The organism is Paenibacillus sp. FSL F4-0122 (genome assembly GCF_038002845.1).
In the GTDB taxonomy this organism is placed as follows: Bacteria; Bacillota; Bacilli; order Paenibacillales; family Paenibacillaceae; genus Paenibacillus_AQ; species Paenibacillus_AQ odorifer.
Genome location: NZ_JBBODI010000001.1, coordinates 2,595,222 through 2,652,892, shown reverse-complemented (window position 1 = coordinate 2,652,892; position 57,671 = coordinate 2,595,222). Strand labels below are relative to the sequence as shown.

Below are 57,671 nucleotides of genomic sequence, written 5' to 3'. Positions count from 1 at the left end.
CTACGAGAAGCTGATGGATGTTATTACACCGAAGGGCCCTGGGCAGCTGCCGCTCTCTCATCTGAACTTTAGCGGGCTGGGACGAATGATGCTGGAGGAAATGATGGAGGAACAAGGCGCACCGAAGCTGATTCATTTTCTAAAAGGGGCTCGTAAAAAAAACATCAAATTCTATGCCTGCAAGCTTTCTGTGGAGATCATGGGCTTTAAGCCCGAGGAACTGCTGCCAGAGGTCGAAATCATCGATGCTGCGGCATATTTAAAAGATGCTTTAGAAAGTGATGTACAGTTATTTATTTAAAGTCTGACTAGGCTTTAACCCAATCCCCCATGCAGGCATATACTGTTGCCATAGAAACTACTGGCACGCCGAAAATACACCCCATTAACTTAGCACTGACGGCGTACGGGCTGGAGGGAATATCCGTGCTAAACATCATCCACGCCTCTTCTGCAGAGACGCCCGCTTCATTACAAGACCATTTTGATACTTTTCGTGGTCACACCATCGGCATTCGGCATCAGATCACCACCCCATATGGCAGACAACCGCTTCTGTATGCCGATTGGACCGCAAGCGGGCGCCTATATGAACCGATCGAACGCAAGTTGCAGGAAGCCTTCGGTCCCTACGTCAGCAATCCACATACAGATTCCAACACCACCGGACTAATCATGACGCAGGCTTATAATGAAGCTCGCCAAATCATTAAGAACCATGTAAATGCCGGCCCTCAGGATGTACTGCTCTTCTGCGGCAATGGAACAACAGGAGCCGTGAACAAGCTGCAGCGTATCATGGGATTAAGGCTCCCGGAATGGCTACAGGAACATAATAACCGCGCGCTGGAAGATCGCCCCGTTATCTTCACCAGCCATATGGAGCATCATTCCAATATTCTTCCTTGGCAGGAGGGGCTTGGTGACGTCGTTACCATTCCCGCCGGAAAGGACGGAAATATTGACCCCCAGCAGCTTGAAGACCAGCTGCGATTATACCCCAATCGCCGTTTCAAGATTGGTTCATTTACAGCTTGTTCTAATGTGACTGGAATTCAGACGCCTTACGCAAAGCTAGCGGCTGCTATGCATCGTCATGGGGGCGTGTGTTTTGTGGATTTTGCCGCCAGTGCTCCCTACGTGCCTATCAATATGCACCCACCTTCCCCATTGGAGAAGCTTGATGCGATCTTTTTTTCTCCGCATAAATTTCTGGGTGGGCCGGGCACAAACGGCGTTCTAATCTTTGATGAAGCGCTGAACAATGGACGTATTCCTGACGAACCGGGTGGAGGTACAGTAGCCTGGGTCAACCCTTGGGGAGGACGCCGCTACACTAATGCGATTGAGATGCGGGAAGACGGGGGAACACCGGGGTTTTTACAGGCTTTTCGCACGGCACTTTGCGTGAAGCTGAAGGAGCAGATGAATGGAAACGGTCAATATATGGTGATGAGAGAGCACGAGCTGTGTCAGCAATTATTGGCAGGACTCAGCGACATACCGGAGTGCTCACTGCTGGCCGGAGATCATACAGAACGTCATGGAATCGTCTCTTTTACACTGCGCGATATTCATTACAACCTTGCTGTCCAGCTGTTGAATGACCGTTTCGGCATACAAGCTCGAGGCGGCTGCTCTTGTGCAGGTCCATACGGACATTACCTGCTCGGATTAGGGTGGACGCAATCCGCTCAGATTGCCGGAGCAATCATGAGCGGCGACCAATCCTTCAGACCAGGGTGGATTCGCATCTCTCTACATCCCATTATGACTAATCAGGAAGTAGAGAGAATTGTATCCGCTGTAAGGAGTATTGCGACCCATGTCCAGCAATGGAAGCAGGACTATCTTTACGATACTTCCACGAACAGCTGGAATCATATCTACGTGAAGCATTCACCCGAGATGAAGCTCCAAGAACTCTTCACCGTGTAACATTCTAACTTATCACACGTTGCCCTTCACCATGTCCAAATCGGCAGCACTGGCATTGGAGATGACTTGTTCTACATTTTTGCAGCCCGGAATTACACTGGTTACTGCGGAATGCTGGAGGCACCAAGCCAAAGCCCACTGCGCCATATCCAGACCTGATGGCACTTCATTGGCAGCAATTTCTGCTACTGCGCGCAGCTGCTTTTGTCTCACATTCTCTTTATGGTTCGCTCGCACATCACCCTGAGCAAAAATCGCATCTGGCTTATACTTGCCGCTCAAATAACCACTGGCTAACGGAACGCGAGCTAACACACCTAATTGATGCTCGATGCACAGCGGAAGAATCTCTTCTTCAGGTTGACGATCCAGCCGATTATATACTACTTGTATGGCCTCTGCCTGCACATCCGCTGCCGCAGAGGTCTGATGCACCCCCGAGCCCGATGCACTGATCGACACGCCTAAATGACGGATTTTACCGGCTTGCTTCTGTCTGTCGAGCATACTCCACAGCTTATCATTATCGAACTGCTCATCCGTTCCGGAATGGAATTGATAGAGGTCGACATACTCTGTTTGGAGTGCGCGTAGGGAGTCGTCCAGCTGCTTAAGCACATCCTCAGCACGCCATAGCTGTTCCCGCTGCAAATGCCCTTGAAAATGATGGCCAAATTTCGTAGCTACAACCCAGTTCTCGCGTTTGCGGCGCGCCAGATAATCCCCGATGAACTTCTCCGACAAGTGATCTCCGTAACATTCTGCCGTATCAATCAGGTTAATCCCCAGCTCCCCAGCCTTATCCAGCATGGCATCGACTTCAGCCTGAGTGAAATCCTTGCCCCACTCTCCGCCAAACTGCCAAGTCCCTAGGCCAATCACCGAGACATTCATTCCTGTACTGCCAAGCTTACGATATTTCATCATCATTTCCTCCTTTATTCTATTTAGATTTAGGAATTCAAGTTAATTCTGACACTATACTAAGCTATCTTGTTCCCATCCTGTGCTGTTCTAGCAAAACGCGCTTCGATGGCTTTGACTCCCCATAACGACAGCCCGATAAACAACAGAACATAGATAATCTCCCACGGTTGGCGAATGAAACGTTCCAGATCGTTGCCAATGTATGAAACTGCGAATACCATAATCGCTTTGCCCACCGTGAGCGCAAGAAGATACGAACGGAACCTCATCCCGGCAAGCCCCGCTGCCATATTAATCACAACAAAAGGCCCTACCGGAAATATACTAAGCAGAAAAACATAGCTAAATCCGCTTTGCCGTACCCATGTCATGCTTTTGGCTACTTTGGGCCGCGCTGCCCATTTTCGTAAATAACGATGGGAGGCTACTTTGCGGATAATCCAAAAGGTAGTCACACAACCTGCAACCAGACCGATCCAAGAATACAAAAAACCTAACCATAAACCATATACGGCCCCATTTAGCCCTACGATCGCAATAGTTGGTAGCGGTGGTATAAATGATTTCATAAACGTTAACGCAATGCCCGGAAAGGGCCCAAACGAACGATATTGTTCCAGCAGATGCCGCAGATTATCCTCTGTCAGCCAAGACATAATATCAAGAAAATACATAACCAGCTGATCTCCTCATCCGATTGGAATTCTTAACACTTGGTCTCAATTATACACGAAGTTGCGTTCATTCCTACAGTGCATAAGGTTATGATCATTCATTCAGAAACGTTGGATCTATAAACTACCACCGAGCAGGACTTAGCGTTCGTTCTAGCCATTGAACAAAGTGAGCTTAATCGTGCCTATATCGGACAATGGAGTAAAGAGGAGCACTCTACGGCTATCCATGATCCAGATATCCTGCACCTTACAAATTGGGAGGGCTCCGGGAAAAGAGTCGGCTATATCATCGTAACAGGACTTCAAGATACTCATCTTACCGTTCGTATCAAAAGAATCGTGATCCATTCCAAGGGCTTTGGTTATAGCAAACTGTCGCTTCATCTCGTGAGCGACTGGATCTTCCAGCACACCGAGACGCATCGGCTATGGTTGGATGTTAGAGATCACAACCACAGGGCTCGCCATGTCTATGAAAGCTGCGGCTCTACACTGGAAGGGACTCTTCGTGATTGTGTAAAGGTTGAGGGACATTTTGAATCTCTGCATATCATGTCCATATTACGGCATGAGTATATAGAGCGTGAGCAGCAGCAGCAGAAGAAATAGATTAGGGAAATCCTCCCTGATTTTTGGACTGTCAGGTGCCTATAACTGCAAATCAGGGAAAACTTCCCTAATATTCAGCGAATTTGAGCAAAATCGGCATATTTCACTGATTTTTAGGGATATTTTCCCTAAAACGTCTATTTTGGGACCCTAATCAGCTACTTTTTAGGGAGGATTTCCCCAAAAAGTATATTCCGAGACGATAATCGGCTATTTTCAGGTAGGTTATCTCCTCGCACCCTTTCATGGGCACAATAAAAAGCCGAGCGGCAAGTTCCCTATCCTACGTGGGCTCACTACTCAGCTTTCAATTCCATTCCCTTCAAACCTCTCCACTGTAACAACCCGCCTGCTCACCTTCCGCCCTCAACCCCGCAACCACAAGGGTTGTCACGTACTTACGGGCATCCGCTGTGAGCAGTAACAGCTCTACCGAGCTTTTAGCCGGCTCCCCTCTGACAAACTTTATTCGGGCACCGTCCAAATCCTCTTGGATGCCGGCAATCGTATACCCTTTAAAAAGCAGCCCATCAATCTCCTGCTGTTCTTTGGCATATTCCGCAAAAGCAGACATTAGACTACACCTCCGCTGATTTCTGCCTTAGAAGGAAGAGGAGCCTCCGCTGCAAAACGTTTGCGTTTCAAATATTTTCCCGAACCTGCTTTGCCGACAAATTGTTTGTCACGAATAACAAATTCACCTCGACTGAGAACAGAAACAGGCTCTCCCTTCACTTCAAAGCCCTCAAACGCATTATAATCTACGTTCATATGGTGCGTGTCCGCAGAAAGGGTTCTTTCTACAGAAGGATCAAAAATGACCAGATCAGCGTCACTACCTACTGCGACCGTGCCTTTTTGCGGATACAAGCCAAACAGCTTGGCGCTAGAGGTAGCAATAATGTCTACGAATTTGTTCAATGAGATCCGGCCTTTCTGCACACCTTCCGAATATAGAATCGTAAACCGGTCCTCGATGGTCGGCCCACCGTTCGGGATTTTGGAGAAATCGCCAAGCCCCAGATCCTTTTGTCCTTTGAAATCAAACGAGCACTGGTCGGAGCCAATCGTCTGCAAGCTGCCGCTCCATAGCGCATCCCACAGAACATCCTGATTCCACTGCTCACGCAGGGGCGGAGACCACACGTATTTGGCACCTTCGAAATTAGGCTTTTCCAGCGCCGTCTGATCCAGCACTAAATACTGTGGACAAGTCTCACCGTATACGCGCAGTCCCTTTTTACGCGCTTCAGCAATCTTCCAAGCGGCTTCCGCACAGGTCACGTGTACAACATACAGCTGAGAATCTGTCAGTTCGGTTAGATAAGCTGCGCGTCCCGTAGCTTCACCCTCCAGCTCCGGCGGGCGGGTCAGCGCATGAAAGATCGGATCAGTGTTGCCTGCGGCCAAGGCCTGCTCAACAAGATATTCAATGACATCTCCATTCTCCGCATGCACCATAACGAGCGCACCTTCTTTTTTCGCGGCTTGAAGGGTCTTAAAAAGTGTGCCGTCATCCGCCTGAAAAGTATTCTTATAAGCCATAAATACTTTGAGCGAGGTAATGCCTTCATTCTCAATTATCTCCGGAAGCTCACCCAGTACTTTATCGTTTAATTCTGAGACCATAAGGTGGAAGCTGTAATCAATCACCGCTTTATCCTGCGACTTATGATGCCATCTATCTACGGCTTGCTGTAGCGGTTGTCCTTTGGTGGTTAAGCAAAAATCAATGACAGTGGTCGTTCCGCCATATGCAGCTGCAATGGTTCCCGTCTCAAAATCATCAGCTGTAACCGTGCCGCCAAAAGGCATATCCAGATGCGTATGTGGATCAATGCCTCCAGGAAAAACATAACACCCCGAGGCATCTATAATTTCTGCACCAGGGACATCCAAATGAAGGCCAATCTCCGTAATAACCCCGTTTTCAATCGCCACATCGCCTGTATAAGTATCTGCTGCGGTAACGATGATGCCATTTTTAATAATCTTTTTCATCCTTACACCACCTCCACTTCCGAATAGGTGCCATTCAAACTCCCGATCACTTTCTGCCGCTGGTTCCAGGTCAGTGGGGCTGCCCCGGTATCGACTGGAACCATATCGATCGCGCCGTCTGCTGGACAGACAATAGAACAAAGATTACAACCTACACAATCTTCCTCGCGGACCTGTAGAATAGCTTTCCCATCTGCATTAGTTAACATATCAATACATTGATGCGAAGCATCTTCGCAGGCAATATGGCATTTATTACAGTTAATGCAGTTGTTCTCATTAATACGGGCAACGACCTTATAGTTGAGATCCAGATCACCCCAGTTGGAGTAACGGGATACCGATTTACCGATTAACTCTGTTACGGAAGCCAAACCTTTGTCATCCAAATAGTTGTTCAGGCCATCGATCATTTCCTCCACAATCCGGAAGCCATGATGCATGACCGCTGTACATACTTGAATGCCCGTAGCACCCATCAGCATGAATTCAACAACATCCTGCCAGGTCGAAATCCCTCCAATACCGGAGATAGGAATGCCGACTCCCCGGTCACGGGCACACTCGGCCACCATACTAAGCGCAATTGGTTTCACAGCCGGCCCGCAGTAACCGCCATGCGCACCCTGACCTCCAACATTCGGAATGGTGTTCCAGCTATGAATATCTACACCAGCAAGACTGTTGATCGTGTTGATCATACTAATCGCGTCCGCTCCACCCTTAACCGCATGGCGGGCAACGACGGTGATATCCGTAATATTAGGCGTCAGCTTCACAATCACCGGGGTCGTCGCAACTTCTTTTACCCAGGTGGTCTGTGCCTGCACCAGATCAGGCTGCTGCCCCGAAGCAGCGCCCATTCCACGCTCAGCCATCCCGTGCGGACAGCCAAAGTTAAGCTCCAGACCGTCTACACCCACATCCTCTACCCGCTTAACAATCTCATGCCATTTATGCTGCGTTGGTTCTACCATCAGGGAGGCTATAATCGCATGATTCGGGAATCTTTTTTTCGTTTCATAGATTTCCTTCAGATTAACTTCAAGTGGACGGTCGGTGATCAGTTCAATATTGTTAAAGCCCGCAACCCGTTGCCCATTGAAATTTACTGCCGCAAAACGCGATGAGGTATTAATGATCGGATCGCCGAGCGTCTTCCACACCGCCCCGCCCCAACCTGCTTCAAAGGCCCGCTGCACTTGATAACCTGTATTCGTAGGCGGCGCGGAGGCCAGCCAGAACGGATTCGGTGATTTGATTCCTGCGAGATTAATACTTAAATCTGCCATTGATGTTCCCTCCCTGTCATGTAAAATCCAATATGATTTCTACGCTCAGCCGGCAGATCTAACAACGACCTCCTGCTGGCCTGAGAATTGTTTAACAATCGCATGGGCTGCATCTTTTCCCTGCTGTGCCGCTGATACAACCATGGCCTCGCCTTTACCTGAACCAAATATGATGTCCCCAGCGGCATAAATCTGCGGATCGGAGGTTTGGCAGGTGACCTCATTCACCCTCACAACCCCACGGTCATGCATAAGACCTAAGGAATCTATTAGATCCAGACGACGCTTTTGACCAATAGCTATTACAACTGCATCTACAGGAATCAAGAACTCAGAACCCTCGATCGGCATAGGTATTGGACGCCCATCTTTGCCCAGCTCCTCCGTCAGCTTCATCTGCACACATTCCAGTGCAGTTACATTCCCAAGCCCATCACCCACGATACGTTTCGGTAAGGTAAGCCAGTTGAACTCCACACCTTCCTGCTTCGCAAATTCATATTCAAAGTCATAAGCCGTCATCTCTTCGCGGGTCCGGCGGTAGACCATTTTCACATTGGTGGCTCCCAGCCGCACTGAGCAAGTCGCTGCATCAATAGCCGTATTCCCTGCACCAATGACAGCGACCCGCTGACCCATCAGCTCTAGTAGAGGAATGCCCGTCTTAGTGGATTCTACGAGCGCAATGGCATCATAAACTCCAGCCATTTTTTCACCTTCAATCCCTATTGGAGGCACATAACCCATACCCGCTGCCAAAACGATGGCATCATAATTCGACTTCAGCTCATCTACAGAAACATCTACTCCGACTTTCACACCTGTACGTATTTCCACACCCAGCTTCTCTACCTGCTCTACTTCCCAAAGAGATACAGACTGCGGGAGCCGAAACGATACAATCCCATGTGTATCCAGCCCACCCGCTAACGCCTTCGCTTCGTAGATCACAACAGCAAAACCTTCACGGGCGAGTTCCCTAGCCGCTGACAATCCCGCAGGACCACCGCCGATAACGGCTACCTTTTTCCCATTAGGAATGCCAGCCTTAAATAATTGAACTCCGCTGTTTATCGCCCAATCTGTCGCATAACGCTGCAGCAGTCCGATTTGGATCGGCGCCGAGGCATCATTTAACACACAGGCGCCTTCACACAGCTCATCTGTAGGACAAACACGAGCACAGCTGGCACCCACAGGATTGGAATCCATAATCGTCTGTGCCGAGCCTTTCAGATTGTCAGTGGCGATCCGTTTGATAAAGGAGGGAATATTAATGCTGGTCGGACATGCTTTTATACATGGGGCATCGTAGCAATATAGACAGCGATTGGACTCATCCATGGCACCTTTATGGGTCAGAGGCGGCTCAGCCTCGGCGAAATTACGCATGAACATATCAGGTGTAAATGCTGGTAACGGAGAAGAATGCTCCATCACTAGTCCCTCCTTATGGGTAATTTTTCATATTTGTGTTATATAATATAACATTATTTCAAGTTTTGTCTGAATATTTTGCTTACATCTTTTAATTATTGTAGTAATATAAGCTTTAACAGAAATTATCTCTCAACATTCTCCCTGATTAGGTTATATATACTGACATCCGTTAATCAAACTATAGTCATTTCGAATTTTCGTTGCATTAGACACTTTGTCTAATTTCAAAACTGTATTTTTTACGTGTGAGAATAGGCTGAGAATAACAGGGCATTAACCGAAGGCCAGAGCGCAGAAGATCGAGGGGGAGTAACTATGGACTGGGAGCTTGTATTAACCATTCGTGACGCTTTAAAAAGACCACTATTCGCAGAAGCCGAGGTGATCGGCGGGAAAAGCGGCCTAAGCCGTGCCATTCGCTGGGTGCATGTGCTGGAAAGTGCCAACTTCGAGACTCTGATTCATGGCGAAGAAATGATTTTGACTACGGGGATTGGTGCAAGTGTCGATCTCCCTTCCTCCTTGGAGTTTATGCAGAACCTGATCGACAAAAATGCAGCTTGCCTATGTATTGAGTTAGGTACGTATTTCAGCACCATCCCGCAAGAGATGATCGAATTAGCCGATAGGCATGACTTTCCGCTAATCATCTTCACCCGCACGGTTCGTTTCGTAGATATCACGCTGGATCTTCATTCGATTATCATCAACCGGCATCACCGGATGCTCCAAGAACTTGAAAAAATCTCACGTGAATTCCACCGTCTGACCTTAACTTCACAAGGAACGCTGAAAGTGCTGCAATTATTGTGCAAAAGCACCCGCACACAAATTGTCTATATGCAGCTGCAAGGCAAACCCTTATTTTTCCCGGCCCTTTCGCCGGAAGAGCAGGCTCCATTGCTGAATTTTTTCACCGCCTTCGGCGACGAGCTGGAAGGAATTCAACCTGACGCTGCCCCCTATATCCGGGAATATGGACAGAAGACCATCGCGCTCAAGCCTGTAGGTGCGCTGGATCAGACCTGGGCTTACATTCTGATGGTATGCAATCACAAACCACAGGAATTCGACTGTCTGCTGCTGGATTCCGCCTCTTTGTCCATTGCTCAGGAGCTGCTGCGAACCCGGTATATGGAGGAGCGCAAGCTTTTTTCAGAAAATCTATGGGTCGACGAGCTGATCAACGGCCGCATCGAAGATGATAACCGCTTAAAGGGCCTGATCGACTCTAATTTCAATGTGGTCAACGAGCTTCCTTACCGTGTATGCCTTATAGAGATCAAGAACCCCAGAGATGTAAAATGGAACAGCTCGGAGAACGAATGGGAGTCCATCACCTTCCACCTTTCGCTCATCCTGCGTTCCATCTTTGAGAAATATTCTTTACGTCCGCTGATCACCCTTAAGAACAATCGCCTCACCGTCATCGCCCTCGACATCCAATCAAAAATGCCTGGCAAAATGCGACTTCAACAAGCACTTGAAGCCCTGCAGAACATCCGCTCCGATGAGAAGCTCAAGGATTTGCAGCTCGTCATTGGAGTCAGCAAATCGCATAAGCGCCTAAAACGAGCCTATTCCGGTTATCAGGAAGCCCTACAGGCATTATCGTTATACTCCTGTTACCAGAAGTCATTACTCTTCTATGAAGAGCTGGGTGTATTCCAGTTGCTGTTGAGCTTAAATGACGGAAAAACGTTACAGAACTTCATTCGCAGTTATCTCGGCCCGCTAATCGACCACGACCAAACCAAAGGCAGCGAGCTGCTGCTTACCCTTCGTGTTTATCTGGATCATGATGGTTCCAAACAAATTGCCGCTCGAAACTTATTCATTGTCAGACAGTCACTTTATTATCGCCTGGACAAAATAACAGAGCTACTGGGTGAAGACTTCATGCAGCCAGAGAATCGCATCTCCATTCAAGTCGCCCTGCGCGCTTACCAATTTCTATATCCAGACAAAATCACTTTACCTAGCCCCCGTTCAGCACAGATTTAAAGGTATCGATAATAAATTCTATATCTTTATCCGTGGAGGATAACGGCGGGGCGAAGGTAAGCACATTGTTGAACCCAGCTACGGTATCGCCATTTTTGCCGATGATAAGCCCCTTGGACTTACATTCGGCAATAATTCCTTTCACAATATTCAGATCAACCGGCTTCTTACTGACCTTGTCTTCAACCAGCTCAACCCCTGTCACCAAACCAAAGCTGCGGACATCACCTACAAGCTTGTGATCAAGCAGCTCGGTAAATTCTGTATTTATTCTTTTACCTAAAAGATCCGCACGTTCCACCAGCTTCTCCTGCTCGATAATCTCCAGATTACGCAGCGCCAGCGCACAGGAGGCAGGGTTGCCACCAAAAGTATTCACATGGCGAAAATGGCCATAGTCATCGCTATTGTCCTTAAATACCTCATAGATATCCTTACGAACAGCAGTCGCGGATAAAGGAAGATAAGCGCTAGTCAGTCCCTTAGCCATCGTTACGATGTCAGGCTTCACATTAAAGTTGTGATGACCAAACTTACGTCCAGAACGTCCGAATCCACAAATCACCTCATCCATAATGAGCAACACACCGTGCTTACGGCAGATTTCCTGCACCCGATCCAAATAAACCTGATGCGGTACAATGACGCCACCACCCGTAATTACAGGCTCCATAATCACCGCAGCTACCGTCTCCACGCCTTCCCAGATGATCATATCCTCTATGGACTGTGCACACTGGAGGTTGAATTCTTCCACAGTCATCCCGGCCGGGCGGCGATAGCTGTCCGGGGGAGCTACATGCAGAAACCCACCCGCCAGCGGTTCATATTTATATTTGCGCTGGGCCTGGCCTGTTGCAGATAATGCACCAAGCGAACTGCCGTGATATCCACGATAACGGGCAATGAATTTATGGCGATAATGCTGGCCGATTTGCTGCTGGTACTGGCGTGCCATTTTGAAAGCAGCCTCATTGGCTTCCGATCCACTATTGGAAAAGAAGATCACGTAGTCGTCTCCGAGCCATTCATTCAGCTTCTCCGCCAGCGCAATCGCCGGGAGATGACTTTGTGTCAGAGGAAAATAAGGCAGGGTCAGCAACTGATTGTAAGCAGCTTCCGCCAGCTCCTTGCGCCCGTATCCCACATTTACACACCATAAGCCAGACATCCCATCCAAAAATCGATTGCCCTGTATATCCGTAATCCACGACCCACTCGCCGAGGCGGCAATCATAGGCGGATTCTTTTCACTATAAGGCGTAATGTTGTGCCATAAATATTCCTGATCCTTCTTCACCGCAAGCTCGCTATCGTTCCCCAGACTCTGCATAACATTTTCTCCTCTCAGCAGCTCATTTTCTCTAATAACGGGCAGTGATCATCTTTTTACGCGTATAGAACTCCACCCCATCACGCCCATTGGCATGCAGGTCTCCATAGAACGATTTCTTATAACCCGAGAAGGGGAAAAATGCCATGGGCGCAGGCACGCCCAGATTCACACCCAACATCCCTGCATCAATTTCTTCCCGAAATTCACGAACCGCCTTTGCACTGTCTGTATAAATACAAGCCCCATTCGCGAATGGGGACTGATTCGTTACCCCAATCGCTTCACTCAGACTTTTCACACGAATCACTGACAATACCGGTGCAAAAATCTCATCCTTCCAGATGGTCATTCCCGGCTGTACATGATCAAATATCGTCGGCCCGATAAAATAACCCGCACCACCCGTAGCAGCATCCTTCCGCCCGTCTCTCACAAGCTTGGCTGCCTCAGCTTCACCAGTCTCAATGTAATAAAGCGTCCGCTCCTTATTCGACTGGCGAATTACCGGACCCAAAAACACCCCGTCATCGGCGCCATTACCAATCTTAAGCTCATCCGCAGCCGCAGCCAGACGGTTCACTAGCTCGTCAGCGATATCCTCATGAACCACTACGACCGAGCAAGCCATACACCGCTCACCTGCCGAGCCAAAGGAGGCCGCAATGATATTTTTGACCGCATTGTCCAGCTCCGCATCAGGCAGCACAATCGAGTGATTCTTAGCGCCTGCCAATGCCTGAACCCGCTTCCCTTGCGCCGTCCCTGCCTTATATACATATTCCGCAACCGGCTGCGAACCCACGAACGAAATCGCCTTCACTTCATCATGCTCCAGCAGCCCATTCACAACCTCGTGTGCCCCATGTACCACATTCAGCACGCCAGGCGGGAAACCCGCTTCGGCAAATAGCTCGGCTAACCGATTAACCAGTAACGGCGTACGCTCGGAAGGCTTTAGCACAAAGGTATTTCCACAAGCAATGGCAAGCGGAAACATCCAGCAAGGAACCATCATCGGAAAGTTAAACGGGGCAATTCCCCCGATAACACCCAATGGATAGCGGTACATCCCGGATTCAATTCCGGTAGCAATGTCCGGGAGCTGGCTGCCCATCATCAACGTGGGGATGCCTGCGGCAAATTCCACACACTCAATTCCACGCTGCACCTCACCTTGCGCCTCTTCCAGACTTTTGCCATTCTCCAGCGTGATCAGCTCGGCCAGCTCATGCCAATGCTTCACCAGCAGCTGTTGATATTGGAAAAAGTAGCGGGCACGACGCGGCACAGCGACCCTTTTCCACACTTGAAATGCCACTGCAGCCGCATCTACCGCTGCACCCAGCTCTTCCCTACTGGAAATAGGCACATAGGCAATCACTTCACCCGTCGCCGGATTATATACCTCTTCATCTCGCCCGGACGACGATTCTACCCAAGCTCCATTCACATAATTCTTAACTCTTTCAGCCTGCGTTACTAGGAGAGACATAGCTCGCACCTCTTTCTCTGTTTCAGATGCACTGATGGACTGCTGATTATAATAGATGACCGCCAGATCAGGCGGCCATCCACTGTAACATTTGAGCTCAACTGGTTATTTTGCCGCCATTTCTACGATTTCGTTCGTGTAAGCCTCATCTACCTTAACCGGTTCTTTAATGACACCAAATTTAAGCGAAATATCAGCAGTTTGCTGGAACGCCGCCGCATCGGTATATCCCATCTTGGCACTGTCAAAGCCTTCAGGTAGAATCAGCTTGGCAACCTCAGTCATCATTGTCAGCTGATGTTCCTTCGTTGTACTGCCGTCTTCCGCTTGCTTCATCACACTGTCCACTGCGGCTGCAGGATCAGCAATTGCATCTTTCCAGCCCTTCAGGGAGGCACGTACAAACTTTGCCGCAGTCTCTTTGTTCTCCGCAAGCCATTCCTTATTGGCGAACAAGTTATCCTCAAGCATCGCAACGCCTTCCGTATTCATGTCGATGACATTCAGATCCTCAGCCTTAATGCCTGACTCCAACACTACTTGGTACTCGTTATAGGTCATCGCTGAGGCCGCATCGATCTGATCGCCCAAGAACTGATCCATCGTGAACCCTTGCTTCGTAAAGCTCAGATCCTTATTCGGATCGAACTTATATTTATCGAATAACGCTAATAGTTCAAACTCGTTGCCGCCCATCCAGTTGCCTACTTTTTTACCCTTAAGATCAGCGGCTGAGTTGATGCCCGCCGATTTTTTGGAAACCAGGACCAATCCGCTCTTTTGATAGATTTGCGCGATCTGCACCAGCGGCATTCCCTCTTCAAGACTCGGCAGCAAGCTGGCTACCCAACCCACACCGATATCTGCGGAGCCGCCTGCCACTTGCTGTTCCGGAACGATATCAGGCCCACCCGGCAGAATTTCTACATCCAAGCCTTCTTCCTTGTAATATCCTTTATCCTGCGCCACAAAATACCCAGCGAATTGTGCCTGCGGCACCCATTTCAGCTGTAGCTTCACTGTAACTGGATCAGCAGCCGGTTCAGTAGCAGCACTTGCGTCAGGAGCTGCTGATACTTCAGGGGCAGTCGTAGCTTTAGCTGCCGAGTTATTATTGTTGCCACCGCAACCCGCCATTAAAGAAACACTCAACATCATCACGATTGCCAACAAACCACCACGAAATTTGCGTTTTTTCCCGTTCATCAACCGAACTCCCCCTATCGTAATTTAAGTTTGTAACAAGCACAGTATGGACAAGCATCGTGGTGCGTTTATGCATACAGCCGCGGGCGGTTTCTCTTTTCCATTCCCACTATGGCCGGATGTAATGAGGGTGAGATTAAGTACGCTGCGAAGGATGCCACTTAATGAATACTTTCTCCAGCCGCTCAACCACTAAATAGAAGAGCACGCCTGCAATTGCAGCCAGCACAATACAGGACCAGCCCAGTGGCATTTTGGCAACTTTAATGGAATTGGAGAGCAGATATCCAAGCCCCTTTGAGGAGAAAAAGAATTCCCCAACAATGGCGCCAATCATACTGGCAGTAGCATTAATCTTCAGTGCTGTAAATACATAGGGCAGACTGCTCTGAATCCGCAGATAACGGAACACTGCCGGTTTACCTGCCGCATAAGAATGCATCAGATCCAGCGCCAATGGATCAATCGCCGCCATGCCCTTATAGGCGTTGATCGCCATCGCTGCCATTGTAGTTGCTGTTACTATGGCAATTCGTGAGCCTACCCCATCTCCAAACCACAGATTCATGATGGGCGCGAGGGCGACGATGGGCACAGCATTTAGGGCGGCAACCAGCGTCAAGCTTCCACTCCCCCAGCGCGGCCAAGCCGTAGCGACTAAAGCGATCAGGAAGCCGATAGCAGAACCAACCAACATTCCCAGCACAGCTTCAGCAAGCGTGTATCCGGTATAGGACAACAACAAGCTGAAATTATCTCGCATAGTTTCGGCGATGGCTGTAGGCAGCGGGAGTTGATATTTTTTCAGATCAAAGATCTTATGAAAGAATTGAAATTCCCATAGTGCAAGAAATAACAGACCTGCCAGTACAGGCAGCAGCACCCCTGCACTAAATATCCTCTTCAGCATTCGTGAGCCGCCTCGACTCGCCGTAGCTTCCGCAGGTTTCGGAACGGCTACAGCATTCTTTTGTGTAGCCGTTAGCGCCGGCTGAGCCATTTCTTTACCAGTAGAGCCTATAAACGTGGTCTCCCGAACGGAGTTAGTTTCCATTAGCGGCTGCCTCCTTTCGGACGATATTCAGGCTGCCAAGGCGTTACCAGACGTTCTATCAGACTGATTAACCAGTAGCTTACGATCCCCAGCAAGGCACCCACAATCACCGTAGACCAGAACATATAGGTGTGAGAGCTTCCATAATAGAGATTGCGCAGCATAATTACACCAATGCCATGCTGGGCACCCATAAGCTCCACCAGAATAGCTCCAGTCACAGCAAGTGGGGCAGCTATCTTAAGTCCACCGAACAAACCCGGCAAAGCCGCTGGGAATCTGAGCTTCCAATAGACCGCCCAAGGTTTAGCCGCGTAAGAATGCATCAATTCGAGCGCTGATGGATCTACACTCCGCAAGCCGCGCAGCATGTTCAGAGCCACCGGGAAAAAGGTGATATATCCCGAAATAATAATCCGCGAGGTCTGCTCATCGCGCACAATCCCGTAGATGATGGGTGCCAACCCCAGAATCGGAATCATCTGCGAGGCAATAGCATAAGGAAAAGTTAATTGCTCTATTGTCTTCGACAAGCTCATCAGCACCGCCAATGAGGCACCTGCTACCGCTCCAATCAGGAAGCCAACGCCAGCATTACCGAAGGTCGCAGCCCCCTCCTTCAAGAGCGTGCCTCCATACTGCCATAAGGTAGCTAACACCTCATGAACATATGGCAGCTTGGACTGTGCTAACGGCGTCTCCACCACATGGAGCAACATCCAGGAAGTCCCTTCCCAGACTAGCAGCAGGCCAAAAATCCAGACGAACAACGGCAGCAGACGACCTCGCACAAAGATACTGCCCCCTTTCATCACTACACCCCTTCGAAGCTGTCGCGAATACGTGCGATCAGTTCGAAAAACTCTGGGTTATTTCTCATTTCCGCCGTTCGCGGACGTGGCAGAGGAATTTCGACCACAGCGGACAAGCGACCTGGATGCGGGGAAAGAACAAACACCCGGTCAGAGAGGAATATAGATTCAGGAATACTATGAGTTACAAAAACAATTGTGTTCTGCACTTTACTCCAGACAGACAATAGCTCTTCATTCAATCGCTCACGCGTAAATTCATCCAGCGCTGAGAACGGCTCATCCATGAGCAGAATTTCCGGCTCCATCGATAGCGCTCTGGCAATCGCTACACGCTGCTGCATCCCGCCGCTGAGCTGCCACGGATATTTATCCGCAAAGCTCTGCAGCCCCACCAGATCAAGAAGCTCCATCGCCTTTTCCTCACGGATTGACTTCTTTACCCCCATCAGCTCCAGTGGCAAAGTGATGTTATGCTTCACTTTCCGCCAGTCGTATAACACTGGACTTTGAAAAACAATGCCATATTTTTGCGCCAGCCTGGCTTCTCTGGCACTTTTCCCAGCTACCACAATGTTCCCGCCTGTTGGTGCTATGAGATCGGCCATCAGTCTAAGCAGCGTCGTTTTGCCACATCCGGAAGGTCCGAGCAGGGAGACGAACTCCCCTTTGGCAATATCAAGACTCACCTGATGCAGGGCAAGCACTTCCGCAGCTTCTGTCCGATAACGCATTTCAACATTCTCCAGCTGAATCTCAGGAATATTTGTCGCTAGTGATGACATCCTCAGCCCCCCTTTTCAAAATAAGCCATGTTTATAATGTTATATAAACTGACGTAATATAGATAAGATCAAGAAAACTTCTATCGCATGTAGTATTAACTAACATGTTACACGCTGCTCACTGGACTCTCACTAGACAATTAGTAAAATAGCTCCTGTTAAATTGCGTCATTTTGTCTAGGAGACATTTTTTTGACTACAAACCCGAAGTATTTTTTTTATATCCGTAGATATGTGGTAATATTTATCCATATCTTTCCTCGGCAGGTGACAATAGACCCATGGGATCTATAATCTCGAACTATATTGTAATTGTTGCTATATCAGGTGTGCTGAGCGTCTTATTAGCCCTTTTCGCCTATTATAAAAAAACTGATTTCTTAGGAATCAGGGCTTTTGTTATAAGCTCCTTTACCTCTGCTATTTACACCTTCGGCTTCGCATTAGAGTTATCGGGGAAAACCCTGGAGGAAATCAGCTTCTGGATTAAGTTAGAATATCTGGGGATGCCCTTCATTGCGCCAGCTAGTCTAATCATGGTGATCCATTTCGTTGGGCTGGAGACGCTGTTTAAAAAAGGCATACGGGCGGCGTTATTTATCATTCCGTTCATTACAACGCTGCTGGTTTGGACCAATGATTACCATCATCTCTTCTATAAATCCATTTATTTACGGGAAAATACGCCCACCCCACTCGTTGATGTTGTGATGGGACCTTGGTATATCGTTCACGGCAGCTTTACTTTTGGCTGTCTGCTGGCAGCCATTTGCCTCATGATATGGCAGTGGAACCGGATGAAGCGGGTATACCGCAGGCAGATCATCACAATAATAATCGGGTTAAGCCTTCCAACACTTGGCTCTTTTTTGTATCTGATGGGCTTGACTCCTTACGGAATGGATCCCGTCCCGATCATTATGAGCCTGACCTCCTCCCTATATATTTGGGCTATTTTATCCCGGGGCATGTTAACGGCTGCGCCTATTGCTCGTGAGAATCTCTTCGAGAGCATGCGGGAGGGAGTGCTTGTCACCGACCGCTCGGACATGCTCGTCGATTACAATCGTGCAGCCGCGGATATGATAGAGGGGCTCAACTCCTCATCGATTGGCAAACCGCTAGCGCAATTGTTTCTTAACGCAGGCAAAGACGCCTTGTCCTATGTGATGGACGCCGAGCCGCTGTTGCGCGAAGAACGGGAAGTGGCTTGGAACAAAGCAGAGGAGGTCTGCTATTATCAAATCCGCTCCTCTCCGGTACAAAAACAAGAGGGGCACATAGCAGGACAGATGATCATGCTGATTGACGTGACTGAACGAATACTGCTTCAGGAGAAGCTGCGCCAATTGGCTACGATGGACAGCCTAACCGGTATCTATAACCGCTCCTATTTTTTGGAGCTGAGTCGAGCTCTCCTTGCCCGGTCCGCCAGCCTGCGAAGTTCATTATCTATGATTTTGCTGGATGTGGACTTCTTCAAGAGCATTAATGACCGCTATGGACATCAATACGGAGATCAAGCTCTCCAGCATATTGTCCAAGTGTGCAGCAGACATCTGCGGGAGGGAGATCTCTTTGGCCGTTATGGTGGCGAGGAATTTGTAATCTGTCTGCCAGAGACGTCGCTTAAGCAAGCTGCATTGCTCTGCGAAACTATCCGCGCGGATATTGAACAAAGCACCTTATATACCGTCATCGGGCCCATTAATGTGACCGCAAGCTTTGGAGTTGTGGAGGCCCTAAATCCAGAGGCCACTCTAGAAGAGCTGCTATCTGAAGCCGACCATGCTCTGTATAGCTCTAAACGGAATGGACGCAACGCTGTGCATCTCTCCCAAAGGTCAGAAATCATTCTTTTCAAACCTGTTTAATGACAATCATGTCCCTTCCTGCGCATTCAACAACTGGCCTTATTTTTCATAGTCTGTTTTTAAGTTTAATAAGAGTTATCTGAAAAACTAATCAGAGTGTTGAGAGTAAAATTTGCTTGATGGGATATGGAGGCGTAAGAAATAATGAGGAACCATACAATGATGCAGTTTTTTGAATGGCATGTTGCTGCGGACGGGAAACACTGGGATCGCTTAAAAGAAACTGCACCCGCGCTAAAAGCCGTAGGCATTGATTCTGTTTGGGTACCTCCTGTGACAAAGGCCGTCTCCGCAGAAGATACAGGCTATGGCGTGTATGATCTATATGATCTGGGCGAATATGACCAAAAAGGTACGGTACGCACCAAATATGGCACCAAACAAGCACTGATCAACGCAATTTCGGAATGTCAAAAGAATGGCATCGCCGTTTACGTTGATTTGGTCATGAATCATAAGGCAGGCGCGGATGAAAAGGAAGTATTCCAAGTCATCGAGGTCGACCCCAATGATCGGATGAAAGAAATTTCGAAACCTTTCGAGATTGAGGGCTGGACAAAATTCACCTTCCCTGGCCGCGGAAATGAACACTCTGCCTTTAAGTGGAATCACAATCATTTTAACGGCACTGACTTTGACGCCAAAAAAGAGCGAACCGGCGTATTCCGTATAGTAGGCGAGAATAAAGCGTGGAATCAGAATGTTGACGACGAGTTCGGAAACTATGATTATCTAATGTTCGCTAATATTGATTACAGCCATCCCGAAGTCAAAAAAGAAATGATCCAATGGGGAAAATGGCTGGTGGACACCCTCCACTGCAGCGGCTTCCGCTTGGACGCCATCAAACATATCAACCATGAGTTTGTTAAAGAATTCGCGGTAGAGATGTTTAATAAATGCGAGAAGGACTTCTATATCGTCGGTGAATTCTGGAATTCCGACTTAGAGTCCTGCCGACAATTTCTGAATACCGTCGATTATAAAATAGACCTCTTCGATGTATCCCTTCACTACAAGCTGCATTCAGCTTCTTTGGAGGGCAGAAACTATGATCTGACTAAAATTCTTGATGACACACTGGTGCAGACCCATCCCACCAATGCTGTAACCTTCGTTGACAATCATGATTCTCAGCCTCACGAAGCCCTGGAATCCTGGGTAGATGATTGGTTCAAGCAAAGTGCTTACGCGCTTATCCTGCTGCGACGGGATGGATATCCTGTGGTCTTTTACGGGGATTATTATGGGATCGAAGGACCAACACCTGTAGCAGGTAAAAAAGATGCGATTGACCCTCTGCTGTATACCCGCTATCACAAAGCTTATGGTGAACAGAAGGATTATTTCGATCATCCTAACACGATTGGCTGGACACGGCTCGGCGTGGAGGATATTGAACACTCCGGTTGTGCGGTGGTGATCAGTAATGGTGAGAATGGCCAGAAGAGAATGTTCGTAGGAGAACATCGCGCCGGTGAAGCATGGGTGGATTTCACCCATAACCATAAAGCCACCATAACCATTGAAAAAGATGGTTGGGCGACCTTCCCGGTCAATGGCGGCAGCGTCTCCGTCTGGGCTCTGCCGGATGCAGAAGCTGACAAGAAGTAAATCACTTGTACCTGATTAAAAAGGTGCCCAACGCCGTTTGGCGTTGGGCACCTTTTTTTAGTTATTCGCTTTATGCTCCGGATGTCGGGATACAAGCCTCACCAGATCCAGCGTTAAGACGGGTAATGTTAGGGACGCTGGATAAGCCAAGTAACGCGGCTCCCACTCTGGATTGAACTTTTCCTTGTAACGACGCAATCTGGCAAAACCGTAACCATGCCCATGCCCACCTCTATTAAACACTTGATGAGCCAGCTTCTCCTCCTTCAGAGCTCCGGGGTCCTGCCCCCCACTGGATGATAGAGGAGTGTTGCCTAGATTAAATCGCCGATACCCCTTGGACTTCGCCCATTCCAGCATACAAACCAATAAATAATCCACTGTCCCGTTTGGCACATTCTTCCCCTGGCGCAACAAATCTACGGACAGAGTCAATCCTTGATCATACCCTGGGATAATAGAAGCAAATGCCAGTATTGTACCTTTGGTGTTCCGCACCACCACAATGGGAGCCAGTTGCAGATAGTCGACCTTAAACCAGCCTAACGAATAACCCTTTTCCGCTCGGCCATTCAACCACTCGTCCGATATCGTTCGCAGTTCTCTCAGCAAACTATCAGCATGCGGCGCTTCTGTAATTTCAACAATCATGCCTTCCCGTTCAAAACGATCGCTTACCCGTTGCAGATCACCATTCTTCAGATCACTGAGTGCAAAGTTATCAAGGCTTATCACTGCCTCTTCACCCAGCTTAAAAAAGCGATAGCCCTGCTCTTGATAGACCGATAAAAAAGCAGGTGAAGCTTGATAGAAAACTACAACCAGACCATACTGATCTGCAGCTTGTCTAAATTCACTGATGGCTTCATTTATTAAGCTTCTCTCTCCTAGCGGATCACCCAGCACAACGAGCTTATCCCTAACTCTGGCGAAAGCGAGCAGCACTTTATCGTTCTGAGCCCAGAAGAAGCCCTTATCACCCAAAAATAACGTATGCGTTAAGGTATTGCCTTGAACTCCATCTAGAAAATGTTTCAGCTTAGCTACATCCAAGGTCCCGAACAGCTCGTTCTCCTTATGATGGGGCCTGAGGTTTACCCACATTATGAGCAGTACCCAAGACAAGACCAATCCTCCCACTGCCGTAAATGCAACATGACTATATCGCTGCAACCATTCAGGTTGCACACCCGGAGGCAGATGCTTCAGAAATCCACGATGTACATAACAGCCCATCAGATAGTAGCTTAGTGCAATTACTGAAGTGAGGGCAAACCACCGGATCGCGCTCTGCCTGCTGATTGGCGCACTAATCCGATAAAACCGCGATCTGGATATCCAAAGAATAAGCGCTACTATAAGTAGCAAAAGCGCCTCTTCATAATCAAACCCCTTAGTGACTGCAAACAATGATCCAATAAACAGAAGTATGCTAGTCCATACATATGCACTATGAACCCGCAATGTAATGCCCCGCGACAATAAAATCAGCATAAAACCAATAAGTACTGACAGATGATGAGATAGCTGCATTACCGGAAACGGCAATATTTCCTCCGTAATCTTCAACCTATACAGCAATCCGGGTACTGCTGTAGATAGTAAGAGAATAAGCCCGCTAGCTAGTACCAGCTTGCCAAGAGCCCACATCCCAAGATCGCTCAGAAAGGTATACTGACCCGGCCAGCCCCAGATCTTCTGCCATTTGTTAAGAGAGGGTTCGAACCCTGGAACTGAACGATCTTGATCCTTTTTTCCTTGCAGGCCAATTTCCAGTGCAGCCAGCACCAATCCGATCAACCAAGGAATGACATAATAAAACAATCGAAAGATGACAAGCACCGCCATCGCCTTATCGGTCTGGTAGCCAAGCTGTGTCAGCCCGAGCAAGGCAATAAGGTCAAATGCACCGATACCGCCGGGTGCCATACTCAAGATGCCGGCAATGGCAGCAATCGTAAATATACCAAAGATAGCTATAAAATGGACCTCATCCAAGAGATGGCTGCTGATGGTCCAAAACGTCACGCCAGCAAAGCTCCATTCCAGAAAGGAAGCACCGACGGAATTAACGACTGTAAGCCATGGTGTTCTACCTTTTCCCCGGTTAATCCATTTCGCATAAAGCGATGAGCGCTGTACAAACACAAAAACCGGCAAATAAAGCGCCATTCCCCATACTGCAAATACCAGCCAGCGATGTTCTTCCAGCAAAGCCGTTGCCGGGAGTAAACCAAAGATATTCGCCCATGAAAGTAGCGATAACCCGGTAATCATAAGCGGCGACAGAAATACAATGGCGGGCGTTAGCACGGAGGTCGGCACTCCGCTTTTTTTATACAGCAGCGTCCTTAAACCAACTCCAGCCAGTCCTGCAAACCCAATCAAATTATTAAATGTATTAGCAATCCATGCATACCGAAAGGTACTCCACAGCCCTACTTTTAAACGAAAATGTGCCCGAATCAAATAATCATAAGCACTCATAACAGCTACGGAAAGAAGTGCAAAACCAATCATTTGCAAAATAGCAGACGTAGGTACTCGCCTTAGTTCACGCATTATAAGTCCTAAATGAACCTGCTTCAGCTCATGTTGTCCCTCCCAGTATACGAACGCTATGATAGCCACTGGAAAAAGGGCTCTGACCGCCCGGATCCGATAGATAGATAAGATCAGTCTTACAATTTTGAATCTTTCTAATGTCTGTTGCTTTGAATGCATGAGCCCACCTGCCTTTACCGCTGACACACGTTGTGCTAGACAATTTTTACAACTAGTCCATTATAGCAATTCTTGGAATAGAAGACCCGTGATAATCAACACCTACTCTATTAGACTGCCAGCAAATCCCTAACCCCTGCAACAGTTAAAGATTTTTTGGGAAATGAGGATAAGCATAGTTAATATATTACGAAGCTGGACAGATCAATATGACGGAACTTTATTTTAGCGGTATCTTTCTAGTATTGGCCAACAATGTGATAAAAGAACATTTAAATTGTAGTCTAAACTTAAAAATACATAACAAAAAGGACATCCCTCACGGCAAAGGATGCCCTTTTTGTTATGTAACACGACTTAGTATGGTTTATACACGAATATCAAATCTGCCTTGGCTATTCGTTGTTGCGGTAGCGATCTCTTGCGGGCTTGCCGCAGCAAGCGCGTTGTTTGCAGGTTTGGCAGGTGCTTCTGCACTACTGCTTGCTGCGGAAGCACTGCTCTGCGACTTCTGGGAAATTTGTGCCTCGATTTGCTTGATCTGCTGCTCAATTTGTTTCGTTTTCGTTTCTTTGGTCTTCGCGTCATCCGAGCTGGCATCAATCTTGTCCAATTCGGCTTCCAGCTTCGCTTTTTGTTTCTCGAGCGCGCTGGTATCTGTAGTACTAGACGTCGAGGTGGTATACGATGTAGAACCTGAGACTGCGGATATACTCATAATCATCCCTCCCTTCCTTACCTCCAATATAATCCTTTTGCAGATAAGGAACGTTAAAACCCGCTGAAAGTTTGCTGAAAGTATTGCTCGCTTTCAAGGTTATAAGGATAAGCTGTTAGGAATTGGTGTTTCCCCGTCTGACCAACAGAAAATAAGACAGAATAGAGAGAACACCCGTACAGGCAATCACAATCGCCATCGGAAGTGCTGAGTCTACGCCCCCAAGGCCCACAAGCGGTGCTACACAGCTACCAAGCAGCAACGGTAACAGTCCGATTAAAGCCGAAGCACTGCCTGCGGCTTCTCCTTGGTCCTGCATTGCAAGTGAGAAGCTGGTTGCTCCGACAATCCCCACACTGGAGACAACGGCGAACAGACAGATTAGAATAGGGATCAGCCCTCCCCCTACCAGGATCGTAAGCAGCAGCAAGACACCCCCCGTTGTACAGAGCAGCAACCCGCTAAGCAGTAGCTTCGTCTCACTCACCTTACCAGCTAGTCTGCCGGCGATTTGACCTGTAATAATAATCCCAATCCCGTTCACAGCAAAGATCAAACTGTATACCTGCGGAGTAACCGCAAAAATATTTTGCAAAACAAAAGATGACCCTGAGATATAAGCGAACATAGACGCTGTAACAAAACCTTGGGACAAGGCATAACCCATAAACTTGCGGTTGCCAAGTAACACCTTAAAGGTAAGCAGAGTACCCTTCAACCCGCTCTTGGAGCGCCGCTCCTTCGGCAATGTCTCAGGCAAGCGCAGGAGAATCGTCAAGCAGAAGATAATTCCGGCAGCAAATAATACGAGGAATATCCCCTGCCATGTAGTCACTCTTAAGAGCTGTCCTCCAATGACTGGAGCCAAAATCGGACCCAGACCATTAACAATCATCAATAAAGAGAAAAATTTCGTTAGTTCAGAGCCACTATACAGATCACGCACAGCCGCCCTAGAGACAACTACACCCACTGAACCAGCAAGACCTTGAATAAACCGCAAAACAATTAAAAGTCCAATCGAAGGACTAAAAGCACATAGCACTGAGGAAACGGCATAGATGAACATCCCTATAAGCAGTGGACGGCGACGTCCATATACATCACTCAGTGGTCCAGCTACTAACTGACCTGAGGCCAGTCCCAATAAAAAGAAGGTGAGACTTAGCTGCACCAAAGCAGCCGTCGTACCGAAATCGTCGACAAGTGTAGGCAGCGCCGGCAAATACATATCAATCGATAACGGCCCAATGGTTGTAATGGAGCCCAGAATAACAGCAAGTTGCAATCTCTGCTTCCTAGAGGGTCCATCTACAGCAAGTTTATTAGCATTTTGCATTCCAATCATGATCCTTACGTCAACCTTTCTAAAGCAACCCGGGGGCCTTTTTTTGTATTCTTCATACTAACGTAAAGGAACTCAAATGATCAATCCTTTTATAAGGCCTCATTCGGGGCTAATAACTTAAAAATAACCGCCAAAAGGCGGTTATCCTAATTGTTTTATTCATTTTGAGATGCACTAAACCCCTGCAGCCAATCTTTGGCGGCTTCGGCTTCCGCCATACTCAAGCGGTGACCTTGGTTGCCCCAATGGGTTGTAACCTCAGCGCCTGCTTTCTGCAGAATCCCCTCTAGCTCCTGAGTTTCCGTAGATGTTATTAGCGGATCATTCGTACCTGCCCCAATAAAGATAGACACCCCTTCAAGAGAAGGAAGCTCCACATTGCGTAATGGCACCATCGGATGCAACAGCACTGCCGCGCGGAAAATGTCCTTATAATGAAACAGAAGGCTACCAGCAATGTTTGCACCGTTAGAGTAACCAACCGCTACCAGATTGTTGGCATCAAACCCGTATTTTTCTGCCACTTCATCCAGAAATTGCTTAATCTCATGGGTACGGAAAACTAAGTCCGCTTCATCGAACACTCCTTCTGCCAGCCGACGGAAGAATCGTGGCATGCCATTCTCCAGCACATTGCCCCGTATACCTAGCACCGATGAATCTGGGGATAACATCTCAGCCAGCGGCAGCAAATCCTGCTCATTACCACCTGTACCATGAAACAACACTAACGTAGGTTTAGTTATATCGTTACCTTTACGGAATACATGAATCATCCCTGCTTCACCTCAATTTCTCTTACTTGAATAGGCGTTAAGTTTTCTTCGATGGCCGCGCGATGCGGCTCAAACCAGGACGGCAGCATCAACTTTTCACCCAACGCATCTGGGGCTTCATCACGGGCAAAACCTGGAGGATCTGTAGCGATCTCGAACAGGATTCCTCCTCTTTCACGGAAATAGATCGCATTAAAATACTGACGGTCTTGAACGGGTGTAGGTCTATGCCCATGACTCTGTACATGGCGCGACCATTCCAGTTGCTCTGCATCATCCTTTGCCCGCCACGCGATGTGATGAACTGTCCCTGCACCTCCCGCTCCGAGCGGAACGGGTGATGTCTTCAAATCAATAATATTACCTAGCTCCCCGTTGGTTCTATACCGAGTATATCCATCTCCGTCAGCAATTTGTTCCATGCCCAGCGTATGAACAAGTGTCTCAGCTGTTTGCAACGGATTGCTGCTATACAGCACAGCCCCGCCAAAACCTTTGATCGCGTATTTAGTAGGAATCCCACCAAAGGACCACTTACTGAGCGGGCCTTCCTCACGTTCCACCAGTTCAATCCGCAGACCGTCGTAATCGGCAAAAGCTAAATAGGGTTCCGAGATCCGACTTCCTTTTGTAACCGAAATTCCGTATTCAGCAAGGCGTTGTTCCCAGAATTGCAGAGCACCAACCGGCACTGCGTAGATCGTTACGCCAACTTGACCACTGCCGATTCTGCCTCTACGCCCTACAGGTGAAGGGAAAAATGTAATAATCGTTCCCGGAGCACCCTGCTCATTCCCAAAGTATAAATGATAGACCTCTGGAGCATCAAAATTAATCGTTTTTTTCACGAGCCGTAGGCCCAGAATCCCGGCGTAGAAATCAACATTGCGCTGAGCGTCTCCGACAAAAGCTGTAATATGGTGTATTCCTGCAGTTTGAAGTGTCATTATTATAAACTCCCTTCTTAGTTAAAAAACAATGCATCTAAAGAAATCGAACCTGGTCCCGTAAGCGCCACACCTACCGCAAATACCAGAACCGTGAGCGGAAACTCAATCCCGTTCGAAGTGGACCAGAAACCATTTGGAGCATGAACCTTAACGATTGCCCCCAGCATCGTGGCAGCGATCAACACCGCTGCAACAGGCGTTAACAGTCCTGCCGCGAACATAAATCCGCCCACCAGCTCCATAATCCCTGCTAAAATCGCCATAGTCACACCCGGTTTGATTCCGATGGACTCCATCCAGCCTCCCGTACCCTTCGGACCGTAACCTCCGAACCATCCAAATAGCTTTTGTGCACCATGTCCTATAAACGCAAGCCCAATCACCAATCTCATTAATAACAGTCCTACACTTATCATTTTTACATTCCCCTATTCCTTTGATTTAATTATCTTAACATTAAGATATTGGATAAAAAAGAGCGCCCGGCGAACCGGAATAACCTATGGGCTGCTCTCTCTTCCCTCTTCTACCTACAGCTCGGTGGCGTTAAACGTATCGCCACCCCTAATCGTACCCGAGTTAAAACCTTTGTAGAACCAGCGTTTTCTCTGCTCTGAGGTACCGTGAGTGAAACTATCCGGCACTGCATAGCCCTGAGCCTGCTTCTGAATCGTATCATCGCCGACGGCGCTTGCAGCTGCCAGAGCTTCCTCTAAGTCGCCTTCCTCCAACAGATTCATGCCTTGAGCATGATTGGCCCAGACGCCGGCGAGATAATCAGCCTGCAGCTCAAAACGAACCTGATATTTGTTGTACTCCTTCTCACTCAACGTCTGACGAAGGGAATCGAGCTGTTTCGAGGTGCCTAGTAATGTCTGTACATGATGTCCAACCTCATGGGCAATAACATAAGCCATGGCGAAGTCGCCCGGCGCATGGAAGCGTTGCTGCAACTCATCATAAAAGCTCAGATCAATATATAGTTTGGCGTCACCCGGACAGTAGAACGGACCGACTGCCGAGGTCGCTGTTCCGCAAGCAGAGTCTACACTCCCACTGTATAGCACTAAGGTGGGGTCCGTATAGGTCATTCCCTGCTGCTGAAAAATCTCACCCCAAACCTCCTCTGTGTCGGCAAGAACTACCGATACAAACTCCGCAAGCTCTTGCTCCTCTGCGGTCTGTTCATAAGGGGCCGTTGAACTGGAGCCTGTGGAAGTCAAACTTCCCAGGATATCCCCGGCATTGCCTCCACTGAGTAACGTGATGACCAGGACAAGGATAATTCCTCCGATCCCGCCACCAATCATCTTGCCGCCGCCGCTCATGCCTCTGCGGTCCTCCACGTTCGAACTCCCTCTTCTTCCCTGCCATTTCATGGCCAAGCCCCCAGTCGAAATATCAGGTAATCTTAAGTAAATGGCTACCTGGCTTCGTTAAGTTAAATATCTTATTAGTGATATACCCAAAAAAGCAGGGTTTCACTTATACTTACTGGAGTTGGGAGAATGAGGATGGAGCCGAACTACTTCCAACCTTATAGAGGCGCCTAGTTATTCGTCATGTTCGCAGCGCCTACACACCTTTGCCAAGCTTTTTCATTAATTCGATAGCCTGGACTTTCTCTTCCTTATCTAATCCACCCATCAAATCATGAATTGAGGCTACATGACGAGGGAAAATCTCATCAAACAGTTCACGGCCTGCATCCGTAATCTCCGCATAAGTAACGCGGCGATCCTCGCTACAGGGTACACGTTTCAGCAGTCCCTTTTTCTCCAACTTGTCGATATTATAGGTAATGCTTCCGCTCGTAACGAGAATTTTCTCCCCGATCTGCTGCAGCGGAATCCGCGTTCTATGGTAAAGTACTTCAAGCACCATGAATTCAGCCGAAGCCAAGCCATAACTCTTCATATCCTTCACCGCATGATCCATTAGGCTCTTATAAGCCTTAGATAAGACTACGAACAATTTCAGTGAAGCGGCTTGTTCTTCGTCAGGTGCACTCTCTGTATTACGCAGATTTACTTGTTTATCACTCATCAATTCCACCTCCACTTCAATCAAACTTGTATTCAATCCATTTATTTGTCTTTACATTAAATATCTTTAAGTTAAGATAACTATACGACTTCCCATCCTCCTTGTCAACCTCATCGCTAAAAAAGTCACTTCCGTCTAGAGACCGGTAAGTTTCCTTTGACACTTTACAGGGAGTGATAAAAATCACCCCAAGTTTGACCTGACCTATAAAAGGGCGTATTCTTGTCTTTACGAATGACTCTTTAGTAAGCGATTTCAATACCCTAAAGGAGGCGACCTGATGAGTTCGTTCAATCCAACCCCTACCGAAGAAGCTATGGAAGGGCAGGCTGGAGCACGACGCGTGCTGATCGTGACAGCCGTAGACGCGGAGCGTGACGCGGTCCTGCGCGGCCTGCAAGGCAGCGACAGGTTCCATGTTATCGCTGCCGGCGCAGGGCCGGCAGCGGCGGCGGCGGGAACCGCCGCGGCACTCGCAGCCGGTTCTTACGGCTGCGTATTGAGCGTCGGGATCGGCGGCGGATTCCCGGGGCTGGCACCTTTAGGCTCGCTGGTTGTAGCCAGCGAGATGATTGCCGCCGACCTCGGGGCCGAGACGCCGGAGGGCTTCCGCAGCGCTGCCGAGCTCGGCTTCGGCAGCGTGTCCGTGCCGGCTGACTGCGGCACGGTGCAAGCGGTTTCGGCCGCGCTGGCAGCGGCCGGGTTACCCGTAAGCACGGGCACCGTGCTTACGGTCTCGACGGCGACCGGCACCGCGGAGACGGCCGCCGCCCATCTCGCGCGGCATCCCCATGCCGTCGCGGAAGCAATGGAAGGCCACGGAGTCGCCGTGGCCGCCCAGGCGCTGGGGCTCCCGGTACTGGAGCTCCGCGCCATCTCGAACCCGGTCGGTCCCCGCGACCGGGCCGCTTGGAAGATCGGTGATGCAATGGAAGCATTAACGGCGGCAGCCGCTATATTACTGGAGGTGCTGTAATGACAACTGAGCTTAATATCGCTTTTTCCCCTTGCCCTAACGATACCTTTGTATTTCATGCCTGGGCGCACGGGCTTGTCCCGAATGCACCTAAGCTGAATGTAACCTATGCCGACATTGATATTACCAATACGCTGGCCGCTGACGGAGAAGGACCAGAAGTCCTCAAAATCTCCTACGCTGCGCTGCCTTGGGTTCTGGAGCGGTACAAACTGCTGGCATGTGGCGGCGCTTTAGGTCGCGGCTGCGGCCCGCTGCTGCTTACAGCAAGTGGACCCCATGCGATCAAACGCCCAGAAAAGCTAGCCGGACGCCGGATTGCTGTGCCTAGCGAACGCTCTACGGCTTATTTGCTTTTCCGATTATGGGCAGCACAAAATGTAACTGGAGGCATCGGCGAAATAGTCGTAATGCCTTTCGATGAGATTATGCCTGCCGTACGGGATGGCCATATCGATGCGGGGCTGGTAATTCACGAAGCCCGCTTCACTTACGCCTCGTATGGTCTTAATATGCTGACTGATTTAGGCAGCTGGTGGGAAAGCGATACCGGACTGCCCATTCCACTCGGCGCTATCATTGCCCGCCGTGATTTAGATGCCGATGCTATCACTGGCTGGATTCGCAGCTCTCTTCAGTATGCGTGGGATCATCCTACGGATTCCAGAGACTATGTGCTTAGCCATGCTCAAGAGTTGGCTCCTGAAGTGGCTAAATCCCACATCGATCTCTACGTGAATGACTTCTCGATGAATCTGGGTGATGACGGCTATGCCGCAATCTCTGCCCTGCTTGATCGTGCTGCGGCAGAAGGACTTGTGCCTGCAATCGATCCAGCACTGCTTCGTTAGCATTTACCAGATAGTTTAACAATCCCCGGCCACACCTATAAGGTGTTCTCCGGGGATTTTATTTATTCCGCGTAACCTTCCAGCCAACCATTATTTGGCTTATCGAACCAGTGATTATACAATAGACCTATAAACATGATCTATGAGGGAGGATCACATGATACCTGAAAAAAACAGCAAACAAAACATCGACCGCTTTCTGGGCTTTCAAAATGAATATGACCGCTACCGCCCCGAAGCCCCTGAGATGATTATCAAATTGCTAACAGATTACCTAGGTACCACCCCTTCACTCGTCGCAGATATAGGCTGCGGTACGGGTTTGTCTACTTTTCTCTGGAACGATGCCGCAGACCGCGTAATCGGTATCGAACCCAATCCAGATATGTTGGGAAAAGCAATCGATAAACTTAGCAGATTAGAAGCACCCCAATCAATTACTTTTGTACAAGGCTACTCTAACCAGCTTCCGCTTGCATCAGATAGTGTAGACATAGTTACCTGCTCACAATCATTCCACTGGATGGACCCTGAGAGTACACTGCAAGAAATCTCCCGGGTCTTAAAAAAAGGCGGTGTCTTTGCCGCCTACGATTGCGATTGGCCTTTATCTCTTCAGCAAAATGTAGAAGAACGATACAACCAGCTAATCTCCAAAACAGAAGAATTACTGGCCTCGCTCTTACCTAATGAGGAGAGAGCACATAAATGGGACAAAGAAGGCCATTTGTCACGGATCAAAGCTAGTGGGGCCTTCTCTTTTGCCAGAGAAATCGTATTCCACAACCTAGAGTCCTGCGATGCCCAGCGATATATCGGTTTAACCCTAAGTCAAGGGGGAGTGCAAACCGTAATGAAGCTAGACGTCACCTTGCTTGAACAAGACATCGCCGATTACACCGCCGCAGTTGAACAGCATTTTAAAGGCAGAACATTAGAGGTTCTGATCAGCTACCGAATGAGAATCGGCATCAAATAATCTTCGATCGCAACCAAAAAAACGCCCCGCCCCCTCATATGAGGAGTTCGGAGCGTTTTCTTCTTTTTATTTAACTTCTTCCATGAATACCCTTAGGTTCTCTACGATTTCTTTCGATTTTGAATGATGTAAGTAATGTCCGCCTTCAAATGTCATTACTTTTCCATGCACAGAATCCTTGACTTGCCCTTCATGCAGAGGAATCCAGTCTTTCACGGTAGTATTATTCGCTTGTATAAAGAAGATAATGGGAAGATTCTTGTCGAATGTTAAGCCTCTGGAGGCAACAAAGTTAGGATAAATATGTTCCATTTCATTTAAGGTAGTGGAATTGTTCATATTTTTAAGCGAAATCAATTTCATTTGTTTTTTGGTTTCATCATCAAATGGCAGTCCATCATAAGGGTCACCGCTTAATTGCAAGCCCAATCTTATGATCCCTGAATCTTTAAGCAGCTTTAATTTTTTAATTGGGAATTTAACATCCATACCGCCTTGCTCCGGAACACTACTATCAATACCCACAAAAGCACTCACTTCGTTTGGATATTTCTTCGCATATTCCAATCCATAAATACCTCCAATCGAGTGGCCCATTAGAATGTATTGGTCAATGTTAAGATTCTGAACGGCTTCATGAATTTCACTAACGATATTCTCTGTGGTTCGTTCTTTTTTCGTTTCATCACTGAGTCCATACCCAAACGGTTCAACCGCCACCACTTTGTAGAATGGTGATAACTCATCAATCAACGGCTTAAAATCAAGTGCTGGTGCTCCTGTTCCAAAGCCTGGTATGAGCACGATCGTCTGTTTACCTTCTCCTTGAATCAAAACATTCATATTTTTCCCGTCAACAGGGACTAACTGACCATAGTGCTGTATTTTTTTCTGATCTGTTTTGTTGCTGATCACATTAACTGTATAGACAACGGCTAGAAAAAGTACGACCACGATCACTATTGCTCCTAATATTTTGAGCAACAGGTTACGCAGTTTATGTTTTTTCTGTCCATTCCCCGTTTTTTTGTCCGCTTGTTGTGTCACCCTCATCTTCCCCTGTCTTTAATCTGTTTATTAAGCTCCCTTAACGTTTTGCTAATGAGATCATAACTAACAAAGATGTACCCCTCATGAAGACAATATGAACTGAAAATGAACAGGTAAAAAAAATGCTACGGCAGCACAAGACAAGAAAACTTGCCTGTGCTGCTGTAGCAATGAAAAATGCGGGATGCATTCAAGCCCTCGCAAGGCACCGCTTGGAAGCTAATTACTCTGTCGGCGCTATAATTGGCAGGGTGACAACGATGGTCGTTCCTTGACCGGGTTCGCTTTCCACGCGGATATCCCCTTTATGAAGCGTTACGATCTGTTTAACAATGGCAAGTCCCATCCCGCTGCCACCATATTTACGACTGTGGGATCGATCAGCCTTAAAGAACCGTTCAAATATACGTTGCTGATCCTCAAGTGAAATCCCGATGCCAGTGTCTGTTATCCGAACGGTCACGTTGTTGATATCTTGTTTGAGGCTGACGTTAATTACACTGTTATCCTTAGAAAACTTGATGCTGTTGCCAAGGAGATTGGTCCATACCTGACTTAACAGGTCATAATCAGCCAGTAGGATAATAGGCTTCAGATCAAGGTCGAAGCTGATGTTACGAGCTGACCATTGCGGCTGAATTGCTACGATTACTCTTCTTATCTGTTCGTCCAGATTGAATGTAGTTAGCCGTAGCTGCTGGGACTGCGATTCTAATAAACTCAGCTTCAGCAGGCTGTCACTCATTTTAGACATCCGTTCTGCTTCAGCGATAATAATATCCAGATAACGATTTCGCTCTTGTTCTGCAAGATCTACTCGCTTGAGCGCAATCGCATACCCAGATATTGAGGTGAGCGGAGACTGGACCTCATGCGACACATTGGATACAAACTCCTTACGCATCTGCTCAAGCTGCTGCAGATCGTGCATCATTTCTTCAAAGCTGCGAGCCAAGGTACCTAGCTCACCGGTTTGTTTAATATTCAGCTCGACGTTAAAATCACCAGCTGCTATTCGTCTGGTCGCTTTGGTTAGCTTCTTGATCGGTCTGACTAAGAACATTGCAGCTACCAGAATCAAGAGGCTTCCAGCTATCAATGAATAGAGCAAGAAATTTAATACCAAGTTCCTTCTGGCAGTGACGGAAGGGGGATTAAGCGTCTCCACAAACATCGCTTTGGTGCCGTCTTCCGTTCTCAACTGTAAGCCTAGGAGAAGCGCAGAAATATTCCTGTTATGAGGTTGATATACTTCTCCTGCGAGAACTTTTTTTATTTCTTCCATAGTTACAGGGACCGGCTTGTGCCCATTAAGCGTTCCGTAAGATTGGAATTTACCCGCTTCATCGAAAATTCGGATGTGGTAGGAATCAAGCTGCTTCATTCCACTTACGAAAGAGTTGGCTCCACGAAATGGGAAGGTCTCGTAAACCCTGACAATATCCTGTCCAAAATGCAATAAGGGAATTCGCGTGTTCTCGTTCAGTTTATCTTCGAATACCCAAGTTGCCACAAACAAAGCAATGATTGTGCCCCCGATTACGGAGGCTAGGAAGGTCAGTACAACGCGTGTATATATCGATCTAATCATTCGTACACCTCAAGCCTGTAGCCAAGTCCACGCACCGTCTCAATACGAAAATCAGGCGTAGTCGCAAACCGTTCACGCAGGCGTTTAATATGCACGTCAATCGTCCGATCATCTCCAGCATAATCAATTCCCCAAATTTGATCGATCAACTGCTCGCGCGTATAGACTTGTCCGGGTGTCCCAGCAAGCTTGTACAGCAATTCGAACTCCTTGAGGGGTAAGGCAAATGACTCCGTGCCTCTCATCACCTTATAGGTCTGCCGATCAAGGATTACATTGCCAATTTGGATCATCTGCGTGGAGCCAATCCGATATCGTTTCAGCAATGACCTAACACGAACCGTCAGCTCCAAAGGATCGAAGGGTTTAGTTAAATAATCATCCGTGCCTAATTCGAAACCCTTCACTTTCTCCCAGGTTTCGCCTCTGGCAGTCAATATAAGTAATGGAAGATCAGGATTAGCTCTGCGGAGCTCCTTACAAAGCATCCAACCATCCATATTTGGCATCATAATATCCAGCACGACAAGATCGACATGTGTTCCAGCATATACGGCGAGCGCTTCCTTGCCATCCACAGCTTCAACTGTTTCGAATCCGTCATTGCGGAGAAATAAACAGACAAGTTCGCGAATGTTCGCATCGTCGTCAGCAACCAGTATAGTAGGCATTCGTTTCCTCTTTTCCTGTTGTCCATTCTTACTATTATACTATATTATACTTTCGGCTAAACTGTCTGTTGTCTTGAGACTACACGATGATCAAACCGAAAAAGAGCGTCTAACACGGTTACCCGTATGTAGACGCTCTTAATGTCGTTTCGCTTTAGCTCTAGCTTTAGTCAGCTTACTTCTTATTCATCTTAAACATTAGGAACAGCTCATTATAATGAGCAAGCATCCGTTTGCCAAGGTTGTCGTATACTTCAAGCCGGTCCGTAATTTCAGCAGGTGGATAGAAACGGGTATCCTCAGAAGTTTCCTCAGGAAGCAGCTCCAGCGCAGGAATGTTAGGCGTGGAATAACCTACATATTCTGCATTCTTAGCAGCAACGTCTGGGCGGAGCATGAAGTTGATGAACTGATGCGCTCCATCCACGTTTTTCGCTGTCCGAGGGATAACCATGTTATCAAACCACTTATTCGAACCTTCTTCCGGTACTACATAATCCAGCTTATCATTCTCGTCCATGATCTCGGAAGCATCGCCGGACCAGACAATCCCAACCGCAGCTTCTTCATTTGCCAGCAGCATCTTGATCTCATCACCGACAATCGCCTTCACGTTAGGAGACAACTTGTTGAGCTTGGTCAGTGCTTCTTGCAGATGCGCCTCATCCTTGTCATTAACAGAATAATGCAGGCTGTTCAAAGCCATGCCCATCACTTCACGGGCTCCGTCCACCAGGAAGATGCTATTATGCAGTCTGCTGTCCCAGAGAGAATCCCAGCTGGTGAAGTCCATGCCCTTGGTCATTTCCGGATTGAAAATAATCCCGACGGTCCCCCAGAAATAAGGCACGGAATATTTGTTGTCTGGATCAAACGAAAGGTCCATAAACCGTGAATCAATATTCTTTAGATTTGAAATCTTGCTATGATCCAGCGGGATGAGCAGATCTTCTTCTTTCATCTTAGCAATGGCATAATCCGAAGGGATTACAACATCAAAGGTAGTTCCACCCTGCTCAACCTTGGTCAACATAGCTTCATTGGAATCGAAGGTTTGATAAATGACTGTTAAGCCGGTCTCTTTTTCAAATTCCTTCAATAGATCCGGATCAACATAGTCGCCCCAGTTATAGATAGTCAGTGTGTTTCCACCCGAATATCCCTCTCTCGAATTCATCCAAGAGCCCAAGTACATAAGCGCAAATGCTGTGATAAGGATCGCCAGAAAAGCATTTATCAGCTGTTTCATCTAGGCACCCCCGCTTCTGCAACAGGCTCCGCCACAGCTTCTGCTGTGTTATGACGATTTTTCTTAAGGGTCAGGAAGTAATAACCAACCACAAGCAGAATGGTGAACAGGAAGATCAGTGTCGACAGCGCATTAATCGATAGCGATACCCCTTGTCGAGCTCTAGAGTATATCTCAACCGATAACGTCGAATAACCGTTGCCTGTTACGAAGAATGTAACTGCAAAGTCATCCAGTGAATACGTAAGCGCCATAAAAAATCCGCTGAATATCCCTGGTTTAATAATCGGCAAAATAACTTTAGTCAGCACATCCTTACGGCTTGCCCCAAGATCACGGGCTGCATCCGTCAATGTAGGGCTCATTTCCTGTAGATGCGGCAAAATCATCAATACGGCAATCGGTACGCTGAATGCAACGTGTGAGAGCAGAACAGACGCGAAGCCCAGCTTGATGCCAGCAATGGTGAACAGGATAAGGAACGAAGCACCAATAATGACATCCGGACTGACGATCAGCACGTTATTCAGAGACAGCAAGGTGTTCTTAGCGCGGCGATTCTGCACACTTTTAATGGCCAGCGCACCAATAATAGCGATAAGGGTCGCAATAGCCGAGGATAGCAGCGCGATCACAAGCGTATTGATTACGATGATGATCAGGCGCTTATCTTGGACTACCTCACGGTAGTAATCCAGCGTAAAGCCCTCGAACTTATGCATCGTCCCCCCACTGTTGAACGAATAGTACATTAAATAGAAGATAGGTGCATACAGAACAATGAACACCAGAACTAGGTAGAGGTTAGAGAATCCATTTTTATTTCTCATTCCGCGCCCCTTTCCGCGATCCGCCTGTGATAATCATAAACAGCGCCATGATGGCAATCAGAAACACTGCAACTGTAGAACCCATGCCCCAGTCCTGAGTGACCAGGAAATGCTGCTCAATTGCGGTGCCCAGCGTAATGACCCTGTTGCCTGCAATCAGACGGGTAATCATAAATAGGGACAGCGCCGGTATGAATACTGCCATACAGCCTGAGCGTACTCCCGAAATGGTCAGCGGAAAAATAACACGTCTGAACGTGGTCCAGCCCGAAGCCCCCAAATCACGTGCCGCATCCAGCAAGGATAAATTCAAATCCTCCAAAGCGCTGTATATCGGCAGGATCATAAACGGGATAAAAATATAGACAGATACAAATACAAAGCTGAAGCCCGTAAACAAAATTTGCTGTTCTCCGATTCCAAGCAGATCAAAGAAATTATTGATCGGACCAAATGTACCGAATATCCCTATAAAAGCGTAGGTTTTTAGCAGCAAATTAATCCATGTCGGCAAAATAATCAGCAATAACCACAGCTGCTTATGTTTGGTTCTCGTCAGTAGATAAGCCGCCGGATAAGCAACCAGCAAAGAGAATGCTGTAATCAGAAACGCGTACCAGAACGAGGTCAGCGTCATTTTCAAATATACAGGGGTGAAGAAACTGACGTAATTATCCAGAGTAATATGGCCATCCAAATCAAATAACGAATAGTAGATGACAAGCACTACCGGTGCAATTACAAACAATGCGATCCAGAGGTAATAAGGGATGAGATAGTACGATTTGCCCTTATTCTTCATGACTCTCCACCTCGCCATAAGCTTCCAGACGTCTGTCGAATTCTTCCTCCGTTTCACCGAAACGCATAACATGGATCGCTTCCGGATCAAAATAAAGGCCAATTTCACTGCCTACAGTCGCCTTGCGTGTAGAATGCACAAGCCATTCATGCCCGGATTCATCATAACAGCTGATTTCATAATGCACGCCCCGGAACAGCTGGGAATCAACCCGCACACGTAGTTTACCCTGTTCCAGCGTAGAAATTTCCAAATCCTCAGGACGAATAACAATCTCTACGGATTCATTCGGTTTCAGCCCGGCATCGAAACATTCGAAGCGGCGGCCGTTAAACTCCACCAGATAATCCTCGATCATAACTCCCGGCACAATGTTCGATTCGCCAATAAAATCCGCCACAAAACGGTTAATCGGCTCATCGTAAATATCATTAGGAGTGCCGCTTTGCTCGATTTTTCCTTTATTCATGACAAAAATCCAGTCGGACATCGCGAGTGCCTCTTCCTGGTCATGGGTTACAAAAATAAAGGTAATCCCTAGCCGCTGCTGCATTTCCCGCAGTATGTACTGCATCTCCGTGCGCAGCTTGAGGTCTAGCGCCGATAGAGGCTCGTCCAGCAATAGAACCTGTGGCTCATTCACAATCGCCCGGGCAATGGCGACCCGCTGGCGCTGACCGCCGGACATTTCGTTAATCGCACGCTGCTCATAACCCACAAGGTTAACGAAGCTTAGCGCTTCCTGTACCTTCTTCGTGATTACGTCCTTCTTAAGCTTCTTAATACGCAGTCCGAAAGCCACATTCTCGAATACGTTCAGGTGCGGAAACAATGCGTAATCCTGAAATACCGTATTGACCTGCCGCTCATTGGCGGGAATGTGGTTAATTACTTTTCCATTTAAATAGATAGAACCGCTCGTTGGCTCAGCGAACCCGGCGATCAATCGAAGAATAGTTGTTTTACCACAGCCAGATGGACCAAGTAGTGTATAGAATTTGCCGCGCTCTATCTCAAAGCTGACTCCTTTTAACACCGGATCTTCGTCGTCATATTGCTTAGTAACTTCTTCAAATGAAATGATGGTACCTTCCTGAATAGCTATAGCTAACAACCTCCCTTACCTTAGTAATACAATACTATTTTACCCGCATCTTGCGGAGAACAATCGAAATGGGTATGCTCAGCGCTAATAAGCGACAATTTCCCCTCTCCTTCGACGCTCCAATAGATATAGCATATTAGATTGTACCATTATATGCGATAGCTTACATTGTTAAATGCTAAGCATAAACTTAACAAGTTTGTAAAAAGTCCAGTCTTCTATGCCCTTTTTGAGGTGCTATAATGAAAACGAACTGAAAAGCCAGTGTGGTTTTCTTATTTTTGCGAAAGAAGATGAATGATAATGAACGAGGGGTTACTAGACCGCCTTGAAAAATATGGATTCTCACTTTACATGATACGAATTACGCTTGCCGCATCACTATCCTGGGTAGCCGTACACAGTTTATATGGTGACCAATATCTATACTTTGCACCGCTTGCAGCCATTCTCATTACTCAAGCCAGTGTGAAGGCATCACTCGAAAAAGGAATCTACCGCCTGATCGGCATTATTATCGGTGGAATTGTCAGCCTGATTGTAGGCCAATTCTTCGATGTAGGTGCATTTTCCATTCTGCTAATTCTGCTCATCGGGATCGGAATTGCCACAGCCTGTCGGATGAATATCCAAGCGGTTTCGCAGGTCGGGGTGACCTCGGTTCTGGCCCTTACCTTTTATCACAATGATTACGTGCTGTGGAGAGTCGCCGAAACCTTTATTGGTGTGCTCATTGCCTTGATCATCAATATGATTATCGTTCCACCAAACAGGTTCGTCAAGGTAAAAGCATTGGCACTCGATGGAAGCCTTCTACTTTCGGATGCATTAAAAGGCCTCGTAGGCATAAGACGAGACTCTTCAAAGGATAATAATATGCTGGAGCAAGCAGGTAAACTGCTGTCTGCCAGCAATCAACAACAGAAGGAAATGTTCTACACCATTGCTCATTATCAGTGTCGTGGTGATCTAAAGGGGCTTATACAAGCCACAGCACATCTAAAGACCATTCATTCCTATGTTAAAGAAATTTCCGACGATATTTGCTTGCTGCCAGCACATCATGCCAATTCTGACTGGATGCTGGAAGTGCTGGAGGCAACAGCCGATTGTATAGCTGTTTATGGTACGAAGACCTTATCCAAGGTTGAATGCCAACGTTCACTTACAGATTGTCTGCATCGTGCCCGCGACTTGCAGGCGGCCAGCTTCTCTGAACTGCAAGGACGGTGCTCGCTGTCATCTGTTCGTGATCTAGGAGCGCTCTTCAGTCACTTAAACCGGGTACTCGAAGAAGTGGAACGTGCTAGTTCTGCTACTTACGTAGTTGCAGCTCGGCCTTCAACAGCTGAAATCACACGCGCTATACGCTTAATTAAAAAAGGACTCTCCCAGAAGCTCTAAGCTTGGGAGTGTCCTTTTTTTTATGTTCAATCCCTATTAGACATAATGCCCTTTAGCACGATTGGTTACTACAACCATCCAACAAATTTAACTGACTGATTGTTTGGCAGCACGCCCTATCTTCACATTTACCAGTACAATACTGCTGACAATCAGCAATAATCCGATCACAAGGTTTATGGTAATCTGCTCTTTCAAAAAAACTACGCTGGTAGCTATCGAGATCAGGGGGATTAAGAAGGTGAATGAACCTACTTTTCCTGCTTCTCCTTCGTTAATCAGCTTGAAATAGATTAGCCAGCCCAGAGCAATAACAAAAATTGCGATAAACAAGGTATCCACAATAAAGGTTCCACTCCAGGTGATATCCGACCATTTCTCCGTAGCTGATCCCGAAAGTAGCAGAATGATGCCACCAATCGTGATTTGCATAGCCGTCATCCACAGCATATCCACACGTACAGCATTCCGTTTCATATATATTGTTCCTAATGCCCAGCTTAAGGCACTGGCTAGAGCCAGCACAATTCCCCATATGGAGATACTCCCATTAATTCCACCGATACTAAGAGAGGCTACCCCGAGAAAACCAAGCAGCAAACCAGCCATTTTAAGCCCGTACATGCTCTCACCTAACCACAGCCAAGAAAAAATACCTAACAATACAGGCTGCAAAAATACAATCGATGAGAATAATCCCGCCGGAACATACTGCAAGCCAATCGTCTGAAATCCATAATAAAACACAATACTAAGGACCGCCGAGATCAGATAGATCGGCCAGAGCTGCTTGAAGTGAAGCTCCTTCACCTTGGGCAGTGCAATTAGAATCAGAATAATACCGCCTACGACGGTTCGAATACCTGCAAATAATAGAGGTGGAGCGTAGTCTAAGGCGATTTTGGATATAGGCCAATTAATGCCCCATACAATCACCAAAAAAATAAGAAGGATCATACTTTTCTTCTGCTGATTCATTTGTTCACTTCCTTGGTGTAGATTCATCACAAATGATACAATAAACAAGAGCATAAATGAAATGAATAATAATCATAAGGGGCATATCATATTTGTTATGAACAATACTCAAATTCGTTTATTCGTCAAAATCGCCGAAAGCGGCAGCTTTACTAAAGCTGGTGTAGAACTAAATATGACACAGCCTGCGGTCAGCCGGGCGATCTCGTCCCTCGAAGCCGAATTAGACGTGAAGCTCTTGCTTCGAGATCGGCGTAATGGCCTGATGCTTACGGATATCGGCAAACGTATTCTTGTTATTTTCCGTGAAATTCTAATGGGCTTTGATAAGGTCAATCAGGAGATTTATGCAGAGAGAGGTCTTGAAAAAGGGAGTATCCGCATTGGGGCTTTTCCTGTGGCATCTGCTCATTTTCTACCGAAGATTATTAGCTCTATCACTAGAAGATATCCAAACATTACGATTAGCCTACAGGAGGGCTCTATCGCTGAAGTCAGAGAATGGCTGGATTCAAAAGAAATTGATGTTGGCTTATTGCTCGCTCCCAGTGCAGAATTCGAAACCATTCCATTATATAGAGAGAAATTGTTTGCCGTTTTTAGAGATGACCATCCCCTGCAAAAGCGATCCATTGTATGTGTGCAGGAATTAGCGAACGAGCCCATGTTGATTTGCAAAGCAGGATATGAACCGCCTGTTGTAGAGCTATTCCGCAGAAGTAATAGCCATCTGAATGTAAAATATGTGGTTAATAACTTTGCAACAGCTCTTAATATGGTTCAGGAGGGGCTGGCAATCGGCGTGATGTCTGAACTGTCCTTGTTATCTCTGCCTCCAAATGTGGTTACCCGTGAGCTGCAGCCGGATGCTTATAGAGATATCCAAATTGCGGTCAGCTCGCTTGCCGACACTTCAATTGCTGTAAAGCTCTTCATTGAGACAGCGCTGGATCTTTTCACTCAAAAATAAATGGATTAATGAATAGATGATAAGGAGTGCTGAGGATGAACTTTAAAAGACTAGGAAATAGCGGATTACAGGTATCCGCATTAGGACTGGGAACGAACGCTTTCGGCAAACGTGCGGATCAAGAGACCTCCATTCAGATTGTACATGCTGCGCTTGATCATGGAATTAATTTCATAGACACTGCTAATATTTACGCTGGCTCAGAATCCGAGCGAATCATTGGTCTGGCCTTGGAAGGTAGGAGACAGGAGGCTGTTCTCGCAACTAAAGCAGGTTTAGTTAAAAATGAGGGTCCCAACGGCAGCGGCTCCTCCCGTCGCCATTTGCTGCAGGAGCTTGAAGATAGCCTTCGCCGCCTAAAGACGGACTATATCGATCTGTACCAGATTCATACCTTTGATCCCTATACGCCGCTTGAAGAAACCTTACGAACCTTGGACGATATGGTATCCTCGGGCAAAATCCGTTATATCGGGGCCTCCAACTATACAGCATGGCAATTAATGAAGGCGATTGGGATTAGTGAAGCACGCAACTTCACCAAGTACATTTCAATTCAGTGCAGCTACTCCTTAGCAGACCGGACACCGGAGAATGAGCTTCTTTCGCTCTGCCTGGATCAAGGGGTAGGGATCATTCCTTACTTTCCACTAGCTGGCGGAATTCTCACAGGCAAATATAATACAAGCGATTCAGCCCCATCAGGGTCCAGAGCAGATACCGATCCTAATTTCAAAAGATTCCTTGATGATGACCGGATCAAGCTCGGAAGCCAAGTGAGCCAAATTGCTGAGAAAATGGAAACCTCATCTACTGCGCTCTCCTTAGCTTGGCTTATGAATCGGCCTGCCGTCTCGACGGTTATTGTCGGGGCTACACGTGTGGAACAGCTGGAACAAAATTTGCTTAGTACCTCGCTTGTACTTAATGAAGAAACTTCGGCCAAGCTGGAGGAAGCCAGCGATTCCTTCCGGTATGGCGAGCCGTTCGCCTTTTACCGACTCCCATAGAGTCTCATGCTCTAACTTCTTACAAGGATGGAGGAAAGATTAATGACAACCTATACAGCTGACAGCATTCAAGGAATGCTTGAAGAGCATAAGGATTTTTTTAATAGCGGCGTAACTAAGGAGGTTTCTTTTCGTCTCCAGCAGCTGCTCAAGCTTAAGAATATTATTAAACAATACGAAGGACGAATCATCACCGCACTACAACAGGATTTAGGAAAAGGTGAGTTCGAAGCCTATGCCACAGAAATCGGCTTTACGCTGGACAGTATCGGCTACATGATGAAACATCTTAAGCGTTGGGCGAAGCCTAAAAAGGTTCGATCCCCGCTGCACTTATTTCCTGCAAAAAGTTATATTTTAAGTGAGCCTTACGGCACAACGCTCATTATTGGCCCGTTTAATTATCCATTTCAGTTGCTAATTGAGCCCCTGATCGGCGCCATTGCCGCTGGTAACTGCGCTGTCCTCAAGCCATCTGAGAGCACACCTGCCATCTCGTCCGTGGTTGAGCAGCTTATTCAGGAGACCTTCGAGCCGCAGTATATCCGCGTAATTCAGGGTGAAAAAGAGACCACTAATTTACTGATCCACGCCAAATTTGATTATATTTTCTTTACGGGCAGTGTGCCTGTCGGCAAAATCGTAATGGAAGCGGCAGCGAAAAATTTAGTGCCTGTAACCTTGGAGCTTGGCGGGAAAAGTCCGGTTATTGTTGATAAGACCGCTAATCTTGATGTTGCAGCGAAACGGATTGTCTGGGGCAAGCTGCTGAACGCGGGCCAAACCTGTATCGCACCGGATTATCTGTTGGTCCATAAGGATATTGCCAAAGAATTGATCACCAAAATCAAACATCACATCACTGAGTTCTACGGTCAGGATGCACAGCCTAATACAGATTACGGCCGGATCGTGAATGATCGCCAGCTGCAAAGACTTGCCGACCTCATTGCGCGTGATCAGAGCAAGGTGATTATGGGCGGCACCATCGTGCCAGAAGAACGTTATATTGAGCCTACTTTAATCTATCCTGCCACTTGGACGGATGCTGCTATGGAAGATGAGATCTTCGGTCCGATCCTCCCAATATTGGAATATCATCAATTGGATGAGGCCATTCAGAGCATTAATGAACACCCAAAGCCACTGGCACTATACCTATTTACGGACGATAAGAGTGTAGAACAAGAGGTGCTGTCCAGGGTCTCATTCGGGGGAGGGTGTATCAATGATACGATCTCACATGTGGCGAGCACTTATCTTCCGTTTGGTGGAGTAGGAAACTCTGGAATCGGGGGTTATCACGGGAAGTATAGCTTTGAGGTCTTCTCCCATCGTAAAAGCATCGTCAAGCGAGGCACACGGATCGACCTCGGAATCGTGTATCCTCCTTATGGCAATAAAGTGAAGCTGGTTCGAAAAGTAATGAAATAAACAAAGCAGCAAACCTCCCATGATCGGGAGGTTTGCTGCTTATCAGGGTAACTACGCAAACAGCTCTAACAATTTCTCAACACTTATCTCAGCGGTGGAAGCCAGACATAGATCCGCTGTCTCGGTCACGAGCGCCACTCCAGCTCCCACTGACTTCATACCAGCAGCATTAATTGCGGCTATTCCCTCCTCGGTATCCTCAATCGCCACGCAGCAGTCTGGGGATATGCCCAGCATCTCTGCAACCTGCAAGTGAATCTCTGGATCTGGCTTGCTTCTACGCAAGTTCCCAGGGTCAGCCACCGCCTGAAACCAATGCCCGATCTGCAAGCGTTCGAGAATCAGCAGCGCATTCTCATTAACTGAGGCCAGTCCGATAGCGATCCCTCTTTGCTGTAAATCGGACAACACGCTGTGGATACCCGGATACAGCTCAGCAGGCGTCATTTGCTGAACAAGCTGTCTGTACTTCTCGTTCTTTTTGTTGCAGAGCATTCCCTTTACCGGTTGCGGCAAATTCAGTCCACTACTCTCCAGAATGACTTCTAAAGATTCCATTCGACTTAGGCCCTTGAGACTCTTATGCTTCTCTCGATCAAAAGAAAGTGCAAGCTCATCCGCCAGATCCTTCCAAGCCTCATAATGATGCTCTCCAGTATCAGTAATTATCCCGTCCAGCTCGAAAATAACAGCTTCAAGCTGCTTCACATTCGAAAGCCTCAGCGGCTTCTGCGCAGACAACTGTATAAGGTTTCCCTTATGCATAATCTCAAGCTCTTCCCCCTCCAGCAGCGTATAGATCACTTCTGTATCACTCACAAAAATATCCAATAGCTGTCCAGCACTTGTTATTTTAAACCGATAGCTCTCCCACTGCGCTGGCACACTAGGATTAAATGATAACATCCCGCCGCATAAGCGCATGCCGCCAAAACCATTCACAATCGACAGCCAGGAGCCTGCCATAGCAGCAGTGTGCAGCCCATCCTTCACGTTGCGGTTGATGTCATCCAAGTCCATCCGTACCGTGCGGTCAAAATAGGAATAGGCTCCCGTCAAATCACCAATCTCAGCAGATATTATACTGTGGATGCACGGTGACAATGAAGAATCATGCGTCGTCAGCGGCTCATAATAATTATAATTCCGGATCTTATCCGCCAAGCTGAATTGGTCACCCAGCAGAAACATCGCCATTACCAAGTCCGCCTGTTTCAACACCTGATGCCGGTAAATTACCAGCGGATGGTAGTTGAGCAGCAGCGGATATTTATCGGCTGGTGTATGCTCGAAATCCCATTTTTTCTTGGAGAGAAACGTGTCGTCTTGAGCATAAATGCCAAGTCCCTCATCAAAGGGGATAAACATTTTGTCCGCCGCTTCCAGCCACACTAATGTCTCATGCTCAGTCAGACTGATTTTTTGCTTCAGGCGTTCAAAATGCTCAGGATACTGCTTAGACAATATCCCTGCCATCTCGTGTGCATAATAAAGCTGATCCTGGACCATAAAGTTGGTGTATGCATTATTGTTGACGATAGCTGTATATTCATCAGGACCGGTTACTGCATCAATACAAAAGGCACCGCCCCTAGCCGGATTAAAGTACCCCAAGTCCAACCAAAAGCGGGAAGTTTCGAATAAAATTTCCGCTCCCTTCGTAACCAAAAAATCATAATCTCCGGTAGCCAGTACATACTGCTTGATGGCATACGCAATATCCGCATTAATATGCATTTGCGCCGTGCCTGCCGGGAAATACGCAGAGTTCTCTGCCCCGTCTATAGTCCGCCAAGGGAACAAGGCACCCTTCTGCGACATTACCGCTGCACGCTCCCGTGCTTTGTCTAACGTGGCATAACGAAATTCGAGCAGCTTTCGGCTAATCTCCGGCTGTGTGAACGTAAAGAAGGGCAGCATATACATCTCGGTATCCCAGAAATAGTGCCCTTCGTATCCTTCACCCGTTAATCCCTTGGCCCCAATATTCGTAACCCCGTCACGGCCTACGGATTGAAGCAGTTGAAAAGCATTAAAGCGAATCCCCTGCTGAAGCGCAAGATCACCATGAATCTCCACATCCGTATGTGCCCAGTATCGATCCAGATAAGCCTGCTGTTCCTGGGCAAGCGCTTCAAACCCGCTATGGTCTGCTAAGTGTAATATTTCAGTACTTCTACTGAGTAGTTCGTCTTCCGGATAATCTTTAGAGGTATGGTAAGAGATATATTTGGTTAGTGAGACGCTTTCCCCACGCTCCACCGGGACGACAAACTGCATGGATAATTTCTGCCCCTCATGCTGCACGGTCCTTTTATCCTCAGATCTTGAATCGAGCTTATGACTTACCCCTGTTAATAAGGCAAACTGGGTATGCCGCGTCCGCTGCTTCATCCATAAGAAGGACTGTCCCGGTTCATGACCGGTATCCTCCAGGAGCAGACTGGGCTCCTTGCCTCCCGAGCCCAATCTGGGATCATCCGTTACCTTAGGTTTTTGGATCTTGCCGTCGATGGATGAAGTGAAGGTAAGCACTCCGCTGAAATTCAGCGCTTTAACCTCATAATCTATCGCCGCCAGATGTTTGTGCTGCAAAGTCACCATCCGCCGGATATGAAGCTGTACCCGGTGACCAGCTGGAGATTCCCATTCTACCTGCCGGTGCAGAACCCCGCTTCGCATATCCAGCTTTCGTTCATAATGGTGCACTTGCCCACTGTTTAACTGAAAGGTCTGCCCTTCAATACTCAGTTCAATAATCTTGGCATCTGTTACGTTCAGCATCGCTTGATTGCGGGATGGATATCCGTAGGCTCCTTCTGGATATACAATGGGCTCCGAATCAAAAAAACCATTCAAATAATTGCCTGTTACAGACGAGCCTGAGCTGCCGTGGTAACCTTCTTCGAAATTACCGCGCATGCCAATATATCCATTGCCAAGAGCAAAAATACTCTCGCTTCTTTGATTGTTCTCTTCACTATAAGCTTCCTCATCAAGACTCCACTCCCGGTAAGGATATACCGCAGCCGGATGTACGTATGGTTTCATCTTCATCTTTCTAAGCTCCCCCTAATCACAGTTTCATTCGGGTTCTAAATCATTAACCTTTCACCGACCCACCCATAAGCCCTCTGACGAAATACTTTTGCAGCAGGAAAAAAATAGCGAGCGGCATCAACATGGAGATAAATGCAGCCGAAGTAAGTAAATGCCAATCGTTGCCTCGTGAGCCTACTAAATCGGCAATTTTCATCGACATGACTTGCACAGACGGTTGATTGCCGATAAAAATCAATGAGACTAAATAGTCATTCCACACCCATAGGAATTGGAAGATCCCGATAGAAGCCAGTGCTGGCACTGATAGAGGCAGAATTAGCCTGCTGAATATAGTGAAATGACTTGCCCCATCCATGAAAGCCGATTCGAACAAATCCTTAGGCAATTGACTGATAAAGTTGTACATAAAGTACGTAACCAGCGGTAATCCAAAAGCCGTATGCGCCAGCCAAATTCCCAGATAACTTCCGTTTAGCCCAAGTGCGGTATAATCCTTAAGCACTGGAATAAGCGCAACCTGTATTGGAATGACGAGCATTGCAATAATGATGACAAAAAGGATTTTGCGCCCAGGAAACCGCAGCCAGGCAAAAGCATATGCAGCAAAAGAAGCGATCAACACCGGAATAACCGTTGCTGGAACAGCGATCGTTAGCGTATTCCAGAAGGCCTGTGACAATCCGGAGCCTTTTTGCACCGTTTCACTGCCATCAGCCTGTTTCAGCTTGTATTCCTTACCGGAAAGCACATTATTATAGTTATCCAGCGTGAGATCCGGTGTCATCTTCCAACCTTGTATCTGTTCATTTACGGTACGTGCTCTACGATTCTCCCACATAAGCCGGCTGCCATCAGCCTTCACGCCAGCCTTCAGCTCATCATCTGTATAAGTTTTACCGTTCACCTCAATTGGCTCCCGAAGATCCACGTCCTTGGATAGCTGAATCGTCTCTCCAGCCTTCCACTCCTGATGGGGAAAAGCTTTCCACCATCCAGTCTGCAGAATGTCAGCAGCCGGACGGAAGGAGGAAATAAATAGCCCAAGAGTCGGAAGCAGCCAAATAAAACAGATCACACCCAGCACGATATTTACAATCGTTTTGCTGCCTTTTCTCTTCTTTTTGCCAGCCATTAGAATCCCCCCTGCTTACGGAACTGACGTAGATTGATTATGATTACAGGCAGCACCGCGATCAGTAGAACAATAGCCAGCGTGGAGCCGTAGCCGAAATTACGGTACATAAAGAATTGCCGGTAGAACTGTGTAGCAACAACCTCTGTATCGTATTGACCTCCTGTCATCACCATGACGACGTCAAATATTTTCAACGTAAAGACGATAATGGTCGTTGTCACTGTCAGAATGGTTGATGAAATATATGGAATCATGATTCCAAAGAAAATCTTCACCTCATTTGCTCCATCCACTCGTGCAGCTTCCAAAATGTCGTCAGGAACCCCTTTGATTGCTGCCGAGAAAATCACCATTGCAAATCCAGTCTGCATCCAGATCAAAATGATAATGAGGAAAAAGTTATTCCACGGCTGAAGCATACTCGTCCAGGCTTGGGGTTCTCCCCCAAAATAAGTAACGATTGCGTTCAACAGCCCGATTTGTTCGTCGCCCGGTTGATAGTAATATACGAATTTCCAAATGACTCCTGCCGCTACAAAGGAAATCGCCATCGGCATAAAGATGATCGATTTGGCAATTTTCTCATAGCTGCTGCGATCGGCAAGAATAGCAATTAAGAGCCCAAATGCTACACAGGCCAGCGTACCGACGAATACCCAAAGTAAATTGTTACGCAATGCCGTTGCCATCAGATGATCGCTAAAGATCGCTGCATAATTGCTCAGGCCCACAAATTTTTCTGAAGAAGCATTAAAAAAGCTCAAATATAATGTTCGTAGTGCAGGCAGGACCAGTAACCAGCCCAGAATAATCACTGCCGGACCAATAAAGATATAAGGCAGCACCTTTCGCCGGATATGATCAGGGTACTGCTCAACCGCCCAAGTCAGCGTATAGTAAATCAGATAAACACCTAGAACTCCCCAGAGGACAGCCAGAACCGCTGTTAGCAGCGGATTTAATGTGGAATCCCGGAAGAATAAAAAGATTGCGCCGTTAACAACAATATTCGCTAACAACACTACTAGGGACAACATTACCGCCTTCAGGCTGACGGTTGGCCTAGCTTGTGGTTGTGTTGGCATTTGTGGCTGTGGCTGTGATTGTGCACCCATAATAGCTCCAGCTCCTCCTATAAGTTTTGCGGAGCAAAACTCTTATCATAAGCATCGAACTCACTAGTTAGAAAACAAAAAGAGGGGCAGACAATCCTCTTTTCCTACTGCCCCTCTTTTTACTGTGCGCTTTAAATATTAGGTTAGTTGTTCCAGCCGGACTGGATTTGTTCCAAGGCTTGATCCAGTGTCGCTGTACCGCTCACATAGTCGGTCATCCCTTTCCAGAAGGTGCCTGCACCCACTTTACCTGGCATCAAGTCAGAGCCATCAAAACGCAGTGTGGAAGCATCCTGAACCAACTTCGCCATCCGGCGATCGGATTCAGAGGTATACCAATCAAGGGAAGCATCATTCATAGGAGCAATTACGCCGCCAGATTGTACCCAGCTCTTAATCGACTCTCCAGTGGTGAAGAACTCCATGACTGCACGAACCTCTGGACGATCGTTGAACATAGCGTAAATATCACCTGCAACCAGCACTGGTTTACCATATTGCGCATCAATTGGTGGCAAGTAGAACCAATCATAATCCTGATCAACCTTTGCCGTTTCAGGGAAGAAGCTTGTAATAAAGTTACCAAGCATATTAAACCAGGCTTTAGGCGGATCAGTGAACATTGGCGCTGGGGCATCCCCGAAGGATGTTGTCACAATGGACTTAGCGCCACCGTAAACATAATCCTTGTTGAGCCAAATTTTAGACATGATTTCAACAGCATTTTTTACTTCTGGTGAAGTAAATGGCAGTTCACCTTTTACCCATTTATCGTAGTTCTCAGGCGTAGTCGTACGAAGCATTATATTTTCGACCCAGTCTGTTGCTGGCCAACCCGTTGCAGCACCGCTCTCAATGCCAATAGCCCAGGCAGGATCGCCATCCTTAGCAATTTGTTCCGTCAGCGCCATCAGCTCATCCCAAGTTTCAGGAACCTTGTAGCCTGCATCATCAAATTGTTTCTTTGGATACCATACCAAGCTTTTTACATTACTGCGGTTCCAAATCCCCGCCATGATCTTCCCGTCTTTTCCGTCCATCGTAGACATATCGAGCCAGCTCTTGTTGTAATTAGCCGTCAATTTATCTTGATCCAGCACGCTGGTCAAATCGATAACCTTGCCCGTCTTAGCAATCGACGCCAGCAGTCCCGGCTGCGGGAAGTCAGCGATATCAGGAGCATTACCGCCGTCCACACGAATATTTATTGTAGCTTCGAACTCCTTGGAGCCCTCGTATTGAATATCGATCCCTGTCTTCTCTTCAAATTCTTTAATGCTGCTCTCAAATTTCACTTGGTCAGCATCTACGAAGGGGCCAAACATTGTTACTTTAGTCCCTTTATATTCACCTTTCATCGCTAAATCTAACGGGGAACCCGAAGGTTCTGCACTAGGTGTGTTTGTCGCTTTCTCGGTGTTATCTGCTGTTGGGCTGACTGTTGCCGCCGGTGGATCTGTAGGCGCCGCATTATTGTTGCCTCCGCCGCATGCGCTCAGCGTCATTGTGAAGGATAAACACAGTACTAAAGCCAACGACTTTTTACGTCCTGAGATCTTCTTCATCTTTTGTACATCCCCTTTAATGGTTATAGAGATAACATCTTATTCAATCATCCGGGCACCCTGGCATGTATTAGCAGCTTGTAGCAGATCACCTCCTTGCAAAGCTTTTCAGAAGACAGGTAAATATCCTAAAATCAAACTCCATCACAAATGTAATTTAATAATAGCGCTTACATTTTTTATATTATCATAATTAGTAACCGTTTCCAATCGGAAAATGAGATGTTTTTCATAAGAATTCATACTATTTTCTATCCTAACATTTAAATTTTAATTAAGACCGATACATAGCTCTGAAAAGCTTTTCAGAAGAAGGTCACAAAAATAAAGGGCCTTTATTTTTCCCGCGTGGATTCCCGCACAATCAGCTTATGCTCCATCTTTTCATTCAATACCTGGACACCACCTGTTGTGAGCAATTCATGCAGCATCTCCGCCGCCCGATAACCTAACTCATAAATCGGCTGTGCAATTGTGGTCAGCTTTGGAATGAACATACTCGACATTCGCAAATTATCAAATCCAATCACAGATACCTGCCCCGGAACTAGAATATTACGATCCTTCAGATAAGAAATCGTCCCCATTGCAAATTCGTCAGCAACACAGAAAACGGCAGTCAGCTCGGGATAATCAGTAAACAACTCATGCGCCGCTTGATAAGCGTGTTCGAACCGATGATTGGCATACTTGCTCTTCACAATATTCTGTTGTAGTCCAAACTCTGTTAACGCTCTTACAAAACCCTCATAACGAGGCGGGCCGGATACGGAGTTATCATGGTTAAAACCAATCATGCCAATGTCCTTATGCCCTAAATCAATCAGAAACTTTACCGCATCGTAAGCCGCCTGTTCATCATCTACCTCCACAGATGGAATGTCGTACTCATCAGAATGCGAGGATACCAACACAAAAGGAATTCTACAACCGACTAATTTGTCATGTGTCTCAGGATAAAGGACATCACTGGCGAACACGATCCCATCCACCTGCTTCTCATGGAAGTTATCAATGTAAGACAACATCCGTTCTTTGTCGCGGTCCGTATTGCAGATCATTAAACTATATCCAAGCTTGATGCATGCATCCTGCATTCCCCGAATAACCCCTGCGAAATACAGGTTCTCAATATCCGGAATCAGCAGGCCCAGTGTAAAAGACTTCTTGTAGATCAGGCCCCGTGCAAACGCATTTGGTTGATATTGCAAACGTTCTACAGCCTCCATCACTCGATTCCGTTTGCTCTCTACGACCGTATTCGGTGCATTCATAACACGCGATACGGTGCTGATCGACACCTCCGCCATTCTGGCAACATCTCTTATGGTTGGCTTCATAACGATAACTTCCTTTTTTTCAGGTAACTTTTCGATGTGATTATAGCAAGCCCGTTAAGAAATAACAACAGATTTTTTAAAGCGCTTACATTTTATTTAAAAGACATACTTATTCCTTATCTAAACATTACAAAGTGCGTATAACTTACTTAAAGTGTGTATATAGTTTTATTACATGGTATACTAGGCGAGTAGCATTATTCGCAGCTACAAATACTGCTCTAGACTATCTGAGCGTTTATTATAGGAGGGATTACATTGAAGCAACAGCGCGATATTCGATTCTCCGTACTGGACTTAGCCTCTATTGTGGAGGGTGGCACAGCGGCAGACTCTTTTCATAACTCTTTAGCTTTGGCTCAACATGCTGAGGCATGGGGCTATCACCGGTATTGGTTTGCTGAGCATCACAACATGATTGGTGTTGCCAGTTCTGCTACCTCACTCTTAATTGGCCACATTGCTGGCGGCACAAAAAGCATACGCGTAGGCTCTGGAGGCATCATGTTGTCCAACCACGCACCACTTGTCATTGCTGAACAATTCGGGACCCTCGAATCCCTATATCCAGGACGGATTGATTTAGGACTGGGCAGAGCCCCGGGATCGGATCAACCGGCTTCCCGTGCGCTACGCCGTGGTCTCGGAAGCGACGGCAGTGACTTCCCCGAGCAGTTAAGTGAGCTCAGAGCCTACTTCGATCCTGCAGGTGCAGGATCACGACCGGCCGGAGTTCGTGCGGTTCCCGGTGAAGGCTTGAATATCCCCATCTGGCTGCTGGGCTCCAGCGGTTTTAGTGCTCAGCTGGCAGGAAAGCTAGGTTTACCTTTTGCTTTCGCCAGCCATTTCGCACCAGAGTATTTACTACAGGCCTTACACATCTATCATAGCAATTTCCGTCCTTCAGCAGCACTAGACAAGCCTTATGTGATGGTCGGAGTTGGCATTACAGCGGCCGATACTGTGAATGAGGCAAGACGACTGGCTACCTCGCAGCAGCAGCAATTCCTTAATATCATCCGCGGACGTACGGGGAAGTTACAACCACCGGTTGATAGTATGGAGGGGCTATGGACGATGCAAGAAAAAGCAGCCATGCTTGAGAAGCAGCGTTACTCTTTCGCTGGTGATAAAGCAGCAATTAAAGAACGGCTTCAAGAAATTCTGCAAGAGACACAGGCCGATGAATTGATTGTTTCTGGTGGAATTTATGATCATAACGCTCGTCTACGCTCTTATGAGATTGTAGCCGAAGCTATGAAGGAAATCTAATTTATCATCATAATTAAGGCAAGATGATAGGTCTGGTATCGGGGTTTGAGCCCTATTCCAGATGTATGTCTTGCCTTTTTATTTTGCATTCATAATCGTTCTCAATAAAACACAATTAAAAAAATTAATTATATAAAAATAAAGAGTTAAATAGAGAAAACTGGTGTAAATCCATTAATATAACTGATATTTGATCAAATATGATGAATTCTCTTCTAATATCCCATTTTTGTTTAGATATTATTTTGATTATACTTTAGTTATTCGCTATAACGAACGAATTGACGGTAGATCTCTACTCTCTCCTTCCGCTTTCACGGAGATTCCTGCATGCGCACAAAAAAAGTGGTTCTGTGAGATACTACTTATTTCGACAATGTTTGATGGAAAATACGATTAGAAAAGAAGAATTTGCCGGAAGCCCGCAAATGATGTCTACAAAATTTAATATGGGGTTCAGGAGAAAGGAGCGAGTAAAGTGAAGAAGAAATATCGCTCGGCTTTCATAGCTGCTTATATCCTGACTATTCTAGCAGGAGTCATCTGGCATGCTGGCGGAGTTAGTGCGCAAGATACCATTAAGCTTACGGTGAATTCGCATACGACGAGCACAGCCACCATGAACAATATGCAGCCTGGTGATGAAACGAACTCAGAATACACAATTATTAATGCAGGTAGTGAGGGCTTTAATTACTATGTGGACTTCAAATTCATCTCTGGAGACGCAGAATTATACGATATTCTCCAAATGACACTCGAAAAAGAGGGAGTAATCATCTATTCAGGGGTGATGAGCGAGGCTGCCGGAAGAGTTACCATCGGTTCACTTGCCGGGGGAGAACAAAGTGTAATCCAAATGGATGTAATTTTCCCGTGGGAAGCAGGGAACGAATATCAAGGTAAAACCACAACTGTAGCCTTTGAGTTCTCCGCTTCTGGAGGACCGGAGCCATCCGCTGAACCTAGTCCTTCACCGACAGCAACGGCCACAGCTCAGCCTACACCTGAGCCAACACCGACAGCGACTACTACGCCTACAATAGAGCCAACTTCGACACCTACTGCCACGGCTACAGCTACACCTGAAGCTTCGCCGACAGCAACAGCATCACCAACCACGACACCGACAGATTCACCGACAACTACCGCTTCACCAACTGCAACGGCAGTCGCCACACCAGGGCAATCAACGACACCAACACCATCGCCAACACCTACAGCTTCAACAGTAGTAGATGAAATTAGTGTTACTGAAGCGCCGATCCCACTGGGTGGAGGCGATAATGAGCCAACAGCATCACCAAGTGCTGGCAGCCAAACTAGCAGCGCAACACCGCAGCCAAGCAATGAAATCGCCCTGCCTGATGATGAGCTTCCACTGGGAGCACCAGAGGTTGGCAACAAGCTTCCGAATACCGCTGAGCCTTGGTATAACTTGATTCTTGCCAGCTTAGCCATTGCGGTACTCAGCGTGATTATCATGCGCAGATTGAAATCGAAGAAATAACCACATTTTGCAGCATAAGTCTGGAGGTGAGAGAGTATGAAGGAGCGTAATGGTGTCTTGCTAGCCGTGAAGCTAATCTTCATACTCTCTTTAGTTGTGTTGATTTACTCGGTTGTACAGGTGGTCAAAGCACCGATCGAAGCTAAACAGGCTTTAAATGATTGGGCAAAAAAGAGGGAGGAAACAGTCGCCCACTCCCGTTCTGCCGAAGAAACCCCTCTTCCCTTGGAAATGGTCAGTTCAGCCAAGGAACAGCCGCCCCCCGCTCATTCCTATACAGAAGGTGAAATCATAGGAGAGATTCGTTTCCCCAAATTAAACAAAAAGATCGCAGTGCTAGAAGGCACGGAAAGCCCCGAGCTAAAAAAGGGAGCCGGACATTATAAAGGCAGCGCAGCTATCGGTGCCACCGGCAATAGTGTGCTCGCAGGCCACCGCGATACAGTGTTCCGTAATCTGGGAGAACTCGTGGCTGGAGATCTTATCGAGCTGGAAAGTACGGACGGGACTTTTACCTATGAAGTAACAGGCAGCACAATTGTTGACGGGGACGAACGTGGTGCTATAAAGCCAAGTGATAAGGCCATCCTCACGTTGATTACCTGTTATCCCTTTTCATATGTGGGATCTGCACCGGACCGTTATTTACTTTCAGCGAAGTTAGTGAAACAAGAAATATTACCGCATTAAACCTAAATATTACCTCAATCTTCTTCCTCAGGGATGAGACCTTATATGGAAAGTGATACTATATATATACAATAGTAAAGAGGAGATGACCCAAGGTGAAGAAAGAGGTTGTAGAACGGTTTATTTCGTATGCACAAATGGATACCCAATCGAATGAAGATAATGAGACTTGCCCATCCACTCCGGGACAGATGGTTCTGGCCCACAAGCTGGTTGAAGAGCTTAAGGAGATCGGCATGGAGGAAGTCCAGGTGGACGAGCATGGCTATGTTATGGCGACACTCCCTGCGAATACGGACAAGGATGTTCCGACCATTGGTTTTTTAGCCCATTTGGATACGGCGACTGATTTTACCGGAACGAATGTGAAGCCACAGATTATCGAGAACTATGATGGTCAAGATATTCTTTTGAATAAAGAGCTGAATGTTGTATTGTCCACAGCGAGCTTTCCGGAG

At 47.2% G+C, this 57,671-nt stretch carries 50 protein-coding genes (2 of these 50 cut by a window edge); 17 read left to right on the top strand and 33 right to left on the bottom strand.

Going from position 1 to position 57,671, the window contains the following annotated elements; translation table 11 throughout:
- Positions 1-301, top strand: partial view of a DsrE/DsrF/DrsH-like family protein gene (locus MHH49_RS11365; RefSeq protein WP_036682046.1) — the 3' portion only. It extends 176 nt beyond the left edge of the window; only the last 301 of its 477 coding nucleotides appear in the window; its start codon lies beyond the left edge, outside the window; it ends in the stop codon at positions 299-301.
- A 125-nt stretch (positions 302-426) separates the two neighbouring features.
- Complete coding sequence (locus tag MHH49_RS11360; protein ID WP_036682047.1) at positions 427-1,938, top strand: aminotransferase class V-fold PLP-dependent enzyme; 1,512 nt, start codon at positions 427-429, stop codon at positions 1,936-1,938.
- 12 nt (positions 1,939-1,950) lie between these two features.
- Here MHH49_RS11360 and MHH49_RS11355 read toward each other — a convergent pair whose 3' ends face one another.
- Positions 1,951-2,862 carry an aldo/keto reductase gene (locus tag MHH49_RS11355; RefSeq protein WP_341138781.1) on the bottom strand — a complete coding sequence of 304 codons (912 nt, stop codon included), beginning with the start codon at positions 2,860-2,862 and terminating at the stop codon, positions 1,951-1,953.
- A 59-nt stretch (positions 2,863-2,921) separates the two neighbouring features.
- A complete protein-coding gene (locus tag MHH49_RS11350; RefSeq protein ID WP_036682051.1) occupies positions 2,922-3,539 on the bottom strand; it encodes a TVP38/TMEM64 family protein in 618 nt (205 codons plus the stop codon).
- Positions 3,540-3,698: 159 nt separating this feature from the next.
- On the opposite strand from MHH49_RS11350, the gene MHH49_RS11345 reads away from it, so the two are divergent.
- Positions 3,699-4,151, top strand: a complete 453-nt coding sequence (locus MHH49_RS11345; RefSeq protein ID WP_341138780.1) for a GNAT family N-acetyltransferase — start codon at positions 3,699-3,701, stop codon at positions 4,149-4,151.
- A 322-nt stretch (positions 4,152-4,473) separates the two neighbouring features.
- Here the strand turns inward: MHH49_RS11345 and MHH49_RS11340 are convergent, their stop codons facing one another.
- Genes MHH49_RS11340 through MHH49_RS11325 form a run of 4 tightly spaced genes read right to left on the bottom strand, consistent with a single transcriptional unit; the run spans position 4,474 to position 8,881 of the window.
- Positions 4,474-4,725, bottom strand: a complete 252-nt coding sequence (locus tag MHH49_RS11340; protein ID WP_051491218.1) for a hypothetical protein — start codon at positions 4,723-4,725, stop codon at positions 4,474-4,476.
- Positions 4,725-6,152: a dihydropyrimidinase gene (hydA, locus tag MHH49_RS11335; protein ID WP_076272923.1), complete on the bottom strand. Its 1,428-nt coding sequence runs from the start codon at positions 6,150-6,152 to the stop codon at positions 4,725-4,727. Before hydA ends, MHH49_RS11340 begins: the two co-directional genes overlap by 1 nt.
- A gap of 2 nt (positions 6,153-6,154) precedes the next feature.
- A complete protein-coding gene (preA, locus tag MHH49_RS11330) occupies positions 6,155-7,444 on the bottom strand; it encodes an NAD-dependent dihydropyrimidine dehydrogenase subunit PreA (protein WP_076099706.1) in 1,290 nt (429 codons plus the stop codon).
- Between the two features lie 45 nt (positions 7,445-7,489).
- Positions 7,490-8,881 carry an NAD(P)-dependent oxidoreductase gene (locus MHH49_RS11325; RefSeq protein WP_341138140.1) on the bottom strand — a complete coding sequence of 464 codons (1,392 nt, stop codon included), beginning with the start codon at positions 8,879-8,881 and terminating at the stop codon, positions 7,490-7,492.
- Between the two features lie 318 nt (positions 8,882-9,199).
- On the opposite strand from MHH49_RS11325, the gene MHH49_RS11320 reads away from it, so the two are divergent.
- Entirely contained in the window at positions 9,200-10,888 is a 1,689-nt protein-coding gene (locus tag MHH49_RS11320; protein ID WP_341138139.1) for a PucR family transcriptional regulator, read from the top strand.
- Here MHH49_RS11320 and MHH49_RS11315 read toward each other — a convergent pair.
- The 6 genes from MHH49_RS11315 to MHH49_RS11290 all read right to left on the bottom strand — a co-directional run bounded on the left by MHH49_RS11315 (position 10,863) and on the right by MHH49_RS11290 (position 17,573).
- Positions 10,863-12,221, bottom strand: coding sequence for an aspartate aminotransferase family protein (locus MHH49_RS11315; RefSeq protein ID WP_341138138.1), 1,359 nt, complete (start codon positions 12,219-12,221; stop codon positions 10,863-10,865). The two genes, MHH49_RS11320 and MHH49_RS11315, sit on opposite strands and share 26 nt — an antisense overlap.
- Positions 12,222-12,252: 31 nt before the next feature.
- The gene (locus MHH49_RS11310; protein ID WP_036682059.1) at positions 12,253-13,716 is read right to left on the bottom strand and encodes a CoA-acylating methylmalonate-semialdehyde dehydrogenase; all 1,464 of its coding nucleotides are present in this window, start codon (positions 13,714-13,716) and stop codon (positions 12,253-12,255) included.
- 105 nt (positions 13,717-13,821) lie between these two features.
- Positions 13,822-14,922 (bottom strand): ABC transporter substrate-binding protein, encoded by a 1,101-nt coding sequence (locus MHH49_RS11305; protein ID WP_341138137.1) that lies wholly within the window; start codon positions 14,920-14,922, stop codon positions 13,822-13,824.
- A gap of 136 nt (positions 14,923-15,058) precedes the next feature.
- A complete protein-coding gene (locus MHH49_RS11300; RefSeq protein ID WP_081384300.1) occupies positions 15,059-15,976 on the bottom strand; it encodes an ABC transporter permease in 918 nt (305 codons plus the stop codon).
- Positions 15,976-16,788, bottom strand: coding sequence for an ABC transporter permease (locus MHH49_RS11295; RefSeq protein WP_051491222.1), 813 nt, complete (start codon positions 16,786-16,788; stop codon positions 15,976-15,978). The genes MHH49_RS11300 and MHH49_RS11295 overlap by 1 nt, the downstream gene beginning before the upstream one ends.
- 2 nt (positions 16,789-16,790) lie before the next feature.
- On the bottom strand, positions 16,791-17,573 hold the full coding sequence (locus MHH49_RS11290; RefSeq protein ID WP_076099708.1) for an ABC transporter ATP-binding protein: 783 nt from the start codon (positions 17,571-17,573) through the stop codon (positions 16,791-16,793).
- Positions 17,574-17,854: 281 nt separating this feature from the next.
- Between MHH49_RS11290 and MHH49_RS11285 the strand changes: the two genes are divergently transcribed.
- Entirely contained in the window at positions 17,855-19,447 is a 1,593-nt protein-coding gene (locus MHH49_RS11285) for a histidine kinase N-terminal 7TM domain-containing diguanylate cyclase (protein ID WP_036682063.1), read from the top strand.
- 141 nt (positions 19,448-19,588) lie between these two features.
- Positions 19,589-21,061, top strand: coding sequence for an alpha-amylase (locus MHH49_RS11280; protein WP_326047816.1), 1,473 nt, complete (start codon positions 19,589-19,591; stop codon positions 21,059-21,061).
- Positions 21,062-21,118: 57 nt separating this feature from the next.
- Here the strand turns inward: MHH49_RS11280 and mprF are convergent, their stop codons facing one another.
- The 8 genes from mprF to MHH49_RS11240 form a co-directional block, all read right to left on the bottom strand.
- Entirely contained in the window at positions 21,119-23,785 is a 2,667-nt protein-coding gene (mprF, locus tag MHH49_RS11275; protein ID WP_326047810.1) for a bifunctional lysylphosphatidylglycerol flippase/synthetase MprF, read from the bottom strand.
- A 367-nt stretch (positions 23,786-24,152) separates the two neighbouring features.
- Entirely contained in the window at positions 24,153-24,503 is a 351-nt protein-coding gene (locus MHH49_RS11270) for a FlxA-like family protein (RefSeq protein ID WP_076099710.1), read from the bottom strand.
- 115 nt (positions 24,504-24,618) lie between these two features.
- On the bottom strand, positions 24,619-25,842 hold the full coding sequence (locus MHH49_RS11265; protein WP_036682442.1) for a multidrug effflux MFS transporter: 1,224 nt from the start codon (positions 25,840-25,842) through the stop codon (positions 24,619-24,621).
- A 164-nt stretch (positions 25,843-26,006) separates the two neighbouring features.
- A complete protein-coding gene (locus tag MHH49_RS11260) occupies positions 26,007-26,627 on the bottom strand; it encodes an alpha/beta hydrolase (protein WP_326047811.1) in 621 nt (206 codons plus the stop codon).
- Entirely contained in the window at positions 26,624-27,574 is a 951-nt protein-coding gene (locus MHH49_RS11255) for a ring-cleaving dioxygenase (RefSeq protein ID WP_076297021.1), read from the bottom strand. Before MHH49_RS11255 ends, MHH49_RS11260 begins: the two co-directional genes overlap by 4 nt.
- A 17-nt stretch (positions 27,575-27,591) precedes the next feature.
- The gene (locus tag MHH49_RS11250) at positions 27,592-27,993 is read right to left on the bottom strand and encodes a DoxX family protein (protein WP_036682076.1); all 402 of its coding nucleotides are present in this window, start codon (positions 27,991-27,993) and stop codon (positions 27,592-27,594) included.
- Between the two features lie 114 nt (positions 27,994-28,107).
- Positions 28,108-28,956, bottom strand: a complete 849-nt coding sequence (gene ypfJ, locus MHH49_RS11245) for a KPN_02809 family neutral zinc metallopeptidase (protein WP_326047812.1) — start codon at positions 28,954-28,956, stop codon at positions 28,108-28,110.
- Between the two features lie 196 nt (positions 28,957-29,152).
- Positions 29,153-29,623 carry a MarR family winged helix-turn-helix transcriptional regulator gene (locus MHH49_RS11240; RefSeq protein WP_036682080.1) on the bottom strand — a complete coding sequence of 157 codons (471 nt, stop codon included), beginning with the start codon at positions 29,621-29,623 and terminating at the stop codon, positions 29,153-29,155.
- Positions 29,624-29,903: 280 nt separating this feature from the next.
- Between MHH49_RS11240 and MHH49_RS11235 the strand changes: the two genes are divergently transcribed.
- From MHH49_RS11235 to MHH49_RS11225, 3 genes are all read left to right on the top strand, one after another.
- Entirely contained in the window at positions 29,904-30,599 is a 696-nt protein-coding gene (locus MHH49_RS11235) for a futalosine hydrolase (RefSeq protein WP_341138136.1), read from the top strand.
- The gene (locus MHH49_RS11230; protein WP_326046169.1) at positions 30,599-31,450 is read left to right on the top strand and encodes a 1,4-dihydroxy-6-naphthoate synthase; all 852 of its coding nucleotides are present in this window, start codon (positions 30,599-30,601) and stop codon (positions 31,448-31,450) included. Before MHH49_RS11235 ends, MHH49_RS11230 begins: the two co-directional genes overlap by 1 nt.
- A gap of 157 nt (positions 31,451-31,607) precedes the next feature.
- Positions 31,608-32,429 carry a class I SAM-dependent methyltransferase gene (locus tag MHH49_RS11225; protein WP_326046170.1) on the top strand — a complete coding sequence of 274 codons (822 nt, stop codon included), beginning with the start codon at positions 31,608-31,610 and terminating at the stop codon, positions 32,427-32,429.
- A gap of 66 nt (positions 32,430-32,495) precedes the next feature.
- On the opposite strand, the gene MHH49_RS11220 is transcribed toward MHH49_RS11225, so the two are convergent.
- From MHH49_RS11220 to MHH49_RS11190, 7 genes are all read right to left on the bottom strand, one after another.
- Positions 32,496-33,476, bottom strand: a complete 981-nt coding sequence (locus tag MHH49_RS11220) for an alpha/beta hydrolase (protein ID WP_036682085.1) — start codon at positions 33,474-33,476, stop codon at positions 32,496-32,498.
- A 226-nt stretch (positions 33,477-33,702) separates the two neighbouring features.
- Positions 33,703-35,070: a sensor histidine kinase gene (locus MHH49_RS11215; RefSeq protein WP_036682088.1), complete on the bottom strand. Its 1,368-nt coding sequence runs from the start codon at positions 35,068-35,070 to the stop codon at positions 33,703-33,705.
- Positions 35,067-35,741 (bottom strand): response regulator transcription factor, encoded by a 675-nt coding sequence (locus tag MHH49_RS11210; protein ID WP_076272934.1) that lies wholly within the window; start codon positions 35,739-35,741, stop codon positions 35,067-35,069. The genes MHH49_RS11215 and MHH49_RS11210 overlap by 4 nt, the downstream gene beginning before the upstream one ends.
- Positions 35,742-35,916: 175 nt before the next feature.
- A complete protein-coding gene (locus MHH49_RS11205) occupies positions 35,917-36,990 on the bottom strand; it encodes an ABC transporter substrate-binding protein (RefSeq protein WP_076272935.1) in 1,074 nt (357 codons plus the stop codon).
- A complete protein-coding gene (locus MHH49_RS11200) occupies positions 36,987-37,820 on the bottom strand; it encodes an ABC transporter permease (protein ID WP_036682094.1) in 834 nt (277 codons plus the stop codon). The genes MHH49_RS11205 and MHH49_RS11200 overlap by 4 nt, the downstream gene beginning before the upstream one ends.
- Entirely contained in the window at positions 37,810-38,622 is an 813-nt protein-coding gene (locus tag MHH49_RS11195) for an ABC transporter permease (RefSeq protein ID WP_036682096.1), read from the bottom strand. Before MHH49_RS11195 ends, MHH49_RS11200 begins: the two co-directional genes overlap by 11 nt.
- On the bottom strand, positions 38,612-39,721 hold the full coding sequence (locus tag MHH49_RS11190; RefSeq protein ID WP_036682445.1) for an ABC transporter ATP-binding protein: 1,110 nt from the start codon (positions 39,719-39,721) through the stop codon (positions 38,612-38,614). The genes MHH49_RS11195 and MHH49_RS11190 overlap by 11 nt, the downstream gene beginning before the upstream one ends.
- Positions 39,722-40,030: 309 nt before the next feature.
- On the opposite strand from MHH49_RS11190, the gene MHH49_RS11185 reads away from it, so the two are divergent.
- Positions 40,031-41,131, top strand: coding sequence for an FUSC family protein (locus MHH49_RS11185; RefSeq protein ID WP_076105065.1), 1,101 nt, complete (start codon positions 40,031-40,033; stop codon positions 41,129-41,131).
- A gap of 87 nt (positions 41,132-41,218) precedes the next feature.
- Here the strand turns inward: MHH49_RS11185 and MHH49_RS11180 are convergent, their stop codons facing one another.
- Entirely contained in the window at positions 41,219-42,109 is an 891-nt protein-coding gene (locus MHH49_RS11180; RefSeq protein ID WP_341138135.1) for a DMT family transporter, read from the bottom strand.
- Between the two features lie 61 nt (positions 42,110-42,170).
- On the opposite strand from MHH49_RS11180, the gene MHH49_RS11175 reads away from it, so the two are divergent.
- The 3 genes from MHH49_RS11175 to MHH49_RS11165 are packed head-to-tail and all read left to right on the top strand — an operon-like array spanning position 42,171 to position 45,523.
- A complete protein-coding gene (locus MHH49_RS11175) occupies positions 42,171-43,079 on the top strand; it encodes a LysR family transcriptional regulator (protein ID WP_305953605.1) in 909 nt (302 codons plus the stop codon).
- Between the two features lie 35 nt (positions 43,080-43,114).
- Positions 43,115-44,089, top strand: coding sequence for an aldo/keto reductase (locus MHH49_RS11170; protein WP_036682100.1), 975 nt, complete (start codon positions 43,115-43,117; stop codon positions 44,087-44,089).
- 42 nt (positions 44,090-44,131) lie between these two features.
- On the top strand, positions 44,132-45,523 hold the full coding sequence (locus tag MHH49_RS11165; RefSeq protein WP_341138134.1) for an aldehyde dehydrogenase: 1,392 nt from the start codon (positions 44,132-44,134) through the stop codon (positions 45,521-45,523).
- A gap of 51 nt (positions 45,524-45,574) precedes the next feature.
- Here MHH49_RS11165 and pgmB read toward each other — a convergent pair whose 3' ends face one another.
- The 5 genes from pgmB to MHH49_RS11140 all read right to left on the bottom strand — a co-directional run bounded on the left by pgmB (position 45,575) and on the right by MHH49_RS11140 (position 53,741).
- The gene (pgmB, locus tag MHH49_RS11160) at positions 45,575-48,580 is read right to left on the bottom strand and encodes a beta-phosphoglucomutase (RefSeq protein WP_341138133.1); all 3,006 of its coding nucleotides are present in this window, start codon (positions 48,578-48,580) and stop codon (positions 45,575-45,577) included.
- A 46-nt stretch (positions 48,581-48,626) separates the two neighbouring features.
- The gene (locus MHH49_RS11155; protein WP_038573741.1) at positions 48,627-49,718 is read right to left on the bottom strand and encodes a carbohydrate ABC transporter permease; all 1,092 of its coding nucleotides are present in this window, start codon (positions 49,716-49,718) and stop codon (positions 48,627-48,629) included.
- Positions 49,718-50,836 (bottom strand): carbohydrate ABC transporter permease, encoded by a 1,119-nt coding sequence (locus MHH49_RS11150; protein ID WP_232061475.1) that lies wholly within the window; start codon positions 50,834-50,836, stop codon positions 49,718-49,720. Before MHH49_RS11150 ends, MHH49_RS11155 begins: the two co-directional genes overlap by 1 nt.
- Before the next feature lie 143 nt (positions 50,837-50,979).
- Entirely contained in the window at positions 50,980-52,401 is a 1,422-nt protein-coding gene (locus MHH49_RS11145; protein WP_036682109.1) for an ABC transporter substrate-binding protein, read from the bottom strand.
- A gap of 335 nt (positions 52,402-52,736) precedes the next feature.
- Positions 52,737-53,741: a LacI family DNA-binding transcriptional regulator gene (locus MHH49_RS11140; RefSeq protein WP_036682112.1), complete on the bottom strand. Its 1,005-nt coding sequence runs from the start codon at positions 53,739-53,741 to the stop codon at positions 52,737-52,739.
- A gap of 258 nt (positions 53,742-53,999) precedes the next feature.
- Here MHH49_RS11140 and MHH49_RS11135 point away from each other — a divergent pair, with 258 nt between their 5' ends.
- The 4 genes from MHH49_RS11135 to pepT all read left to right on the top strand — a co-directional run.
- Positions 54,000-55,013, top strand: coding sequence for an LLM class flavin-dependent oxidoreductase (locus tag MHH49_RS11135; RefSeq protein WP_081386650.1), 1,014 nt, complete (start codon positions 54,000-54,002; stop codon positions 55,011-55,013).
- Between the two features lie 478 nt (positions 55,014-55,491).
- Positions 55,492-56,523 carry a hypothetical protein gene (locus tag MHH49_RS11130; protein ID WP_341138132.1) on the top strand — a complete coding sequence of 344 codons (1,032 nt, stop codon included), beginning with the start codon at positions 55,492-55,494 and terminating at the stop codon, positions 56,521-56,523.
- Positions 56,524-56,559: 36 nt separating this feature from the next.
- Positions 56,560-57,213 carry a sortase gene (locus MHH49_RS11125; protein ID WP_341138131.1) on the top strand — a complete coding sequence of 218 codons (654 nt, stop codon included), beginning with the start codon at positions 56,560-56,562 and terminating at the stop codon, positions 57,211-57,213.
- Positions 57,214-57,308: 95 nt separating this feature from the next.
- Positions 57,309-57,671, top strand: partial view of a peptidase T gene (gene pepT / locus MHH49_RS11120; protein ID WP_076099720.1) — the start only. Its footprint extends 870 nt past the window's final position; the window shows 363 of its 1,233 coding nt (coding positions 1-363); its start codon is at positions 57,309-57,311; the stop codon falls past the right edge of the window.

What these genes read in the sequence shown, in the direction of transcription:
- MHH49_RS11170 (WP_036682100.1), top strand. Translation starts at nt 43,115, where the DNA reads ATGAACTTTAAAAGACTAGGAAATAGCGGATTACAGGTATCCGCATTA.
- MHH49_RS11290 (WP_076099708.1), bottom strand. Translation starts at nt 17,573, where the DNA reads ATGTCATCACTAGCGACAAATATTCCTGAGATTCAGCTGGAGAATGTT.
- MHH49_RS11300 (WP_081384300.1), bottom strand. Translation starts at nt 15,976, where the DNA reads ATGGAAACTAACTCCGTTCGGGAGACCACGTTTATAGGCTCTACTGGT.
- MHH49_RS11180 (WP_341138135.1), bottom strand. Translation starts at nt 42,109, where the DNA reads ATGAATCAGCAGAAGAAAAGTATGATCCTTCTTATTTTTTTGGTGATT.
- MHH49_RS11125 (WP_341138131.1), top strand. Translation starts at nt 56,560, where the DNA reads ATGAAGGAGCGTAATGGTGTCTTGCTAGCCGTGAAGCTAATCTTCATA.
- MHH49_RS11240 (WP_036682080.1), bottom strand. Translation starts at nt 29,623, where the DNA reads ATGAGTGATAAACAAGTAAATCTGCGTAATACAGAGAGTGCACCTGAC.
- MHH49_RS11230 (WP_326046169.1), top strand. Translation starts at nt 30,599, where the DNA reads ATGACAACTGAGCTTAATATCGCTTTTTCCCCTTGCCCTAACGATACC.
- MHH49_RS11285 (WP_036682063.1), top strand. Translation starts at nt 17,855, where the DNA reads ATGGGATCTATAATCTCGAACTATATTGTAATTGTTGCTATATCAGGT.
- MHH49_RS11310 (WP_036682059.1), bottom strand. Translation starts at nt 13,716, where the DNA reads ATGTCTCTCCTAGTAACGCAGGCTGAAAGAGTTAAGAATTATGTGAAT.
- MHH49_RS11150 (WP_232061475.1), bottom strand. Translation starts at nt 50,836, where the DNA reads ATGGGTGCACAATCACAGCCACAGCCACAAATGCCAACACAACCACAA.
- preA (WP_076099706.1), bottom strand. Translation starts at nt 7,444, where the DNA reads ATGGCAGATTTAAGTATTAATCTCGCAGGAATCAAATCACCGAATCCG.
- MHH49_RS11140 (WP_036682112.1), bottom strand. Translation starts at nt 53,741, where the DNA reads ATGAAGCCAACCATAAGAGATGTTGCCAGAATGGCGGAGGTGTCGATC.
- MHH49_RS11350 (WP_036682051.1), bottom strand. Translation starts at nt 3,539, where the DNA reads ATGTATTTTCTTGATATTATGTCTTGGCTGACAGAGGATAATCTGCGG.
- MHH49_RS11260 (WP_326047811.1), bottom strand. Translation starts at nt 26,627, where the DNA reads ATGATTCATGTATTCCGTAAAGGTAACGATATAACTAAACCTACGTTA.
- pgmB (WP_341138133.1), bottom strand. Translation starts at nt 48,580, where the DNA reads ATGAAGATGAAACCATACGTACATCCGGCTGCGGTATATCCTTACCGG.
- MHH49_RS11145 (WP_036682109.1), bottom strand. Translation starts at nt 52,401, where the DNA reads ATGAAGAAGATCTCAGGACGTAAAAAGTCGTTGGCTTTAGTACTGTGT.
- MHH49_RS11325 (WP_341138140.1), bottom strand. Translation starts at nt 8,881, where the DNA reads ATGGAGCATTCTTCTCCGTTACCAGCATTTACACCTGATATGTTCATG.
- MHH49_RS11265 (WP_036682442.1), bottom strand. Translation starts at nt 25,842, where the DNA reads ATGCAAAATGCTAATAAACTTGCTGTAGATGGACCCTCTAGGAAGCAG.
- MHH49_RS11215 (WP_036682088.1), bottom strand. Translation starts at nt 35,070, where the DNA reads ATGATTAGATCGATATATACACGCGTTGTACTGACCTTCCTAGCCTCC.
- MHH49_RS11195 (WP_036682096.1), bottom strand. Translation starts at nt 38,622, where the DNA reads ATGAAGAATAAGGGCAAATCGTACTATCTCATCCCTTATTACCTCTGG.
- MHH49_RS11155 (WP_038573741.1), bottom strand. Translation starts at nt 49,718, where the DNA reads ATGGCTGGCAAAAAGAAGAGAAAAGGCAGCAAAACGATTGTAAATATC.
- MHH49_RS11205 (WP_076272935.1), bottom strand. Translation starts at nt 36,990, where the DNA reads ATGAAACAGCTGATAAATGCTTTTCTGGCGATCCTTATCACAGCATTT.
- MHH49_RS11270 (WP_076099710.1), bottom strand. Translation starts at nt 24,503, where the DNA reads ATGAGTATATCCGCAGTCTCAGGTTCTACATCGTATACCACCTCGACG.
- MHH49_RS11255 (WP_076297021.1), bottom strand. Translation starts at nt 27,574, where the DNA reads ATGACACTTCAAACTGCAGGAATACACCATATTACAGCTTTTGTCGGA.
- MHH49_RS11200 (WP_036682094.1), bottom strand. Translation starts at nt 37,820, where the DNA reads ATGAGAAATAAAAATGGATTCTCTAACCTCTACCTAGTTCTGGTGTTC.
- mprF (WP_326047810.1), bottom strand. Translation starts at nt 23,785, where the DNA reads ATGCATTCAAAGCAACAGACATTAGAAAGATTCAAAATTGTAAGACTG.
- MHH49_RS11320 (WP_341138139.1), top strand. Translation starts at nt 9,200, where the DNA reads ATGGACTGGGAGCTTGTATTAACCATTCGTGACGCTTTAAAAAGACCA.
- MHH49_RS11295 (WP_051491222.1), bottom strand. Translation starts at nt 16,788, where the DNA reads ATGAAAGGGGGCAGTATCTTTGTGCGAGGTCGTCTGCTGCCGTTGTTC.
- MHH49_RS11355 (WP_341138781.1), bottom strand. Translation starts at nt 2,862, where the DNA reads ATGAAATATCGTAAGCTTGGCAGTACAGGAATGAATGTCTCGGTGATT.
- MHH49_RS11235 (WP_341138136.1), top strand. Translation starts at nt 29,904, where the DNA reads ATGAGTTCGTTCAATCCAACCCCTACCGAAGAAGCTATGGAAGGGCAG.
- ypfJ (WP_326047812.1), bottom strand. Translation starts at nt 28,956, where the DNA reads ATGAAATGGCAGGGAAGAAGAGGGAGTTCGAACGTGGAGGACCGCAGA.
- MHH49_RS11165 (WP_341138134.1), top strand. Translation starts at nt 44,132, where the DNA reads ATGACAACCTATACAGCTGACAGCATTCAAGGAATGCTTGAAGAGCAT.
- MHH49_RS11225 (WP_326046170.1), top strand. Translation starts at nt 31,608, where the DNA reads ATGATACCTGAAAAAAACAGCAAACAAAACATCGACCGCTTTCTGGGC.
- MHH49_RS11175 (WP_305953605.1), top strand. Translation starts at nt 42,171, where the DNA reads ATGAATAATAATCATAAGGGGCATATCATATTTGTTATGAACAATACT.
- MHH49_RS11340 (WP_051491218.1), bottom strand. Translation starts at nt 4,725, where the DNA reads ATGTCTGCTTTTGCGGAATATGCCAAAGAACAGCAGGAGATTGATGGG.
- MHH49_RS11315 (WP_341138138.1), bottom strand. Translation starts at nt 12,221, where the DNA reads ATGCAGAGTCTGGGGAACGATAGCGAGCTTGCGGTGAAGAAGGATCAG.
- MHH49_RS11210 (WP_076272934.1), bottom strand. Translation starts at nt 35,741, where the DNA reads ATGCCTACTATACTGGTTGCTGACGACGATGCGAACATTCGCGAACTT.
- MHH49_RS11305 (WP_341138137.1), bottom strand. Translation starts at nt 14,922, where the DNA reads ATGAACGGGAAAAAACGCAAATTTCGTGGTGGTTTGTTGGCAATCGTG.
- MHH49_RS11185 (WP_076105065.1), top strand. Translation starts at nt 40,031, where the DNA reads ATGAACGAGGGGTTACTAGACCGCCTTGAAAAATATGGATTCTCACTT.
- MHH49_RS11250 (WP_036682076.1), bottom strand. Translation starts at nt 27,993, where the DNA reads ATGATAAGTGTAGGACTGTTATTAATGAGATTGGTGATTGGGCTTGCG.
- hydA (WP_076272923.1), bottom strand. Translation starts at nt 6,152, where the DNA reads ATGAAAAAGATTATTAAAAATGGCATCATCGTTACCGCAGCAGATACT.